The organism is Spirillospora sp. NPDC127506, assembly GCF_040302145.1.
Lineage (GTDB): Bacteria > Actinomycetota > Actinomycetes > Streptosporangiales > Streptosporangiaceae > Spirillospora.
This window is the reverse complement of record NZ_JBEORG010000005.1, coordinates 55152-111642: the sequence shown is the minus strand read 5'-3', so window position 1 is coordinate 111642 and position 56491 is coordinate 55152. Positions and strand designations below refer to the sequence as shown.

The following is a 56491-nucleotide window of genomic DNA, read 5'->3' as shown; positions in this document are numbered from 1 at the left end:
GCTACAACACCTTCCGCCAGTTCGGCCGCGTCCGGCAGCGCTATGCGATGCACACGCTCGTCGCATCGTCGCGCTATGACGGCCGTCCCGCCTACACGCTCGTCTACCGCGCCTACGCCTCGATGTGCGGGGCGATCAACATGGTCGACGAGGTCCGCCGCGCGGCGCCCGGTGTATATCTGGGCATCGGGACGTGGGGATTCACCGCACGGCAGCGCCGCATCCCCCTGCCCTTCCTGCTCACCGGTCCCGTCGGCGCCTACCGCGGTGACATCGGCACCGCTCGCCGCGGCTTCACCCCGGGCCCGCGTGAACTGCCCGGCCCGAAGAAGGCCGCCCAGTGACGAAGTGGCTGCTGTACGGCGCCAACGGCTATACCGGCGAGCTGATCGCCCGGGAGGCGCGCAAGAGGGGCCTGGAACCGGTCCTCGCCGGCCGGAACCTCGCGGCGGTCAAGCTGCTGGCCGAGGACCTCGGCCTGGACTACCGGATCTTCGACCTGCGCGACGCAGACGCGTGGCTGTCCGGCATCGACGTTGTGCTGCACTGCGCCGGGCCGTTCTCGGTGACGGCGCCCCCGATGATCGACGCTTGCGTGCGCACCCGCACCCACTACCTCGACATCACCGGCGAGATGGACGTCTTCGCCTACGCCCGCGAGATCGACGGCCAGGCCCGCGCTGCTGGTGTCGTGGTCTGTCCCGGAGTCGGTTTCGACGTCATCCCCACCGACTGCCTCGCCGCCGCCCTCCACCAGGCCATGCCCGAGGCCACCCGCCTGCGGCTCGGGTTCGACCTGCCGCTGGCCCTGTCACCGGGGACCGTCAAGACGATCCTGGACGGAATGGCCGCCGGAGGCCGCGTCCGCATCGACGGCCAGATCACCCCGACCCCGCTGGGCGGACGCACCGCCCGCATCGACTTCGGCAACGGCACCAAACCCGCGCTCGCCTTCCCCGCCGCCGACCTCCACAGCGCCCACCACAGCACCGCGATCCCCAACATCGAGGTGTACCTCCCGATGCCCTCCCCGCTGATCCGCGCCACCCGGATCAGCAGGCGGTTCACCGGGCTGCTGGCCCGTCCCCGCGTCCGCGACGCCGCGCACAAGCTGATCGACAAGACGGTGAAAGGCCCCGACGCGAACCGACGGGCCACCAGCAGCGCCCACGTGTGGGGCGAGACCACCGACCCGGCCGGCCGGCGGGCCACCGCCCGCATCACCACGGCCAACCCCTACCGCCTCACCATCGACGGCGCCCTCACCGCCGTCACCGACCTCCTCGCCGCCACCGCCCCCCGCCTCGGCGCGCACACGCCCGCGACCCTGTTCGGCGCCGACCTCATCACCCGGCTCCCCGGCAGCGGCCCCCTCACCATCAGCCCGACCGAAGGATCCCTGACGTGACCACCGTCCCCCGCTCCGCGCTCATCACCGGCGCCTCCGCAGGCATCGGCGCGGCGTTCGCCCGCCACCTGGCCGCCCGCGGCTACCAACTCCTGCTGGTCGCCCGCCGCGCCGACCGCCTCCACGAACTCGCCGCCCAGCTCACCGAACAGCACAAGGTCCGATGTGAGGTCTTCGCCGCCGACCTCACCGCCCCCGCCTCCCCCGCAGCGATCCTGCGATACGCCGACGAGCAGGGCCTGAACATTGACGTGCTGATCAACAACGCCGGACTGTCGGGCAAGACAGCGTTCGCCGACACCCCCTGGGACACTCTCGCCGGAGAGATCCAGCTGATGGTGACCGCCCAGACCGAAGTCGTCCACCGCGTCATCCCCGGCATGAAGGAGCGCCGCTGGGGCCGCATCGTCAACCTGTCCTCCGTCGCCGCGTTCGCCCCGCCCGCAGCCAGCCTGCTCTACACCGGCATCAAGTCCTACGTCCTCAACACCTCCCAAGCCCTCGACATGGAGCTCAAACCCCACGGCATCCACGTCACCGCCCTGTGTCCCGGCTTCACCCACACCGAGTTCCACGACGTCATGGGCACCCGCGACAAAGCCAACCACCTGCCCGGCATCCTGTGGCAGCAGCCCGAAGCCGTCGTGGCCGAAGGCTGGAAAGCCGTCCAGAAGGGCAAGCCCGTGTGCGTCCCCGGACTCGTCAACAAGATCTCCGCCGCCGCCATGAAACCCCTGCCCAACCGCCTGGCCTACCTCGCCGGCAAGACCCTCAACCCCTTCAAGAACAGCTGAACCCTTACCTCCGTTCATCCCTGAGGAGTAGGTGCCGGTCACGTTGATGTGGCGGCGGGCGAACGGTTTCGTGGAGGGGCCCGGCCGCCGCGAGTTGACCTTGCGGTGTCGATCGGCTGGGGCGGCCTGTGCTGGTCCGCGGGGGCTCGGTTGACGCGGGTCGTCGAGGGGCGGCAGGGGGGCGGCGGGACGTGTGAACATCCGGTGGGCCGGAGCGGGCGGATGCCGGTCTTCCTGGTCCCGTGTGAACCGGGGGAGTGCCGTGAGGGGCGGCCGAGTTCACTAACGAACGGCTAACAAACGATCAAGAGGCCGGTCCTCCGAGTGGAGGAAACGGCCTCTGAGCTGGTGTTTCTGTGTCGGGACGGCGGGATTTGAACCCACGACCCCTTGACCCCCAGTCAAGTGCGCTGCCAAACTGCGCCACGTCCCGGTGCCCGTCGGAGCGGGCCTGATTACTGTAGCGCAGTCCGCGGGGTCGTGCGTACCGGGTTACGGGCGCGGTGATCTCTGGTAGGCAAGGCGGATGGTGTCTTTGCGGGGCTTGCTCGCCGGGGTCGTGTGCGCCGGGGTGGTGTCCGGGTGCGGGGGAGGGGCGCGGCCGGTGAGCGAGCCGGAGGCGGCGAAAGGGTCGGAGACGCCGGAGGCGCCGAAGGCGACCGAGTCGGCTCGGCCCGTTGTGCGGGTGCCCGCGGGGGTCCGGGCCTCCTATGTGGTGTTCGACCGCAAGGCGCGGCGGGTGGTGCTGGAGCGGGAGGCGCGGCGGACGTTCCGGTCGGCCTCGGTGGTGAAGATCCTCATCGCGCTGGACTACCTGGAGCGGCATCGGGTGTCGGCGGCGGACCGGGAGCTGCTGGTGCCGATGCTCCGGGAGAGCGACGACCGGGCGGCGACGGAGTTCTGGCGGCGGGGCGGGCAGGGGAAGATCATCGAGCGGATGGTGCGGCGGATCGGGCTGGAGGAGACGGCGCCGCCGCCCAGGGAGAAGCCCGGGTTCTGGGGGTATACGGCGCTGAGCGCGCGGGACGTGGTGAAGACCTACCGGTACCTGCTGGAGAAGGCGCCGGGCGCGCACCGGGAGTTCGTGCTCGCGCAGTTGCGGCGGTCGACGCCGTGCGGGAAGGACGGGTTCGACCAGACGTTCGGGATCCCGCGGGCGATCAAGCGGCCGTGGGCCGTGAAGCAGGGGTGGTCGGGGTTCGGGGACGTGCCGGCGGAGCCGTGCGGGAGCGGGGTGCGGCCCGCGGCGTGGCGGCCCGATCTGGGGCTCGGGCGGCCAGTGCTGCACACGACGGGAGTGGTGGGGAACAAGATCGTCGTGGTGCTGACGCTGCAGCCGGCGGGGTCGTCGTTCCGGGCCGCGGCCAAGCGGATCACGGCGCTGACCAGGGACGTCTATCGGGCGGCGTGACGGGCGTCACAGGGTCGGGAAGGGTTCCGTCCGGAGTGGGTCATCGGAAGCGGTGGAGTCCGGGCGGGAACGGAAAACCGGGGCAAAGATATGGACTGTTTACCAGGCTATGGGCGAATAGTCCTTCGCTGGCGTATGTAGCTTTTTTCTCCCAGGGGCAGTGACGCCGAACGGGGGACACAGGGTTGGCGGAACCGGAGGGCACCCAGCCCGGGGTGCACGTTGCGGACCTTGAGGACCTGCGGGGCGCCGCGCACGACCGCGCGGTGCTGTCCGAGGCGCGGGTCGTGCTGGCCCGGCGGCTCGGCGTCCCGCCGGGGGAGGCCCTGCAGCATCTGATCTGGCTCGCGCGCGATCTGGACATCGACCTCGCCGAGGCGGCGGCCGTGCTGGTCAAGGACGGGGGCGGCGGGCCGGTGGGGGCCGTGGTCGCGGACCGGAGGGCGCCGCGGGCCGAGGGCGGCACGGCCGAGCGCCAGGCCGTCCTGTCGGACGCCGAGGACGTCCTGCGCCGGGTGGCGGCCGAGGACACCTCCGGGGACGCCGAGATCCTCGCCGAGGCGGGCGACGATCCGGTGGCGCGGGCGCTCCTGGACGGGACGCTCGACTCCTGCGCCCACCTGGTGCCGGTCAGGGGGCCCGACGGGGCCGTGGCCGACTTCCTCTACGCCGATCTCAACGACGCCACGCGGGACATGTTCGGGCGGGGCCGGGAGGAGCTGACCGGCCGGCGGCTGCTGCGCACGGATCCGGGCGCCGCGCTCAGCGGGCTCTTCGACGAGTACACCAGGGTGCTGGAGACCGGGACGCCGATGGAGCGCCCCTCGTTCATGTACTCCACCGCCCAGGGGGGCCTGTCCAGGTCGTCCCGGATGAGCGTGCGATGCGTCCGGGTGCCGACCGGGGTGTGCGTCACGTGGCGGTACCACTTCGCCGAGGACCGGGTGGCGCGGCGGCTGGAGCGGGTGGAGCGGCTGGCGCTGATCGGGTTCGGCGAGTGGGACCTGGCCACCGGCGAGGCGGACTGGACGCCGCAGATGCGCGCCAACTACGGCCTCGGCCCCGACGACGTGCCGCCGATGCCGCACGACCTGCCGAAGGCCGTGGCGGACGACGACCTCCCGCTGGTGGAGGAGGCCGTCCAGACGATGTTCTCCCGCCGCGAGCCGGTGGAGGCCGAGCACCGGGTGATCGGGCCGGACGGGACGCCGCGGCATCTGTGGCTGTTCGCCGAGCCGGTGCTGGGCGACTCCGGGCTGCCGATCTCGATCAATGTCGTCTCGCAGGACATCACCCGGCGGCGCGGCGTGGAGCGGGCGCTCGCCGAGACCCGCCGGCAGATGCTGAAGCAGCAGGCGCGGACGGCGCAGGAGCGGAAGGTGGCGGTGACGCTGCGCCGCGCGATCCTGCCGGACGAGGACGAGGTGGAGCAGCTGCCGGGCCTCGGCATGGCGGTCCGGAGCCTGGCGGCGGAGAGCACCGCCCGCATCGGCGGGGACTGGTTCGCGACCCGGGCGCTGCCGGACGGCCGGGGGCTGTTCGCCATCGGGGACGCGGCCGGGCACGGGCTCCCGGCGGCGGCGGCGATGGCGCGGACCCGGAACGGGCTGCTCGGCCTCGCCTGCACGGGCGAGCCGGCGGGACGGCTGGTGGACTGGCTGAACGAGCTGGTCGGCACCATGGACCCGCCCGCCACGGGCACGGCGATCGTCGCGCACTTCGACCCGTCCCGCCGGGTGCTGGCGTGGACGTGCGCGGGCCATCCGCCGCCGATCCTGGTGCGGGAGGGCCGGGCGGCGCCGCTGGAGGTGGTCCGCGACCCGATGCTCGGCGCGATGCCCTGGCAGTACACGACGATCACCACCCGCCTGCACCCGGGGGACCTGCTGTTCCTCTACACCGACGGCCTGGTGGAGCGCAGGGACGCGGACCTGGACGAGCGCATCGGCCGCCTCACCGAGATCCTGCAGGACTCCTCGCTGCGCCCGGACCTGGCCCTGGACGAGGTGCTGGCGCGGATGGAGTTCGACCGGGCGGCGGACGACACCACCCTGTTCGCCCTGCTCGTCGAGTGACCGACCCCACGCGCCCGCCCGCGAGGGGCGCCCGTGTGAGGTACGACTCATAGTGACCGGCGGCGAGGGCCGGTGCGCGGCGGTCCGCCGGGCGCCGGCCCTCGCCCGGTGAGCGTTCTTTACCCTTTGCCCATCGGCCGGTAAGTCCCATGGGCAAAGGGCTGAGGGCCGGTCGGGGAAAGATCGGGAACACCCCGGGGCCGGACGCTGTTGGTGAATCCTTGGAAGGGCATTGAGCGGGCATAACCGAGGTTTGTGCCTGGTTTGCTTTTCTTGAGAAGGTTGCTACCTTCTATCCGAATCCCGCAGCGCGCCCCATGCGTTGCCGCCGGCCGCGCCCAGTGCGGCCGATGATCGCGGAGCGGCACCCGCACGCGATGCGCGCCCGACGATGCGCGCCCCCCTCACCGAGACCAGTCGCTGAGGCAAATCCGAATAGTCAGCACCGCGTCCGCGGTGCGAGGCCGAGTCCGTCCCGGTCGCCACGACCGGACGGAGCCGGGGACCCAACGTTCCAGGGGTGAATCGGCGCGTCCAGAGCCGCGCCGTAGGGCTGCTTCCATGCCCGAATCCGTCAGCTAACCCGGTAGGCGCCATGGAAGACAAGGAGATTCCCTGCATGTCCGGTCGTTTCGATCGACTTTCGCTCAACCGCTTCTCGTCCGAGGACAAGGCCGTCGGCGCCGCCGTCGGGGCCGTCCTCGCCGGCGCCGTCGGGCTCGCCGTGCTGAACCCCCTCGCCGGTGGCAGCGCCGCGGCCGACGCGCCCGCCCAGGCCGCCGCCGCGAAGGGCGCCGCCGCCTCGCAGACGTCCGCGAAGACGAGCGCGGCCGAGGCCCGCGAGGCCGGCTACAAGGTGCCGCCGCGCGACGTGAAGCCGTCCGAGGTCATCAAGCTGGCCCAGAAGCAGGTCGGCATCAGCGAGGGCAAGGGCGGTCAGACCAAGTTCCACAAGTGGTACGTCTCGACCCCGCACGCCAAGGCCACCGCCAAGCGCGACGGCGGCTTCTCGGTCAAGGCCTACAACGGCGCCCAGTGGTGCGACATGTTCGTTTCCTGGCTCGGCGCCCAGACCGGCGTGAAGAACATGGGCTGGGACGCCTACACCGTCCAGCACGCCAGCTGGTTCAAGAAGACCGACCGCTGGGGCCACAAGCCCAAGCCGGGCGCCGTCGTGTTCTTCGACTGGCAGAACGGCTCCAAGGGCGGCATCGGTGACATCGACCACGTCGGCCTCGTCGTGAAGGACAACGGCGGCGGCAAGGTCAAGACCATCGAGGGCAACAGCAACAACGAGGTGGAGAAGAAGATCCGCGACAAGTCGCAGATCGTGGGCTACGGCTACCCCGACTACGCCTCCTGACCCTCCCCGCACCCGAAGGCGCCCGGCTCCCCGGCCGGGTGCCTTCGGGCTTTCCGGGCGGTCTGCCCCCATGTCTCCGGTGAAGTCGGGTAATGCGAAGCGTTGACAGCCTTTGATCCCTCTTGGACCTCACTGAGGCTTTCCAGGAAAGGAATCCCTGGCGGACGCGCGTCCGGCCGGCGCCCCGCGGCGCCCGGCTCGGTCCCCGGCGGAACGGGAGGGATGCCCATGCGGCTGCGCCCGGATGTCAGCGTGGTCGTGATCGCCTACAACGACGCCCGGCGGCTTCCCCGGGCGGTCGCCTCGTCGCTGGCGCAGTCGCTCGGCGGCGTGGAGACCGTGATCGTGGACGACGCCAGCACCGACGGCACGGGGGAGGTCGCCGACCGGCTCGCCGCCGCGCATCCGGGACGGGTCCGGGCCGTGCACCTGCCGGCCAACTCCGGCGGCTGCGGCCGTCCCCGCAACACCGGGATCGAGGCGTCGGCCGGGCGCTACCTGATGTTCCTCGACAGCGACGACCTGCTGGACCGGCACGCCTGCCTCAACCTGCTCGCCGCCGCCGAGAGCACCGGCGCCGACCTGGTCTCGGGGCTGTGCGACCGGATCTTCCTGGACGTCCCCGAGGGCGCGAAGGGGCGCATCCGCCCCTGGTATCCGTGGCTCTACCGGAACAGCGCCGTCTACGGGTCCCTGGCCGAGAACCCCGACCTGCTCTACGACACGCTCTCGACCAACAAGGCGTACCGGCGCGGCTTCCTGGAGGAGCACGGGCTGCGGTTCGTCGAGCGGCTGCACTACGAGGACCTGCTGTTCACCGCCGAGGCGTACCTGGCGGCCCGCCGGACCGCGCTGATCCCGCACCGCGTCTACCACTGGCACGTCCGGCAGCGGACGGCGGCGCCGTCGATCTCCAACCGGCGGGCCGAGCTGGCCAACTTCGCCGACCGGCTGGAGATCCACCGGCGCATCGACATGCTGTTCACGCTGCGCGGCGCGCACGAGCTGCGGCGCGCCAAGGACGTGAAGTTCGTCAACCACGACCTGCTGCTCTACCTGCGGGAGCTGCGCGACCGCGACGCCGGCTACCGGGACCGCTTCCTCGATCTCGCGGCCGCGTACCTGGCCGAGCTCGACCCGCGGGTCTTCGAGCTGGCCAACCCGATGCCCGCGATCGCCGCGTACCTGATCCGCGAGGGGGACCACGCGGCCGCGCTCGCCGCCGCCGAGTACCGGCCCGCCGAGCGGCCCGAACTGCGCGCGCGGCTGGTGGAGCGGGACGGGCGGGTCTTCTGGGGCGCGCACCGGCCGCGGGGGAGCCTCGGCCGCCGGGTCCTGGACGTGACCGGCTTCGGCTTCCACGTCCGCCCGCTGAAGGACGTGCGCCCGGCGAACACGGTGACGCGGCTGGAGATGCGGGGCGGCCGCCTCCACCTGGCCGGGCACGTGCTGAACCCGCTCGGCCGGATCCCCCCGGACGCGGACCTGGCCGCCACGCTGGAGTTCTGCGACCGGCGCCGCCGCGCGCGCAAGGCGCGGGCCCGCGCCGCGATCCGGCACGAGGGGGAGCGGCTGGCGTGGCGCGCCGAGCTCGACCCGGCCCGGCGGATCCGGCCGGTCGGGTTCATCGACCCCGTCTGGGACGTGCGGCTCCGCGTCCGGGCGGACGGCGAGGAGATCGTCACCCGCCTCGGCGAGGGCCGCGGGTCGCCGTCGCTGGCGGGCGTCGGCCTGCCCGTCCGGCCCCGGCTGACCCGGATCGCCGCGGACCGGCTCCGCTCCTACGTCACCGACGGCGGGCACCTGGCCTTCGCGCTGGAGACGGCGAGCCCGTGGGCGCGGCTCGCCGGGGCCGCCGCGCTGCGCGCCGCCCGCTCCCCGGCGGGACGCCTCGCCTGGCGCCGCGCCCGGGGGATCGGGACGAGCGTGCGCCGCCGGCTGACCGCCCGCAAGACCAAGATCGCCGTGTTCAACCGGGTGCTGAGCCGGCTGCCCGTCCGGCCCGGCCTGGCGGTCTTCGAGAGCCACCTCGGCCGCCACTACTCGGACAACCCGAAGTACATCTACCGGGAGCTGCGCAGGACGGGCCGGCCGGTGACGGCGGTGTGGGCGTACGCGTCGTCGCCGAAGGGGTTCCCGGACGACGCCGTGCTGGTCCGGCGCGGCTCGTGGGCGTACTTCCTGGCGCTGGCGCGGGCCCGGTTCTGGGTGGACAACCAGGGCTTCCCGGAGGGACTGCGCAAGCGTCCCGAGACCACCTACATCCAGACCTGGCACGGGTCGGCGTTCAAGCTGATGGGCCTCGACCGGCCGCGGCTCAAGAGCGGGCCGGCCGCCGAGCGGGACCGGCTGCGCCGGATGGTGGAGCGCTACGACTGCTTCCTGGTGCGCTCCCGGCACGACGCCGAGACGCTGTGCGCGGGCCTCGGGGTCTGCTCCGAGCTGCTCCCGGCCGGCTACCCCCGCAACGACCCCCTGGTCAACGGGGTGGACGGCGATCCGGAGCTGGCCGCCGAGGTCGCCTCGCTGCGCGCGTCCCTCGGCCTGGACGGCGGGCGCCGCGCCGTGCTGTACGCGCCGACGTTCGCCACCGGGCCGAAGGGGCGCCCCGTCAAGCTGCTCGACCCGCCCGTCGACCCGGACGTGTTCGCGCGGGAGCTGGGGGATGAGTACGTGCTGCTCGTCCGGCCGCACTACCTGTGCCGGGCCAACGTCCCGCCCGGCGCCCGCGCGGTCATGCGGGACGTCGGCGCCGTGCCCGACGTCACCCCGCTGCTGCTGCTCGCGGACGCGCTGGTCACCGACCACTCCTCGATCATGTTCGACTTCGCGCTGCTGGACCGGCCGATCATCCTGCACCTCCCGGACGGCCGGGACCGCACCGCCGGCTACTTCGACCTGGACCTGCACGGGCCCGGGCCGATCACGCGCACGGAGGAGGAGCTCGTCGCCGCGCTCGCCGGCCTGGACGCGGTGGACGCCGCCCATGCGGCCCGGCGCCGCGCGTTCGCCGCGCGCTTCGGCGAGCACGACCGGGGCACCGCCGCCCGGACGGTGGTGGACCGCTACTTCCCGGCCGCACGGCCGGGCCGGAGGGGGAGGGGCGATGGCGGCACCGCGTGACGTGTTCATCGTGTGCAACAACACCGACGAGATGGGCGGGCTCCAGCGCTGGGCGCACCACATGGCGCGGCTGCTGGCCGGGCGCGGGGACCGCGTCACGCTCATCGGCATCACTCGCAGCGCGGAGCCCTGCCACCACGGGCGCGACGGCTCCTACGCCGTCGAGGTGCTGCACCGGGAGTGGCGGCCGCCGGTCATCGCGTGGCGCCCGGTGAAGCCCGTGCAGCACCTGAACGCCGTGGCGCGCGCCCGGGAATGGCGGCGGGCCGCGGCCCAGCGGCGGGGCGCCGCCCGGCTGTCGGAGCTGTTCGCCGCCGCCCGGCCGGGCTCGGTGATCATCGTGGCGCAGGTGTGGGCGATGGAGTGGGTCCGGCTGGCCGACACGGCCGGGCTGCGGGTCGTGGCGATGAGCCATGAGTCCTACGGGGCCACCCGCAGGTCGACGCGGTACCGCAGGGTCAAGGAGCACTACGCGGACGCCGACCGGATGCTGGTCCTGACCGCCGAGGACGCCGACGCCTGGGCCCGGGACGGCATGACCAACGTCGACTACATCCCGAACCCGCTGCACGTCACCCCGGCCGTCAACCCCGTGCTGGACCTTCCTGTGGTGGCCTGCGTCGGGCGCCTCTCCTACGAGAAGGGCGTGGATCTGCTGCTGGAGGCGTGGGAGCCGATCTCCGCGCGCCGTCCAGAGTGGCGGCTTCGCATCTACGGCAGCGGCCCGGACGAGGAGGAACTGCGCGCCCGGGCGGCCGGGATGGAGTCGGTCGAGTTCCGGGGCGTGGTCGCCGATGTCGGGGAGGCGCTCGCCGAGGCGTCGGTGTTCGCGCTGCCGTCGCGGGCGGAGGGCTTCCCGATGTCGGTGCTGGAGGCCATGGCGTACGGGCTGCCGACGGTCGCGTTCGACTGCGCTCCCGGCGTCCGCGCGCTGATCGAGGACGACCGCGGCGGCGTCCTGGTCGAGCCGGGCGACACGGCCGCCTTCGCCGCGGCGCTGGAACGGCTCATCCAGGACCCGGAGGCGCGCCGCGCCCTGGGCGCGGAGGCCCGCGCCTCGGTGCTGCGGTTCCACCCGGACGCCGTGCTCGCCCGCTGGGACCGGCTGTTCGACCTGCTCCACCGGGACCTGCCGCCGGCCTCCCCGGAGCGGGCGGCCGGGCCGGCCGCCCGGCCGGCGGCGGGACGGGAGGCCGAACCCGCGCTGGGGAGTGATTCTTTCTAACAACTGTTTGGTAGAGTCCGTGGCGTGAACCAGAACGAGTCGCCGCGGGACCGCGAGTTCCGCGCCGAGGTCCGCGACTGGCTCCGGTCGAACCTGCAGGGCGAGTTCGCGCACGCCCGCGGGCTCGGCGGGCCCGGACGCGAGCACGAGGCGTTCGAGGAGCGGCTGGCCTGGGAGCGCCACATGGCCGCGGCCGGCTGGACGTGCCTCGGCTGGCCGGCGGAGTACGGCGGGCGCGGCGCCACCGTCGAGCAGCAGGTCATCTTCCACGAGGAGTACGCGCTCGCCGACGGCCCCGCCCGGGTCAACCACATCGGCGAGAACCTGCTCGGCCCCACGATCATCGCGTTCGGCACCGACGAGCAGAAGGCCCGCTTCCTCCCGCCCATCGCGGCGGTCGAAGAGCTGTGGTGCCAGGGCTACTCCGAGCCCGGCGCCGGGTCCGACCTCGCGAACGTCCAGACGCGCGCCGAGCTCGCCGGCGACCACTGGGTGATCAACGGCCAGAAGGTGTGGACGTCCCTCGCCCTCGAAGCGGACTGGTGCTTCGCCGTCTGCCGCACCGAGCCCGGGTCGGCGCGCCACAAGGGCCTGTCGTACCTGCTCGTCCCGATGAGGCAGGACGGCGTGGACATCCGGCCGATCGTCCAGCTCACCGGGACCTCCGAGTTCAACGAGGTCTTCTTCGACGGCGCCCGCACCGACGCCGGCAACATCGTCGGCGCGCCCGGCGAGGGCTGGAGGATCGCGATGGCCACGCTCGGGTTCGAGCGCGGCGTCGCCACCCTCGGCCAGCAGGTCGGGTTCCGGCGCGAGTTCGAGGGCGTCGCCGACCTCGCCCGGCGCACCGGCGCCATCGACGACCCGCTGCTGCGCGACCGGCTGACCCGCTCGTACATGGGCCTGGAGATCATGCGGCTGAACGCCGTGCGGACCATGGCCGGCGTCGCCGCCGGCGCGCCCGGCCCCGAATCGTCCATCTCCAAGCTCGTGTGGGGCACCTGGCACCGCGAACTGGGGGAACTGGCCATGGACGTCCTCGGCGCCGCCGGCCTCGTCGCGGACGGCGAGCCTTACGACCTGAACGACTGGCAGCGGCTCTTCCTGTTCTCCCGCGCCGACACGATCTACGCGGGGTCGAACGAGATCCAGCGCAACATCATCGCCGAGCGGGTGCTCGGGCTCCCGAAGGAGGCACGCGGATGACGCCGCCCCCCTACGTCCCCGGGCACGGCCTCCTGAAGGACCGCGCCGTCGTCATCACCGCGGCGGCCGGGGCCGGGATCGGCGGCGCCACCGCCCGCCGCTGCCTGGAGGAGGGCGCCCGCGTCCTGGTCTCCGACGCGCACGAGCGGCGGCTGGCCTCGTCCGCGCGGGAGCTGGAGAAGGAGTTCGGCGCCGGCCGCGTCGCCGCGCAGCCCTGCGACGTCACGTCCGAGGAGCAGGTGCGGGCCCTCTACGCATTCGCCGCCGAGCGGTTCGGCCGCGTCGACGTCGCGATCAACAACGCCGGGCTCGGCGGCACGGCCGACCTGGTCGACATGGCCGACGAGCAGTGGGACCGCGTCATCGACATCACCCTCAACGGCACCATGCGCTGCACGCGCGCGGCGCTGCGCATGATGCGCGGCCAGGGCTCCGGCGTCATCGTCAACAACGCCTCGGTGATCGGCTGGCGGGCGCAGAAGGGCCAGTCCCACTACGCCGCCGCCAAGGCCGGCGTCATGGCGCTCACCCGCTGTGCCGCACTGGAGGCCGCGGACTTCGGCGTCCGGATCAACGCGGTCTCGCCGTCCCTCGCCATGCACCCGCACCTGGTCAAGGTGACCTCCGAGGAGCTGCTGGAGGAGCTGACGCGCCGGGAGGCGTTCGGGCGCTACGCCGAGCCGTGGGAGGTGGCCAACGTTATCGTCTTCCTGGCCAGCGACTACTCCTCGTACATGACGGGCGAGGTCGTCTCCGTCTCCTCCCAGCACGCATAGGAAGCACATGAGTCCACGACGGCGCGACGCCGAGGGCACCGCCGCCGCCCGCGCGGAGCGGCGGGCGGAACTGCTCGCCACGGCCGCGGAGGTGTTCGCCTCCCAGGGCTACTCCGCCACCACCGTCCGGAAGGTGGCCGACGCCGCGGGCATCCTCGGCGGCAGCCTCTACTACCACTTCGACTCCAAGGAGTCGATGGCCGACGAGATCCTCCGGACGTTCCTGGACGAGATGTGGGCCGGGTACGAGCGCATCCTCGGCGCCGGGCTCAACGCCCGCGACACGCTGGAGGCCATCGTCGTCGAGTCGTTCCGCTCGATCGACCGGCACCGGCCCGCCGTCGTCCTCTACCAGAACGAGTCCAAGCACCTCGCGACCAGCGAGCGCTTCCACTACCTCCTCGACTCGCAGCGCCGGTTCGAGGAGATGTGGCTGTCGCTGCTCGACCGCGGCGTCAAGGAGGGCGCGTTCCGCGCCGACCTCGACCGGAGCCTCGTGTACCGGTTCATCCGCGACACCGTGTGGGTCGCGGCGAACTGGTACCAGCGCGGCGGGCGGCTGTCCGCCGACGACATCGCCAAGCAGTACCTCGCCATGTTCCTCGAAGGCATCCAGGCGAGCTAGGCCCCTGCACGACGGACCCGCACGAAGGAGAAGACCCCATGGCCGAGGCATACATCGTCGACGCCGTCCGCGCCCCCGTCGGGCGGCGCGGCGGCGGGCTCGCCGGGGTGCACCCCGCCGACCTCGGCGCGCACGTCCTCACCGCCCTCATGGACCGGACGAAGATCGACCCGGCCGCCGTCGAGGACGTCGTGTTCGGCTGCGTCGACACCATCGGCCCGCAGGCCGGCGACATCGCCCGCACCTGCTGGCTCGCCGCCGGCCTCCCCGAGGAGGTCCCCGGCGTCACCGTCGACCGGCAGTGCGGCTCCTCGCAGCAGGCCGTGCACTTCGCCGCGCAGGCCGTCCTGTCCGGGACGTCCGACCTGGTCGTGGCGGGCGGCGTGCAGAACATGTCGCAGATCCCGATCGCGTCGGCGATGACCGCCGCCGCGCCGCTCGGCTTCACCGAGGGCCCCTTCGCCGGCTCCGCGGGCTGGGCGCGCCGCTACGGCGACACCGAGGTCTCCCAGTTCAACGGCGCCGAGATGATCGCCCGCGACTGGGACCTGTCCCGCGAGGACATGGAGAGGTTCGCCTACGAGTCGCACCGGCGCGCGATCCGCGCCATCGACGAGGGCCGATTCGAACGCGAGATCGCCCCCTACGGGGACGTCGCCGCCGACGAGGGGCCGCGCCGCGACACCACCCTGGAGAAGATGGCCGGGCTGAAGACCCTCGTGGACGGCGGACGCCTCACCGCGGCGGTCTCGTCCCAGATCTCCGACGGCTCCGCCGCGCTGCTCATCGCGTCCGAGCGGGCCGTCAAGGACCACGGCCTCACCCCGCGCGCCCGCATCCACCACATCTCCGCACGCGGCGAGGACCCCATCCGCATGCTCTCCGCGCCCATCCCCGCCACCGCCTACGCGCTGAAGAAGACCGGCATGACGATCGGCGACATCGACGCCGTCGAGATCAACGAGGCGTTCGCGTCCGTCGTCCTCGCCTGGCTCAAGGAGACCGGCGCCGACCCGGCCAAGGTCAACCCCAACGGCGGCGCCATCGCCCTCGGCCACCCCCTCGGCGCCACCGGCGCCCGCCTCATGACCACCCTCCTCCACGAGCTGGAGCGCACCGGCGGCCGCTTCGGCCTCCAGACCATGTGCGAGGGCGGCGGCCAGGCCAACGTCACCATCATCGAGAAGTGCTAGCGGGGCGGAACGGAGTTCTGGTGGACGTGTTCGAAACGGCCCGGCTCGGGCCGCTGACGCTGCGCAACCGTGTGATCAAGGCCGCGACGTTCGAGGGGATGACCCCGGACGCGGTGGTGACCGACGACCTGATCGAGTACCACCGGCGGCCCGCCGCCGGGGGAGTGGCGATGACGACGGTCGCGTACTGCGCGGTCTCTCCCGAGGGGCGGACGGAGCGGGGGCAGATCTGGATGCGGCCCGACGCCGTGCCCGGGCTGCGCCGCCTCACCGACGCCGTGCACGGCGAGGGCGCCGCCGCGTCCGCCCAGATCGGGCACGCCGGGCCCGTCGCCGACGCGAGCTCCACCAAGATGCCCGCCATCTCCGCCGGGCGGTTCTTCAACCCGCTCGGCATGGCCTTCACCAAGGTCGCGACGGCGGAGGACATCGAGCGCATCACCCGCGCGCACGCCGAGGCCGCCCGGCTGGCGGTCGAGTCCGGCTTCGACGCCGTGGAGATGCACTTCGGGCACAACTACCTGGCCAGCTCGTTCCTCAGCCCCCGCCTCAACCGGCGCGAGGACGCCTACGGCGGCCCCATCGAGAACCGCGCCAAGGTCGCCCTCGGCATCGCCCGCGCCGTCCGCGACGAGGTCGGCGACCGCATCGCGATCACCGGCAAGCTCAACATGCGGGACGGCGTGCGCGGCGGCCTGGAGATCGAAGACAGCCTGTACGTGGCGCGCAGGCTCCAGGAAGAGGGGACGGTCGACGCGCTGGAGCTGACGGCCGGCAGCTCGCTGCTCAACCCGATGTACCTGTTCCGCGGGCCGATGCCCATCCCCGAGTTCGCGGCGAGCTACAAGCTCCCCATGCGCGTGGGCCTGCGGCTGTTCGGCAAGCGGTTCCTCCGCGTCTACCCCTACCAGGACACCTACCTGCTGGAGCATGCCCGCCGGTTCCGAGCCGAACTCGATCTGCCGCTGATCCTGCTGGGCGGCGTCACCGACCGCGCGAGCATGGACAAGGCGATGGCGGAGGGCTTCCAGTTCGTCGCGATGGCGCGTGCGCTGCTCCGCGAACCCGACCTGGTGAACCGCATCGCCGCCGACCCGTCCACGCCGTCCCTGTGCACCCACTGCAACCACTGCGTCCCGACGATCTACAAGGGCACCCACTGCCCGCTGATCCCGACCTGACGACCGCACCCGGGCTGCTGGGACGATGAAGCCGTGATCGATATCGCTGGGTGGGCTCCGGAGCCGGAGGAGAAGACGGAGGTCATCGACGCGGCGCCGTCGGCGGCGCTCGCGGGGCTGCTCGACGTCGAGCCGCCGGGGGAGGAGCTGCCGCCGCTGTGGCAGTGGCTCCATTTCCTCGACCGTCCCGCGCAGCGCGAGCTGGGGCCGGACGGCCATCCGCGCGACGGGCGCTTCCTGCCGCCGGTCCCCGAGCGGCGGCGCATGTTCGCGGGCGGGCGATTCCGGGTCCGCGAGCCGCTGCGGATCGGAGACAGCGTGACGCGCAGGGCGGAACTCGCCTCCACCGCGCTGAAGCACGGACGCAGCGGCGAGATGCTGTTCGTGACCGTCCGGCACACGTTCCTGCGGGACGGCGCCGAGATCGCGGTCGAGGAGCAGGACCTCGTCTATCGCAGCGGCGGCTCCGCCTCCCGCCCGGCGGAGGTGTCGTTCGACGCCCCGCGGGTCGACGCACCGTGGACCCTGGAGATGACCGCCGACCCGGTGCTGCTGTTCCGGTTCAGCGCGCTCACCTACAACGCCCACCGCATCCACTACGACGAGGCGTACGCGACACAGGTGGAGGGGCACGGCGGGCTCGTCGTGCACGGGCCGCTGCTCGCCGTGGTGTGCCTTGAGCTGCCGCGCCGGGCGGGCCTGAAGGTGCGCGAGGTGTCATTCCGCGCCCGCAGGCCCGTCTACGCGCGGCAGCCGTTCACGGCGGCCGGCTCCCCGGAGGGCGGCCTGTCCGTCGAGGCGCCGGGCGGGGGCGCCGCGATGACCGCGGCGTTCGCCTAGGCGGCGGCCTCGGCGATCGCCGCGCCGCCGCGCCGCTCCTCGGTGGTCCGGCGGACGTACCGCTTGATCTCGTCGGCGGTCTCCTCCTCGCCCCAGCCCAGGACGGGGGCGATCAGCTCGGCGACGCGGGACGCCGCGGCGACGCCGCCGTCCCACTCCTCGATCGCCGCGCGCAGGCGGCGGGCGAGGACGTCCTCCAGGTGCAGGGCGCCCTCGTGGGTCACGGCGTAGACGGCCTCGGCGCACAGGTAGTCCTCCGCGCCGGGGACGGGAGCGCCGAGCGCCGGGGTGCCGGCGATCAGCGCGAGGACCTCGCGGGCGCACGACCCGTAGCGGCGCAGCAGGTGCTCGACCCGCGCGACGTGCAGGCCGGACTCGGCGGCGAGCCGGCGCCGCTCGTTCCACAGCACCTCGAACCCGGTCGCGCCGAGGATCGGGAGCCGGGCGGTGACCGACTCGGGGACGGCGTCGTCCAGGCCCTCGGCGACGAGGTCGATCGCGTCCTCCGCCATCACCCGGTAGGTGGTGAACTTGCCGCCGGTGACGACGACCAGCCCCGGCACCGGCTCGGCGACCGCGTGCTCGCGCGACAGGCGCGTGGTGTCGTCCATCTCCCCGGACAGCAGCGGCCGCAGCCCCGCGTACACGCCCTCGATGTCGTCGTGGGTGAGCGGGGTCCGCAGGACGGCGTTCGCCTGGTCGAGGAGGTAGCCGATGTCGGTGTGGTCTGCGACGGGCTCGTCCGGTCCCTCGTCGTGCGGGGTGTCGGTGGTGCCGACGAGCCAGTGCCGCCCCCACGGGATGACGAAGAGCACGCTCTTCGCGGTCCGGGTTATCAGGCCGGTGTCCATCGGGATGCGGTCGCGCGGCACCACCAGGTGGACGCCCTTGGAGGCCCGGACGCCGAACGCCGCCCGGGAGCCGGTCATCGCCTGCGCGCCGTCCGTCCACACGCCGGTGGCGCACACCACGCGGCGGGCCCGCACATCGATCTCCCGGCCGCCCTCCAGGTCGACGACGGTCGCGCCGGTGACGCGCTCGCCCTCGCGCAGGAACCCGGTGACCTCGGCGCGGGTGGCGACCGTCGCGCCGTACTGCGCGGCGGTGCGGGCGACCATCAGCGTGTAGCGGGCGTCGTCCACCTGCGCGTCGTAGTACTGGACGGCGCCGACCAGCGCGTCCGGCCGGAGGGCCGGGGCCTGCCGCAGGGCGCCGCGCCGGGTCAGCTGCCGGTGCCGGGGCAGGGCGCGCGCGCCGCCCATCGTGTCGTACAGGGCGACGCCCGCGCTGACATAGGCCCGCTCCCACACCCGGTTGCGCAGCGGGTACAGGAACCGGACGGGACGCACCAGGTGCGGCGCGAGCCGGTGCAGGAGCAGGCCGCGTTCCCGCAGCGCCTCCCGCACCAGCCCGAAGTCGCGCTGCTCCAGGTACCGGAGCCCGCCGTGGATGAGCTTGCTGGAGCGGCTGGAGGTCCCGGCCGCCCAGTCCCGCGCCTCCACGAGGGCGACGGACAGCCCCCGCGAGACCGCGTCGAGGGCCGCGCCGGCGCCGACGATGCCGCCGCCGACGACCAGGACGTCGAACTCGGTCTCGGCGAGGGCGCGCAGGGCGTCCTCGCGGTACCGCGGACCGAGCGCTACGGATGTCACTGCAATCTCCCGGAATGAGCTCGTGGGTGGGGTTTGGAGGACGGTGTGCCGGGTCAGCCGAGGTCGACCCAGTCGAGGGTCCGGTCGACGGCCTTCTTCCAGCCGGCGTAGCCGTCCTGGCGCTGCTGGTCGGTCCAGGTGGGCTCCCAGCGCTTGTCCTGGTTCCAGTTGCGGCGCAGCTCGTCGGTGCTGCGCCAGAACCCCACGGCCAGGCCGGCGGCGTAGGCGGCGCCCAGCGCGGTGGTCTCGGCCACGACCGGCCGCGACACCGGCACGCCCAGGATGTCGGCCTGCAGCTGCATGCACAGCTCGTTGGCGGTGACGCCGCCGTCGACCTTCAGCACGTCCAGGCTGACCCCCGAGTCGGCGCGCATGGCCTCCACCACATCGCGGGACTGGTAGCAGATGGCCTCCAGCGTGGCGCGGGCGACGTGGGCGTTGGTGTTGAACCGCGACAGCCCCACGATCGCCCCGCGCGCATCAGAGCGCCAGTAGGGGGCGAACAGGCCGGAGAAGGCCGGGACGAAGTACACCCCGCCGTTGTCGGGGACCTGCCGGGCCAGCGCCTCGCTCTGCGCCGCGCCGGAGATGATGCCCAGCTGGTCGCGCAGCCACTGCACCGCCGACCCGGTCACCGCGATCGACCCCTCCAGGGCGTACACGGGCGGCTGGTCGGCGAACTGGTAGCAGACGGTCGTCAGCATCCCCGCCTTGGACCGCACGAGTTCCTCACCGGTGTTCAGCAGCAGGAAGTTGCCGGTGCCGTAGGTGTTCTTGGCCTCGCCGGGCGCGAAGCACACCTGCCCCACGGTCGCCGCCTGCTGGTCGCCGAGGATGCCGGTCAGCGGGACCTCGCCGCCGAACGGGCCGTCCGCGGTCGTCGTCCCGTACGCCTCGGGAGCGGAAGACGGCCTGATCTCCGGCAGCATCGAGCGGGGAATGCCGAAGAACGACAGCAGCTCCTCGTCCCACGCCAGGGTCTCCAGGTCCATCAGCATGGTGCGGCTGGCGTTGGTCGGGTCGGTGACGTGGACCCCGCCGTCCTTCCCGCCGGTCAGGTTCCACAGCACCCACGAGTCGGTCGTGCCGAAGATCGCGTCGCCGCTCTCGGCGGCCTCCCGGACCCCCTCGACGTTCTCCAGGATCCACTGGACCTTCCCGGCGGAGAAGTACGTCGCGGGAGGCAGCCCGGCGCGGTGCCGGATCGTCTCGCCGCGCCCGTCGCGCTCCAGCGCGGCCGCGATGCGGTCGGTGCGGGTGTCCTGCCAGACGATCGCGTTGTAGTAGGGGCGGCCGGTGCGCCGGTTCCACACCACCGCCGTCTCGCGCTGGTTGGTGATCCCGACGGCGGCCAGGTCGCCGTGGCTCAGGTCCGCCTTGGTGAGGGTGCTCTGGATGACGGCGCGGGTCCGCTCCCAGATCTCGGTGGGGTCGTGCTCGACCCAGCCGGCCCGCGGCAGGATCTGCTCGTGCTCCAGCTGGTGCCGGGCGACCTCGTTGCCGCCGTGGTCGAAGATCATGAAGCGGGTGCTGGTCGTGCCCTGGTCGAGGGCTCCGACGAAGTCGGCCATGCGTGCGGTCTCCTGGGACGTAGGGGAGGGACGGGTCACGCCGTCTCGTACTGCGGCTCGGGCTTGGCGATCTTCTCGGGCACCTCCTCCTCGGCGGGGAGGAACCGCCCGATCAGGGCCTTGTAGAGCCCGACGCCGAGGACGCCGCCGATGAGCGGGCCGGCGATCGGGACCCAGAAGTACAGGTGCCCGTACTGGTCCCGCCACGCGCCGCCGTAGCCGGTGAGGAACGAGGCGAGCCGGGGACCGAAGTCGCGGGCCGGGTTGATGGCGTAGCCGGCGTCGGTGCCGAACGCCATCCCGATCGCCACCACCAGCAGGCCGATCATGAACGGGGCGAGGTTGGCCAGCGGCGGCGCGTTGCGCACGTCGGTCAGCGCCTTGATCACGAAGAGCAGGATGGCGGTGCCGATGACCTGGTCGCGGAACGCGCCCCAGGTGCCGACCGGGAGGGTCCCGTTGCCGGGCAGGGTCGAGAAGACGCCCTGCGTCTTGATGGTGTGGCCGGGGTCGGCCGCGGCGAGCACCTCGCTGTAGTTCCACCGGACGATCAGCGCCGCGGCGAACGCCCCCGCGGTCTGCGCGGCGATGTAGGGCGCCGTCTTGCGCCACGCGAACTCGCGGAAGGCGGCGAGGCCGATCGTGACGGCGGGGTTGAGGTGGGCGCCGCTGATCCGCGCGGCGGTGTAGACGCCGAGGGTGACGCCGAGGCCCCAGGCCCAGGCGATGCTGTCGTGGCCGCCGAGGCCGGAGCCGCCTGCGACGACCTGCGCGACGACGCCGACGCCGAACAGGATGAGGATCATGGTGCCGGCGAACTCGGCGGCGAGCTCGCCGGCGAATCCGGGGATTCTGGGCCGTTCCGCGGTGCGTTCCGTCATGGGCACTCCTCGGATGTGGGGTGGACGCGAGCCCCGTGAGGCTGGCCAGGACGCTAAGCCGGGACGGAACCGCCGACAACAGGGCGCTGCCGACAATGTCGAACACTTTCCCCTTCGCTCGGTGCGGGTTACCCTCCAGTCCGTGCACGAGATCACAGAATCCGGGCAGTTCGCGGCACTAACGACGGCGATTACGACGGCTGCCGACATTGTCGGCATCATGCCGGGACAACTACGATCGGATCCATGCCCGGACCTGTGCAGTCGATCGAGCGCGCCGCCGCGATCCTGCGGCTGCTCGCCGCGAGCTCGGGCCGGCTCGGGGTCGGCGAGATCGCCAGGTCGCTCGGGCTCGCCCGGGGCACCGCGCACGGCATCCTGCGCACCCTGGAGCGCGTCGGCTTCGTCGAGCAGGACGGCGGCACGGGCAAGTACCAGCTGGGCGCCGCCCTGCTGCACCTCGGCACCAGCTACCTGGACGTCAACGAGCTGCGCTCCCGCGCCATCAACTGGGCCGACGCGCTCGCCTCGCGCAGCGGGGAGGCCGTCCGCATCGGGACGCTGCTGGAGGGCCGGGTCCTGGTCGTCCACCACGTGTTCCGCCCGGACGACACGCTCCAGGCGATGGACGTCGGGTCCCTGCTGCCGCTGCACGCCACCGCCCTCGGCAAGGCGCTGCTCGCCCACGACGCCAACGCGGCGGCGTCCATCCGCGACACCGTCCTGGAGTCGTACTGCCGCCGCACCATCACCGATCCGCGCGAGCTCGCACGGGCCGCCACCCGGGTGCGGGAGAACGGCTGGGCCGCCGAGGTCGAGGAGCTGTCCATCGGCGACGCCGGCATCGCCGCGCCGATCCGCGGGTACGGGGGCCTCGTCGTCGGCGCCATCGGCATCTCCGGCGCGGTCGAGCGGATCTGCGACGCCCGCCGCGTCCCCGAGCCGCGCCTCGTCGCCTACGTGCGGGACGCGGCCCGCGCCGTCTCCCGCGACCTCGGCGGCTCGCGCTGGTGACGGCGCGCCCGGGCTTCCGCGGGGAGGGGGCCGGGCGTGACCGAGCGGTACGTGATGTCGATCGACCAGGGCACGACGTCCACCCGGTGCATCCTGTTCGACCACGGCGGGCGCCTGGTGTCGGTCGCGCAGCGCGAGCACCGGCAGCACTTCCCGAGACCCGGCTGGGTCGAGCACGACCCGATGGAGATCTGGCGCAACCTGGAGCGGATCGCCCCGGAGGCGCTGGCCCAGGCGGGCGTGACCGCCGATCAGGTCGCGGCGGTCGGCATCGCCAACCAGCGGGAGACGACCGTCCTGTGGGACCGGGTGACCGGCGTCCCGATCGGCCGCGCCATCGTGTGGCAGGACATGCGCACCGGCGCCCTCGTGGACGAGCTGGCCCGCGCCCCCGGCGCGGCGATGGTCGCCGAGCGCAGCGGGCTGCCCCTCGCCACCTACTTCTCGGCCCCGCGCATCCGCTGGCTGCTCGACCACACGCCCGGCCTGCGCGAGCGCGCCGAACGCGGCGAGGTGCTGTTCGGCACCATGGAGAGCTGGCTCGTCTGGAACCTCAGCGGCGGCGTGGACGGCGGCGTCCACGTCACGGACGTGACCAACGCCGGCCGCACCCTGCTGATGGACCTGCAGACCCTGGCCTGGGACGACGGGCTGCTCGACTTCTTCGGCGTGCCGAGGGCGATGCTGCCGGAGATCAGGTCGTCCACCGAGACCTACGGGACGGCCCGCCGCGTGTTCCCCGGGGTGCTGATCGGCGCCGCGCTCGGCGACCAGCAGGCCGCGCTGTTCGGGCAGACGTGCTTCGCCCCCGGCGAGACCAAGTGCACCTACGGGACCGGCGCGTTCCTGCTGATGAACACCGGCACCGCGCCGGTGAAGTCGGACAACGGGCTGCTCACCACCGTCGGCTACAAGATCGGCGGCGAGCCGGCCGTGTACGCGCTGGAGGGGTCGATCGCGATCACCGGCGCGCTCGTCCAGTGGTTCCGGGACGGCCTCGGGCTGATCGGCACCGCGCCGGAGATCGAGACCCTCGCCCGCTCGGTCGGCGACAACGGCGGCTGCTACATCGTCCCCGCGTTCTCCGGGCTGTTCGCGCCGCACTGGCGCAGCGAGGCGCGCGGCATCATCGTCGGCCTCACGTCCTACATCACGAAGGGGCACCTGGCGCGGGCCGTGCTGGAGGCGACCGCCTGGCAGACCCGCGAGGTGGTGGACGCGATGAACGCCGACTCCGGGCTCTCCCTGAAGGAGCTGAAGGCGGACGGCGGCATGACGTCCGACAACCTCGTCATGCAGATGGTCGCGGACGTGCTGAACGTGCCGGTGGAGCGGCCGATGGTGGTCGAGACGGTGTCGCTCGGCGCCGCCTACGCCGCCGGGCTCGCCGTCGGCTACTGGGCCGACCTGGAAGGGCTGCGGCGCAACTGGCACCGCGCGGCCCGGTGGGTGCCGGCCATGGAGCCGGCGCGCCGCGCCGCCGAGTACGACAACTGGAAGCGCGCCGTGGAGCGCACGTTCGACTGGATCCGCTCCGGGGAGGACCCGGCCGCCGCCCCCTAGATCCGGTGGCGTTCGATGAGCTGCTTGACGATCACGTTGCGCTGGATCTCGTTGGTCCCCTCGCCGACGATCATCAGCGGCGCGTCGCGGAAGTAGCGCTCGACGTCGAACTCGGTGGAGTAGCCGGCCGCGCCGTGGATGCGCACGGCGTCCAGCGCGATCCGCATCGCCGCCTCCGACGCGTACAGCTTGGCCATGCCCGCCTCCATGTCGCAGCGCTCGCCCTCGTCGAGGCGGCGGGCGGCGTCGAGGGTGAGCAGCCGGGCCGCCCGCAGCTGCGTGGCCATGTCGGCGAGGTAGTTGCCGACCGACTGGTGCCGCCAGATCGGCTTCCCGAACGCCTCGCGCTCCTGGGCGTAGCGCAGGGAGTCCTCCAGGGCGGCGCGCCCGACGCCGAGCGCGCGGGCCGCGACCTGGATGCGGCCGACTTCGAGCCCGCGCATCATCTGGGCGAAGCCGCGCCCCTCCGCGCCGCCGAGCACCGCGTCGAGCGGCGCCTCGTAGCCGTCGAAGGACAGCTCGCAGCTCTCCACGCCCTTGTAGCCGAGCTTCGGCAGGTCGCGGGAGACGGTCAGGCCGGGGCCCTTCTCCACCAGCAGGATGCTCATGCCCGTGTGGCGCGGGGACGCGTCCGGGTCGGTCTTGCACAGCAGCGCGATGAGCCCCGACGTCCGCGCGTTGGTGATCCACATCTTGGCGCCGTCGACGACGTACCGGTCGCCGCGCCGCCGCGCGGTCGTGCTCATCGCCTGCAGGTCCGAGCCGCCGGACGGCTCGGTGAGCGCCATCGTGGCGCGCAGCTCGCCGGTCGCCATCCGGGGCAGGTAGCGCTCCTTCTGCTCGCCGGTCCCGAACACGGCGATCAGGTGCGACACCACCGTGTGCCCGCCGAACGCGCCGGCCAGGGACATCCAGCCGCGGGCCAGCTCCTCGGTGACCAGCGCGTAGCACGCCTTGGACACGCCGGCCTCGCCGTACGGCTCCGGCACGGCGAGCCCGTACACGCCGAGCTCCTTCATCCGGTCGATGAGCCGGGCGGGGTAGGCGCCCGCGTGCTCCAGCTCCCGGGCGACCGGGCGGACCTCCCTGTCGACGAAGTCCGCGACGACCTCGACGATGGCGCGCTCCTCGTCGCTGAGCATGAACACGATCCCTCGCCCTCCCTCCCGCGCAGCGGTGATCTCTCATATATTTGATGCGAAAATACACCCCGTCACGCAGCCGTACGGGAGAGACGATGACCGTTGCCCGTCCCGGCGGCCCGGTCCTCGGCAGGCGCCGCCAGCTGAGCGACGAGGTGGCCGCCTACGTCCGCGAGCTCATCATGTCCGGCCAGGTCGGGCACGGGGAGTTCCTCCGCCTGGAGCGGATCGCCGCGGACCTCGGGATCAGCGTCACGCCCGTCCGGGAGGCACTGCTGTCGCTGCGCGGCGAGGGGTTCGTCACCCTGGAGCCGCGGCGCGGGTTCATGCCGGCGCCGCTGACCCGGCAGGACGTCCAGGACCTGTTCGAGGCGCAGGCGTACTTCGCCGGCGAGCTCGCCGCCCGCACCGCCGGCAGGATCACCGGGGCGGAGCTGGCCTCGCTCGACCGGTTCCAGGCGCAGCTGGAGGCGGCGTTCCAGGCGGGGGACTCGGCGGGCATCGAGACCGCCAATCACGAGTTCCACCGGCTGATCAACCTGTGCGCCGGGTCGCCGAAGACGGCCTGGCTGCTGCGGACCGTCGTCCGGTACGCGCCGCGCCGGTTCTACGCGAGCATCGACGGCTGGACCCGGGCGTCCGTCGACGACCACCACCTCGTCCTCGCCGCGCTGCGGGCCGGGGACGAGGCCGCCGCGCGGCAGGCGATGCGCGCCCACATCCGGCACGCCGGGACCCTGCTGGTCGTCCACCTGGAGGCGCAGGGCTTCTGGGAGGCGGGGGCGGAGTGAGGCCGCACGGCGCGCCGCCGTATCGTATAAAAAATTTTTGGGAGGGCTGATGGACGACCCGGTGGTCACGGTCACCGCCCACGGCGCGGCGCGCGTGCTCACGCTCAACCGGCCGGAGGCCCGCAACGCGATCGACGTCCCGATGCGCGAGCGGCTCCTGGAGGAGCTGCGGCGCGCCGCCGGCGACCCCGGGGTCCGGGCGATCGTGCTGACCGGCGCGGGCGGGACCTTCTCGGCGGGCGGCGACATCCGGTCGATGGAGGGCGCGGGCCCGGACGCCGTGCGGGCCCGGCTCGCGCCCGTGCACAAGGCCGTCCGGCTCATCGCCACCTGCGGGACGCCGGTGATCGCGGCCGTCGAGGGCGCCGCCGCCGGGCTCGGCGTGTCCCTCGCCGCCGTCTGCGACCACGTGGTCGCCGCCGAGGACGCCCGGTTCGTCGCCGCGTTCGGCAAGGTCGGCCTCGTCGCGGACGGCGGCCTGCTCTGGACGCTCCCGCAGCGCGTCGGCATGGGCCGCGCCAAGGAGATGCTGCTGTTCGGGCGGACGGTCACCGCCCCCCGCGCCTACGAGATCGGGCTCGCCGACTCCCTCGTCCCGTCCGGCACGGCCCTCGATGCCGCGCTGGAACTGGCCGGCGAGGCCGCCGCGCTCGCCCCGCTGCCGGTCGCCGCCGCCAAGCGGCTGCTGGCCCGCGCCGACCACAGCCTGAAGCGGCTGCTGGAGTCCGAGCGCGAGGAGCAGGCGGCCCTGTTCGGCAGCGCCGACTTCGCCGAGGGCCGCGCCGCCTTCGCCGCGCGCCGCCCGCCCCGCTTCGAGGGCCGCTAGAGGGGAGCAGGAGTGAGCAGGCTGCAGCAGACGCACGGGCTGTCGGACGAGCAGCGCGAGATCGTCGCGACCGTCCGCGCGTTCGTCGACAAGGAGATCCTCCCGGTCGCCACCGGACTGGAGCACGCGGACGCCTACCCGCAGGCGATCGTGGACGGCATGAAGGACCTCGGGCTCTTCGGCCTGACGATCGGCGAGGAGCACGGCGGGCTCGGCGCGTCGCTGCTGACCTACGCGCTGGTCGTGGAGGAGCTCTCGCGCGGCTGGATGAGCGTGTCCGGCATCGTCAACACCCACTTCATCGTCGCCTGGATGATCACCCACCACGGGACGCCCGAGCAGAAGGCCCACTACCTGCCGAAGATGGCGGCCGGGGAGATCCGGGGCGCGTTCTCGATGTCGGAGCCGGGCTGCGGGTCCGACGTCTCCGCCATCACGACCCGCGCCGTGCCGGACGGCGCCGACTACGTGATCGACGGCCAGAAGATGTGGCTGACGAACGGCGCCTCGGCCAACCTCGTCGCCACGCTCGTCAAGACGGACCCGGACGCCGGGCACCGGGGCATGACCGCCTTCCTCATCGACAAGACCCCGGGGTTCGGCGAGGTCGCGCCCGGCCTGACCGTCCCCGGCAAGATCGAGAAGATGGGCTACAAGGGCGTCGACACCACCGAGCTGGTCTTCGACGGGTACCGCGTCCCCGCGGACCGGATCCTCGGCGGGACGCCGGGACGCGGCTTCTACCAGATGATGGACGGCGTCGAGGTCGGCCGGGTCAACGTGGCGGCCCGCGGCTGCGGCGTCGCGAAGCGCGCCTACGAGCTGGCGCTCGGCTACGCGCGGCAGCGCGAGACGTTCGGCAGGCCGATCGCCGAGCACCAGGCGGTCCTGTTCCGCCTCGCCGAGATGGCGACCAAGGTCGAGGCGGCGCACCAGATGATGGTGATGGCGGCGCGCCGCAAGGACTCCGGCGAGCGCAACGACCTCGAGGCGGGCATGGCCAAGTACCTGGCCAGCGAGTACTGCAAAGAGGTCGTGGAGGACGCGTTCCGCATCCACGGCGGCTACGCCTACTCCAAGGAGTACGAGATCGAGCGGCTCTACCGGGAGGCGCCCATGCTGCTGATCGGCGAGGGCACCGCCGACATCCAGAAGATGATCATCGGCCGCCGGCTGCTGGAGGGCTGACCGGTGACCGGAGCGGAGCGGGGAGCGCCGGCCGGGCCTCGGCGGGGGGCCGGTGGACGCCTTCCGGAGGACGCCGGCTCCCCGCTGCCGCTGGAGGGGATCACGGTCGTCGCGCTGGAGCAGGCGGTGGCGGCGCCGTTCGCCACGCGGCAGCTCGCCGACCAGGGCGCCCGCGTCATCAAGGTGGAGCGGGTGGACGGCGGCGACTTCGCCCGCGCCTACGACTCGGCGGTGCGCGGCGGGCTCGGCACGCACTTCGCCTGGCTCAACCGGTCCAAGGAGTCGGTGGCGCTCGACCTGAAGCGGGACGAGGGCCGCGCGATCCTCGCCGACCTGGTCGCGCGCGCCGACGTGTTCCTGCAGAACCTGGCGCCCGGCGCGGCGGCGCGGCTCGGGTTCGGCGCGGACGCGCTCCGGGCCCGCGACCCCCGCCTCATCGTGGTGGACATGTCCGGATACGGGACGAGCGGGCCGTACCGGGACAAGCGCGCCTACGACATGCTCGTCCAGGCCGAGGCCGGCCTGATCTCCGTCACCGGCACGCCGGAGACCCCCGTCAAGGCCGGTTCGCCGCTGGCCGACATCGCCGCCGGCATGTACGCGTTCTCCGGCGTGCTCGCCGCGCTCGTCCGCCGCGGCGGCACCGGCGAGGGCGCGTCGATCGAGGTCTCGATGTTCGACGCGGTCGCCGAGTGGATGACCCAGGCGATGTACACGACGCTCTTCACGGGCTCCCCGCCGCCGCGCACCCGGCTGAGCCACCCGGTGATCGCCCCCTACGACGCCTATCCCACCGCCGACGGGGCGGACGTCGTCATCGGCGTGCAGAACGACCGCGGCTGGGCGGCGCTGGCGGCCGGCGTCCTGGACAGGCCGGACCTGGTCACCGACCCCGAGTTCGCGACCAACCGGGCGCGCGTCCGCAACCGGGAGAAGGTCGACGCGATCGTGGCCGCCGTGACGTCCGGGATGGGCCGCGACGAGCTGCTGAGGCGGCTCGACGACGCGGGCGTCGCCAACGCCTCCCTGAACGACGGGCACGGCCTGATCGCCCACCCGCAGCTGGCCGAGCGGGACCGCTGGCGCGAGGTCGGCTCCCCGGTCGGCGCCATCCCGGCGCTCCTCCCGCCGATCACGTTCGCGGGCATCGAGGCCCGCATGGACCCGATCCCGGCCCTCGGCGAGCACACCGACGCCGTCCTGCGCGAACTCGGCCGCGACGACGCGGCGATCGCCGCGCTCCGCGCCGCGGGCGCGGTCGCCTGATCCCGGTCGCCTGATCCCCGTCGCCTGATCCCCGTCGCGGGCGTCCGCGGCCGATATCGTTGCGGTATGGCAAGCCCGACTCCCGCCACCGGCCGCCGCGAACAGCTGCGCGACTTCCTGCGGACCCGCCGCGCCCGGCTCACCCCCGCCGACGTCGGCATGCCCGACGGCGGGCGGCGCCGGACGCCGGGCCTGCGCCGCGAGGAGGTCGCCGTCCTCGCCGGGGTCGGCGTCTCCTGGTACACGTGGCTGGAGCAGGGCCGCGACATCAAGGTGTCCGGCGACGTGCTGGACGCGATCGCGCGCGCCCTGCGCCTGGACCGGGCCGAGCGCGAGCACCTCTACCTGCTCGCCGGGCTCAACCCGCCGCAGGCGGAGGCGGGCCCCGCCGCCCCCATCACGCCGGAGCTGCGGCGGGTGCTGGACGCGTGGTCGCCGCGGCCCGCGTACGTGCGCGACCGGTACTGGAACTTCGTCGCGATCAACGACGCGGCCCGCGAGGTGTTCGGCTACGGCGACACCGACCACAACTGCCTGGTCACGTACTTCACCAACGTCCGTTACCGGTCGATGCAGCCGCACTGGGCCGCGGCGGCGCCCTCCGTCGTCGCGCGGTTCCGCGCCGACGCCGCCCTCCGCCCCGACGACCCCGAGTACGGCCGGATCATCGCCGGCCTGCTGGCCGTCAGCCCGGAGTTCGCCGAGCTGTGGCCCCGCCACGACGTGAGCGGGAGCACGCAGGCCGTGAAGGGGATCCGGCATCCGGACGCGGGCGAGCTGGTCTTCGAGGGGACGCTGCTGCCGCTGGCCGACCGCCCCGGCTGCACCCTGGTGCTGTTCAACCCGCGTCCCGGCACCGGCACGCAGGAGCGGTTCGACCGGCTGATGGCGCGCCGGAGAATGGCCGCCGCCGGCTGAACCGGCCCGCCAGGGTGGTGGTGCCACACCCATGATGAGCGGACTCTGCCGGGTCAGCGGCGCGCCCAGCATGATCGTCCTCGTAAGTGGGAACCACTGAGGAGGACTCATGAGGACGCGTGATTTCGCGGGTACTCCGGTCGGCGCCGTCGGGCTCGGCTGCATGGGGATGAGCTGGGCCTACACCGCCTCGGAGCGGGACGACGACGCCTCGGTCGCGCTCATCCGGGAGGCCCTCGACCTCGGCGTGACGTTCCTGGACACCGCGCAGCCCTACGGCGACGGCCACAACGAGGCGCTCATCGGCCGCGCGCTGAAGGGGCGCCGGGACGAGGCGGTCCTGGCGACCAAGACCGGCTTGGTCGTCCCGGAGGACGCGTCGTGGAACCTCGTCCGGAACGGGACGCCCGAGCACGTCAAGGCGTCGGCGGAGGACAGCCTGCGCCGCCTCGGCACCGACGTGATCGACCTGTACTACCTGCACCGGGTCGACCCGGACGTGCCGCTGGCCGACAGCTGGGGCGCGATGGCCGAGCTGGTCGCCGAGGGGAAGGTCCGCCGGCTGGGCCTGTCCGAGGTCAGCGTCGCGCAGGCCGCGGAGGCGCACGCCATCCACCCGGTCGCCGCGGTCCAGTCGGAGCTGTCGCTGTGGACGCGCGACGCCGCGGGCGCGCCGGGCGGGATGGCCGGCGTCTCGATGGGCCACACCGGCGGCACCGGGGAAGGGCCCGGCGACGTCGTCGCCTGGTGCGCCGAGAACGGAGCCGTGTTCGTGCCCTACGCGCCGCTCGGCCGGGGGTTCCTCACCGGGACGATCACGTCCGCCGACTTCGAGGACACCGACTTCCGCGGCGTCAACCCGCGCTTCCGGGAGGACGCGCTGAAGGCCAACCTGCGCATCGTCGACGTCGTCAAGGCGGTCGCCGAACGGCACGGCGCCACGCCCGCCCAGGTCGCGATCGCGTGGACGCTCGCTCAGGGCGAGCACGTCATCCCGATCCCCGGCACCAAGAAGCGGCGCTACCTGCACGAGAACGCCGGTGCCGCCGACCTGGACCTCACCGGAACCGACCTGGCCGAGCTGGACGGCGTTCCAGCGGCAGTAGGAGACCGATACTGATGAAGGCCATCACGATTCCCGAGTTCGGCGGCGCGGACGTGCTGCGCCCCGCCGAGATGGAGGCACCCGAGCCGGGGCCGGGCCAGGTGTCCATCGACGTCGCGTACGCGGGCGCGAACTTCGCCGAAGTCCTGTACCGGCAGGGCGTGGTGGACGTGCCGCTGCCGTTCGTCCCCGGCATCGAGGTGTCCGGCCATGTCCGGGCGGTGGGCCCGGATGTCGAGGGGCTGCGCAAGGGCCAGCCCGTCGCCGCGCTGACGATCGTGGACAGCGGCGGCTACGCCGAGGTCGCCGTCACCTCCGCCGACCTCGTCGCGCCGCTCGACGGGCTGGACCTGGGACTGGACGTCGCTGCGGCCGTCCCGTCCAACAGCACGACCGCGTTCCTCGTCCTGGACCGCGTCGCGCGCATCGAACCGGGCGAGAGCGTGCTGGTGCACGCGGCGGCCGGGGGAGTGGGCAGCCAGCTCGGCCAGGCCGCCCGGCGGCTCGGCGCGGGCAGGGTCGCCGGGACGGTCGGCGGGCCCGCGAAGATCGAGGCCGCCCGCGGATTCGGCTACGACGACGTCGTGCTCCGCGACGACCTGCCGGACGCGGTCGCCGGCCTCACCGGCGGCCGCGGGTTCGACATCGTCGTGGACATGGTCGGGGGCGCCGCGCGGCGCACCAGCCTGGACGCGCTCGCCCCGATGGGCCGGATGGTCGTGATGGGCAACGCCTCCGGCGCGGACGACGTGGGGATCCCGGCGAACGAGCTGTGGTTCGACAATAAGACGGTGTCCGGGTTCAACCTCGCCGCGTTCGCGGGGATCGCGCCGGCCGAGGCGGGGCGCGCCCTGCGCGGCGCCCTCGCCGCGGTCGCGTCGGGGGACCTGCGCGTCCAGGTCGAGGAACTGCCCCTGGAGCGGGCCGCCGAGGCGCACAAGCGCATCGAGTCGGGCGCCACGACCGGGAAGCTCGTCTTGGCCGTGCGGGGCTGAGCCTCACCGCCTCCCGGAGGCGGCGGGGGCTTGGGCGGCCAGGTCGAGGAGGTCGTCGACGCTCCAGTGGTCGGCCGCGTGCTCGCCGTATCCGGCGGCGAGCACGCGGCCGTCGGCGCCGATGAGGAAGTCGGCGGGCAGGCCGAGGCGCCCGCCGTCCGGGCGGGCCTTCGGCGCCCGCGCCCGGCCCCGCGCGACCTGCCAGGTGCCGGCGGCGACGGCGCGCAGGATCGTCCACCAGGCTCGGGGGTCCAGGAGCGCGCGGCGGGCGGACTCCACGCCGAACTCGGCGTACAGCCGCTTCTCCGGGTCGGCGACCGCGGCGTACGGGAGGCCGCCGACGTGCTCGCGCAGCTCGCGGGCGGACGAGTGGAACACGACGACCTCGCGGACGCCGGCGGCCTCGATCTCGGCGTGCCGGACGGTGAACGAGCGCAGGTGCAGGTTGCAGATCGGGCAGCCCGCGAACCGGCGGAACTGCAGGTGGACGAGGCGGCCGGGGTCGGGCACCCGCACCGGCGGGCCGTTGACCGGGGTGAGCTCGCGCGGCGGGATGTCGGAGCCGGGGGCGAGATGCATGGGCGTCTCCTTTAGGTGTACGGCATACGCCTACGATCGTAAGCGTATGCCGTACGCTGTCAAGCGCCATGCCTCGACCACGCTCGCTCAGCACCGAGAGGCTCGCCGGAGCCGCGCTCGCCGTCATCGACCGGGACGGGCTCGCCGGGCTGTCCATGCGCGCCGTCGCCAAGGAGCTCGGAATGAGCACGATGGCGCTCTACCGCTACGTGCGCGACCGCGAAGAGCTGGAGGGGCTCGTCGTCGACCTCGTCTACGCCGAGGTCGACCCGGCGCCGCCCGGCGAGGGGCCGTGGGAGGCGCGGATCGAGACCATGGCGCTGCGGCTGCGGGACGCGTTCGGCGCGCACGCCGCGATCATGCCGCTGACGCTCGCCCACCGCCATGCCTCGGCGGGCTCGCTGTGCTGGGGCGAGACCGTCGCCCGGATCCTCGCCGAGGCGGGCATCGACGGGCCGCGCGCGGCGATCGCGCTGCGCGCCGTGATCGCCTACGTCATCGGCGCGATCCAGCTGGAGCACCTCGGCCCGCTGGAGGGGGAGGGGACCGCCGCCATCGCCGCGCTGCCCGCCGACGAGTTCCCCCACCTGACCGAGACCGCGCGGCACGCCCGCCGCCTCGGCCCCGACGAGGAGTTCCGCGGGGGACTGGCGGCCGTGCTGCGCGGCCTCGGCGCGCAAGGCGCCTAGCGCACCCGGCCCAACGCACCGGGCTCAACGCGCCGGGCTCAACGCACCGGGCTCAACGCACCAGGAGGGACTGCTGCGCGGCGATGGCCTCGGCGGCCCGCCGCACGACCGCGTCGATCAGCTCGCCGCAGCTCGGCAGGTCGTCGATGACGCCGACGACCTGGCCGGACGCCATCACGCCCAGGTCGGGGCGGCCGTCCACCATCGCCGCCTTCAGCAGCATCGGCGTGTTCGCGGCCATCAGCACCTGCGACCACGAGAGGTCCTTGCCGTGCTTCATCGCCCTCCCGTCGGCGATCATCGCGCGCCACGACATCCCGGACAGCTTCTTGAACCGCGCGGCGTTGCGCACCGCCCGGGCCAGGCCGCCGACCCGTCCGGACCGCTCCAGCGCGTCGACCAGCTCGCTGCGCAGCACCCGGTGCGGCATGCCGTCCACCTGCCGGGTCACCACGGTCTCGCCGGCATCCAGGTACACCCGCTTGACGGCGTCCGGCACCGGGCTGTCGGACGTCAGCAGGAACCGGGTGCCCATCGCGACGCCCGCCGCCCCGTAGGCGAGCGCGGCGGCGAGGCCGCGCCCGTCGAAGAAGCCGCCCGCCGCGATGACCGGGATGTCGACGGCGTCCACCACCTGCGGCAGCAGCAGCGTGGTGGCGACGGCGCCGGTGTGGCCGCCGCCCTCGCCGCCCTGGACGAGCACGGCGTCCGCGCCCCACCCCGCGACCTTCTCCGCGTGCCGCCGCGCGCCGACGGACGGGATCACGACGACCCCGGCGTCCTTCAGCTTCGCGATCAGCTCCTTCTTCGGGGCGAGCGCGAAGGACGCGACCTTCACGCCCTCCTTGATCAGCAGGTCGATGCGGTCGCCGGCGTCCCCGGCGTCGGCCCGCAGGTTGACCCCGAAGGGGGCGTCCGTGCGGTCCTTGACCTCGTGGATCGCGTCGGCGAGCCGGTTGAGCGTCATCGTCGCCGACGCCAGGACGCCGAGCCCGCCCGCGTTCGCCACGGCCGTGACGAGCTTCGGGCCGGCGACCCACCCCATGCCGGTCTGGACGACGGGGTGCCGCACGCCGGTCAGCCGGGTCAGCGGGGTGTCGAGCAACTGCCCGCTCATGCCTCCGCCCTGCGGGGGGTCGACCCCCCGCGCCCCCCGGTTCGCTCCGCTCATGCCGGGACCTCCCGCTCGCGCAGCCCCTTCGGGTCGAGGACCTCGCGCATGATCCGCAGCTCCTCGGCGTCCGGCAGCCGCGTCTCGGGCACCTCGTCCGGAACGGCCAGCTCGAAGCCGGTGGCGGCGACCACGTCCGCGACGCTCACGCCGGGGTGGACGGACCGCAGCCGCATCCGCCGGTCCGGCGTGCCGAAGTCGAGCACCGCGAGGTTGGTCACCACGGCGCGGATCTCGTGCGCGCCCCGGTCCCAGCCGACGCCGCTCACCATGTCGACCTTCTCGGTGAACACCCGCGTCGAGTGCTTCGGCACCCAGTAGCTCGTCGGGTTCAGCAGCGTGTTGCCCGGCCCGCCGCGCACCCCGAGGAGCTGCCGCGCCGGCCGCTCCCACTCGCCGATGCAGGAGATGTTGGTGTTGCCGTGCGCGTCGATCTGGCTCGGCCCCATCACCACGTGCCGCCGCCCGTTCAGCACGAGCCACAGGTGGTCGCGGAACGGCAGCCAGCCCTCGGCGGTCTCCGCCGGCCGGCCGAGCGGGGCGGGTTCGGCGCTCAGCGCCGGACCGCCGTCCGTCGTCAGCAGATCGGGCGCGAACGTGGCCCGCGCCAGCCGCGACCCCAGCATCGGCACGAAACCGGCCACCGCCGCCGCGACGATCTCGCCGTCGCCCCGGAACAGGTCGGCGCACGCCGCCGCGCACACCTCCGCACGCGTCACATCGCTCATCGGGACTCCTCCCGCCAGGCCCGGACGGCGTCCTGGTAGGCGGCCTCGTCGCCGGCCAGGAACCGCTCGCTGAACTCCGCCCACCTCTCCGGGTCGGCCGCCGACTGCGCGTAGAGCTTCTGGAACCTCTCGTCCCGCCCGGAGTCGGGCGCGCAGTCGGTGAAGTGCGCCCCGTTCGGCGTCTCCACCACGCCCGCCACGTGCGCCCGGCTGATCAGCATCGACTGCAGCGGCCCCTCCTTGGCGAAGTCGGCCGTCTCGACGAGGCGCTCGCACGACACGTACGTCCGGTCGGCGGCCTTCGCGAACAGGTCGTCCATGTACGGGTCGGGCCCGAGGTACTGGGCGTTGCCGCGCGCGTCGGCGCGGTTCATGTGGACGAGCGCCGCGTCCATCCTCAGGGCCGGGACGGCGACGAGCTCGGTCGCGTCCTCGTACGGCGACCGGATCGTCCTCAGCTCCGGGTTGACCCGCAGGACGTCCGAGCCGAGGCCGACCGGGGTGGGCAGGAACGGCAGCCGGTGCGCCGCCGCGTACAGCCCGAACATGAACATGCCCTCGTCGTACTCGGTCAGCTCGATCGCCCCGGACTGCCGCGCCTGCCGGAAGTGCGGCTCCAGCGGGATCGTGTCCATCGTCACGAACGCGGTGACCAGCCGCCTGATCTTGCCGGTGGCGCACAGCAGCCCCACGTCCGGGCCCCCGTACGTGATCACCGTCAGGTCGGTGACGGGGGAGCGCAGGATCGCCCGGACCAGCGCCATCGGCTTGCGCCGCGACCCCCAGCCGCCGATCCCGACGGTCATGCCGCTCTCCAGCGACGCGGCGACCTCGTCGGCCGACATCACCTTGCCGCTCATTCGGCCCCCTTGGCGACGAAGGCGGCGCGGTGCTCGTCGCCCGCGCCGACGAGGTTGAGCTCGAACGTGAAGCCCTGCTCGTAGCGGTAGCTGCGCTTGACGTCGACGGGGTCGATGCCGTTCAGCGACTCCTTGGCCCGCCGGATGACGTACCGGTCCTTGGCGGCGATGGCGGAGGCGACCTCCATGGCCTTGCCGCGCAGCTCTTCCGCCGGGACGACCTCCAGCACCGAGCCGTGGTGGTGCAGCTCCTCGGCCGTGACGTTGCGGCACGTGTAGACCATCGCGCGCATCAGGTGCTGCGGGACGAGCCGGGCCAGGTGCGTCGCGGCGCCGAGCGCGCCCCGGTCCACCTCCGGCAGCCCGAAGTAGGCGTCCCGCGAGGCGACCACGATGTCGGCGTTGCCGGCCAGGCCGACCCCGCCGCCCAGGCAGAAGCCGTGGACGGCCGCGACGACCGGGACCTCGCAGTCGTAGACGGCCGCGAACGCCGCGTAGCACCCGCGGTTCGCGCCGACCAGGGCCGTGTGGCCCTCGGTGCTCTGCATCTCCTTGATGTCGACGCCCGCGTTGAAGCCCCGGCCCTCGGCCCGGAGCACGACGGCGCCGACGTCCGGGTCGCGGCCGGCCGCGGCGACCGCGTCGGCCAGCTCGTACCAGCCCGCGACGGTCAGCGCGTTGACCGGCGGGGCGTCCACGACGATCTCGGCGACCCCGTCCAGGGTCGTGGTGGAGACTCCCATGCGCTACCTTTCCACCAAACATTTGTTAGAACAGAAGGTAGCAGAGGAGGCGGAATGTCACTGACGCTCGACCTGGGCGGCCGGACCGCCGTGGTCACGGGGGGCGTGCGCGGGGTCGGCGCCGGGATCAGCCGCGCCCTGCTGGAGGCCGGCGCCGACGTCGTCGCGGTCGCCCGGCGCGAGCCCGAGACGCTGCCCGAGGGGGGCGGGAGGACGGCGCGGTTCGTCTCGCTGGACGTGCGCGACCCGGACGCGGTGCAGGCGTTCGCCAACGGCCTGGACGGCGTCGACGTGCTGGTCAACAACGCGGGCGGCGCCCCGTACCTGCCGGTCGCCGAGGGGAGCCTGCGCACCCACGTGAAGATCATCGAGCTGAACCTGACCTCGGCGCTGATCATGGCGCGGGCGCTGCGGCCGAAGATCATGGCGCGGGGCGGCGGGTCGGTCGTCAACATCGGCAGCGTCAGCGGGGTGCGCCCGTCGCCCGGCACCGCCGCCTACGGCGCCGCCAAGGCCGGCCTGCACAGCCTCACCGCCTCGCTCGCGGTGGAGTGGGCGCCGCACATCCGGGTCAACGCGCTCATCCTCGGGATGGTCCGCACCGAGCTGTCCCACCTGCACTACGGCGACGAGGACGGCGTCGCGGCGGTGGCCGCGACCGTCCCGATGGGCCGCCTCGCCGTCCCCTACGACATCGGCGCCGCGTGCGCGTTCCTGGCGTCCGACCTGGCGTCCTACGTCACCGGCGCGACGCTGCAGGTCCACGGCGGGGGAGAGCGCCCCGCCTTCCTGGACGCCGCCACCGTGAACAAGGAGGAGTCGCGATGATCTGCAAGGACCGGGTGGTCGCCGTCACCGGCGCCGGGCGCGGGCTCGGCCGCGCGCACGCGCTGGAGTTCGCCCGCCAGGGCGCCCTCGTCGTCGTGAACGACCTCGGCGTCGCGCGGGACGGCACCGGCGACGCCTCCGAAGGCCCGGCCCACGGCGTCGTCCGGGAGATCGAGGCGCTCGGCGGGAAGGCCGTCGCGAGCACCGACGACATCGCCACCGACGAGGGCGCCGCCGCGCTGGTCGCCACCGCGGTCGACGCGTTCGGCGGGCTCGACACCCTCGTGAACAACGCCGGGTTCCTGCGCGACCGCATGCTGGTCAACCTGGGCGAGGACGAGTGGGACGCCGTCATGCGCGTCCACCTGAAGGGCCACTTCCTGCCGCTCAAGCACGCGGCCCGGTACTGGCGGGCGGAGAGCAAGGCCGGCCGCCCCGTGGACGCCCGCGTGATCAACACCTCGTCCGGCGCCGGGCTGCTCGGCAGCGTCGGCCAGGCCAACTACTCCGCCGCCAAGGCCGGGATCGTCGGGCTGACGCTCGTGGCGTCCGCCGAGCTGGGCCGCTACGGCGCGACCGTCAACGCGATCGCGCCCGCCGCCCGCACCCGGATGACCGAGGAGGTCTTCGCGCGGACGATGGCCGCCCCCGCCGAGGGCGAGTTCGACGCGATGGCCCCCGAGAACGTCTCGCCGCTGGTCGTCTGGCTCGGCTCGGCCGGGTCCCGCGACGTGACCGGGCGGGTCTTCGAGGCGGAGGGCGGCAGGATCTGCGTGATGGACGCCTTCCGGCACGGCCCCGCGGCCGACAAGGGCGCGAGGTGGGACCCGGCGGAGGTCGGCGACGTCGTCAAGGGCCTCCTCGCCGAGGCCCCCGCGCCCGAGCCCGTCTACGGCGCGGGCTGAGCGCAGCCGCTTCCCCGCGGCCGTCTCCGGGGCCGCGCCGCGCGGCGGCCCCGGAATGCCGTCCCGGAGCGCGGCGTTGTATCCCGTCGCCGCCCGGAAAATGGATCGCCCCGCGCGGGGCGTCCCGGCTACGGTGCGGAGGTTTGCGGGTGAGCGGGGCCGCGGGCCCGCAACCCTATCCTTGGTGACGGATATGAGGTCGAGTGTGAAACCGCCGCTCGCCGGCCTGCGCGCGCGCCTGCCCGAGCTGATGCTCCGCGATCAGCACCGGCTGCGCCGCCGGATCGACGGCGTCCAGAAGATGCGGGACGCCGCGCGCCGCGCGAAGGCCGCCGAGGAGATCGCCGCCGACGTCGAGGCCGCCGAGCGGCGGGTCGAGCGGCGGCGCCGCGCCGTGCCCGCGGTCACGTACCCGGCCGACCTGCCGGTGGCGCGCAAGAAGGACGACATCCTCGCCGCGGTGCGCGACCACCAGGTCGTGATCGTCGCGGGCGAGACCGGGTCGGGGAAGACCACCCAGATCCCCAAGGTCTGCCTGGAGCTGGGGCGCGGCGTGCTCGGCTCCATCGGGCACACCCAGCCGCGCCGGCTGGCCGCGCGCACGGTCGCCGACCGCATCGCCGAGGAGCTCGGCACCGAGCTCGGCGACGCCGTCGGGTACAAGGTGCGGTTCACCGACCGGTCCGGCGACGACACGCTCGTCAAGCTGATGACGGACGGCATCCTGCTCGCCGAGATCCAGACCGACCGGCTGCTGCGCCAGTACGACACACTGATCATCGACGAGGCGCACGAGCGCAGCCTCAACATCGACTTCCTGCTCGGCTACATCAAGGAGATCCTGCCCCGGCGCCCCGACCTGAAGGTGATCATCACCTCGGCGACGATCGACCCGGAGCGGTTCTCCGAGCACTTCGACGACGCGCCGATCGTGGAGGTGTCGGGGCGCACCTACCCGGTGGAGGTCCGCTACCGGCCCGTCGCCGACCCCGACGACCCGTCCGCCGACCCCGACCGCGACCAGATCCAGGCGATCATCGACGCGGTCGACGAGCTGCGCCGCGAGGGCCCAGGCGACGTGCTGGTGTTCCTCAGCGGCGAGCGCGAGATCCGCGACACCGCCGACGCGCTGACCAAGCACTTCACCCGGCAGAAGACCTCCACCGAGGTGCTGCCGCTGTACGCGCGGCTGTCGTCGGCCGAGCAGCACCGGGTGTTCCAGCCGCACCGCGGCCGGCGCGTCGTGCTGGCCACCAACGTCGCCGAGACGTCGCTGACCGTCCCCGGCATCAAGTACGTCGTCGACCCCGGCACCGCGCGGATCTCCCGCTACAGCCACCGGCTGAAGGTGCAGCGGCTCCCGATCGAACCGGTGTCGCAGGCGTCGGCGAACCAGCGCAAGGGCCGCTGCGGGCGGGTGTCCGAGGGCGTCTGCATCCGGCTGTACTCCGAGGAGGACTTCGAGTCCCGGCCCGAGTTCACCGACCCGGAGATCCTGCGCACCAACCTCGCGTCCGTCATCCTGCAGATGACCGCGCTCGGCCTCGGCGACATCGCCGCGTTCCCGTTCGTGGAGCCGCCGGACCGCCGCAACATCAAGGCCGGCGTCGACCTGCTGCACGAGCTGGGCGCCATCGACCCGTCCGAGAAGGACCCGCGCAAGCGCCTCACCCCGCTCGGCCGCCGCCTCGCCCAGCTGCCCATCGACCCCCGCCTCGGCCGCATGGTGCTGGAGGCCGAGAAGAACGGCTGCGTCCGGGAGGTGCTGGTCATCGCGTCGGCGCTGTCCATCCAGGACCCGCGCGAGCGCCCCGCCGAGCACCAGCAGGCCGCCGACGAGAAGCACCGCCGCTTCGCCGACCCCACCTCCGACTTCCTGGCCTACCTGAACCTCTGGAACTACCTGCGCGAGCGGCAGAAGGAGCTGTCGGGCAGCGCGTTCCGGCGCATGTGCAAGAACGAGTTCCTGCACTTCCTGCGCGTCCGCGAGTGGCAGGACCTGCACGGCCAGCTCAAGCAGGTCGCCAAGGGGCTCGGCATCACGCTGAACACCGCCGACGCCCCGCCGGACCGCATCCACGTCTCGCTGCTCGCCGGCCTGCTGTCGCACATCGGGCTCGTCGACGCCGAGAAGAAGGACAGGCAGCGCCGCGGGCAGGAGTACCTCGGCGCGCGGGGCGCGAAGTTCGCCGTGTTCCCCGGGTCGTCGCTGTTCAAGAAGCCGCCGCGCTGGGTGATGTCGGCGGAGCTGGTCGAGACGTCCCGGCTCTGGGGGCGCATCAACGCCAAGATCGAGCCCGAGTGGATCGAGCCCCTCGCCCAGCACCTGGTCAAGCGCGACTACAGCGAGCCGCACTGGTCGAAGAAGCAGGCGGCCGTCATGGCGCGCGAGAAGGTCACCCTCTACGGGGTGCCGATCGTCGCCGACCGCCGCGTCAACTACGGCCGCATCGACCCGGCCCTGTCGCGCGAGCTGTTCATCCGGCACGCGCTCGTCGAGGGCGACTGGGAGACCCACCACCGGTTCTTCCACGACAACCGCGCCCTGCTGGACGAGGTCGAGGAGCTGGAGCACCGCGCCCGCCGCCGCGACATCCTCGTCGACGACGAGACCCTGTTCGACTTCTACGACGAGCGCATCCCCGAGGACGTCGTCTCCGGGCGGCACTTCGACGCCTGGTGGAAGAAGGCCCGGCGCACCGATCCCGACCTGCTCGGGTTCGAGAAGTCGATGCTCATCAACGAGGCGGCGGGCGGCGTCAGCGAGGCCGACTACCCGGACGTGTGGAAGCAGGGGCCGCTGCGCCTGCGCCTCACCTACCAGTTCGAACCCGGCACCGACGCCGACGGCGTGACCGTGCACATCCCCGTCCAGGTCCTGAACCAGGTCCGGCCGGACGGGTTCGAGTGGCAGGTCCCGGGCCTGCGCGCCGAGCTGGTCACCGAGCTGATCCGGTCGCTGCCGAAGCAGCTGCGCGTCAACTTCGTCCCGGCGCCCGACTACGCCCGCAAGGTCCTCGACCGCGTCGCGCCGCGCACCGAGCCGCTGCTGGACGCCCTGGAGCGCGAGCTCACCGCGATGACCGGCGTGCCCATCGCCCGCGAGGCGTGGGACCCGTCCCGGCTGCCCGCCCACCTGCGCATCACGTTCCGCGTCGTGGACGAGAGGCGCCGCACCCTCGGCGAGGGCACCGACCTCACCGAGCTGAAACGCCGCCTCGCCGGCAAGGTCCGCGGGACGCTGTCGAAGGCGGCGTCCACCGTGGAGCGCTCCGGCCTCACCGAGTGGACGATCGGGGAGCTGCCCCGCACCTACGAGCGGAGGCAGAACGGCTACGACGTCAAGGCCTACCCGGCGCTCACCGACGAGGGCGAGAGCGTCGCCGTCCGCATGTACGAGACGGAGGCCGAGCAGCGCCGCGCCATGTGGCTCGGCACGCGGCGGCTGATCCTGCTGAACGCGCCGTCGCCGGTGAAGCTCATCCAGGGGCGCCTGACCAACCGGGGCAAGCTGGCGCTCAGCCACAACCCGCACGGCTCCGTCGCCGCGCTGTTCGACGACTGCGTCACCGCCGCAGCCGACCGGCTGATCGCCGAGGCGGGCGGCCCCGCCTGGGACGAGGACGGCTTCCGCGCCCTGTACGACCGGGTCCGCGCCGACCTGCACGACGCGACCGCCGAGGTGGTCGGCCTGGTGGAGCGGATCCTCGCCGAGGCCCACGAGGTGGACCGGCGGGTCCGCGGCACCACGAGCCTCACCCTCGTCCCGGCGCTCGCCGACATCCGCGGCCACCTGGGGAGGCTGATCCATCCGGGGTTCGTCACCGCGACGGGCTGGGCGCGGCTGCACGACGTGCCCCGCTACCTGCGCGCCCTGCAGGTCCGGCTCGACAAGCTCCCGGAGAACCCGGGCCGCGACCGGACGCTCGCCCACCAGGTCGACGTGCTGACGCAGGAGTACGAGCAGGCGCTGCGCCGCCTGCACCCGTCCCGCCGCGACGAGGAGCCCGCCCGGCAGATCCGCTGGATGCTGGAGGAACTGCGCGTCAGCCTCTTCGCGCAGCAGCTCGGGACCCGCTTCCCCGTCTCCGACAAGCGCATCCGCAAGGCGATGGCCCAGCTCTGACCGGACGCGCCGGCCCGGGAGCGCCGCCCGGACGAGCATGATCGCGCGCCTGGTATGACTGGATGATGGCGTTGAGGGAGTACTACCCCGCGGTCGAACCGTACGACTCCGGCCTGCTCGACGTGGGCGACGGGAACCGGATCCACTGGGAGACCTGCGGGAATCCCGGCGGCAAGCCCGCGGTGTTCCTGCACGGCGGCCCCGGCGGCGGGGTGCTCCCCGACAACCGGCGGTTCTTCGACCCGTCCAGGTACCGGATCGTGCTGTTCGACCAGCGGAACTGCGGGCGGAGCCTCCCGCACGCCGGCGACCCGTCGGTGTCGCTGGAGCACAACGTCACCCCGCGCCTGGTCGAGGACATCGAACGGCTGCGCGTCCACCTCGGCGTCGACCGGTGGCTGGTGTTCGGCGGAAGCTGGGGGAGCACGCTCGCGCTCGCCTACGCGCAGGCGCATCCGGACCGCGTCACCGAGATGGTGCTGCGGGGCGTCTACCTCGTCCGCCCGCCGGACGAGGCGTGGGGGTTCACCCCGGCCGGGGCGGCGCACCTGTTCCCGGCCGAGTGGGCGGCCTTCCGGGACGCGATCCCGCCTGCGGAGCAGGACGACCTGATGACCGCCTACGGCCGGCGCATCCAGGACCCGGACCCGGCCGTTCACCTCCCGGCGGCCCGCGCCTGGGTGGCCTGGGAGCTGTCGGCGAACACGCTCCGGCCCGTCCCGCCGCCCGAGCTGGACGACGCGACCGTCCTGGCGTTCGCCCGCATCACCCACCACTACATCTCGAACGGCGGCTTCCTCCCCGGGGAGGGGCTCCTCGCGGCCGTCGACCGCATCCGCCGCGTCCCCGCCGTGATCGTCAACGGCCGCTACGACATGAAGACGCCGCCCGATCAGGCGTGGGAGCTGCACCGGGCGTGGCCCGAGGCGGAGTTCCACATCGTCGAGGACGCCGGGCACGGCGGCTCCGAGCCGGGAATCCGGGACCGGCTCATCGAGGCCACCGACCGCTTCGCCGCTCAATGAACGACGAAGTGGGCACCCCCACATCTACCTCCCAAGTCACTGCAGCAACTTCGATCAGTGCGTATGGTTCATTCCATGCCTAACAGCGAAGAGCGCGACAATAGCGGCCCCGAGGGGACGGCCGCGGCTCCCCAGGGCGGCGCGGTCTCCGGAGGCGCGGGGGAGTCCGCCGAGACGGCGGTCGCCCGCATGGGGGACCCGGTCGCGGTCTGGCCGTGCGCCAACTGCGGGCGCCCCGTCCCGCAGCCCGTGGGGGCCGTCCGCGCGGTCCGCTACTGCCAGGACAACGACGGCGTCTGCGCGCGCGAGGCCCGCGAGCGCCGCGACCGCGGCCGGGACGCGCCGGGCCTCACCGGCCAGGTCGCCTCCGCCTGGGAGATGGTCGAGCGGCTGGAGAAGACCGCCGACCTGCTCGCCGAGTCGCTGACCTCCGAGCTGAGCGTCGCCGGCGTCGAGCGCCGCGTCGCCGAGGTGCGCGCCGAGGCCGCCCGCGAGCTCGCCATCGCGCAGAGCGAGCGCGACGCGTCCCAGCGGCGCGCCGAGGAGGCGTGGCAGGAGGCGTCCGCGGCGCGCAAGCGCGCCGACGCGGCGGAAAAGGAGGCCGGGCGCGCCCGGGAGGAGGCCAAGCTCGCCTTCGCCAAGCGCGACGCCGCGCAGCAGGCGTGGGAGGAGGCCCACCAGATCGCCCAGCAGTCGATGACGGCGAAGCTCGCCGCGGAGAGCGAGCGCGACCGCGTCGCCGCGCGCGAGACCGAGCTGCTCGCCGCGCTGGAGGCGGCGCGGGCCGAGCTCGTCGGCCTGCACGCCAAGCTCGCCGAGGCCGAGGGCGCCGCCGAGGCGCAGCGCGTCGAGGCCGCCGTCGCCAAGCAGGGCGCCGAAGACCTCCGCACCGCCATGCGCGACACCGAGGCGCAGCGGCAGCGCGCCATGCAGGCCGCGAGCAAGGCCGAGGCGGAGCGCACCGCCGCGCTGCGCGCCCAGTCCGAGGCCGAGGCGGAGGTCGTCCGCGCCAACGCGCGCGCCGACGAGGCCGCCAAGGAGCGCGACGCCGCCCAGGAGCAGGTGAGGGCCGCGACGGCGGAGCGGGACGAGCTGGCCGCCAAGGTCAACGACCAGGCCGTGCAGCTGCGCCAGTTGTCCCAGTCGGTCGCCGACCAGCAGGCCGCGCTCACCGCGCTCGCCGAGGAGCGCGACGCCGCCCGCGCCGAGGCCGACCGGGCGCGCCGCCAGGTCGACCAGTTCACCCAGGGCACGCTGTCGTCGAACATCCCGCCCGGCGGCCGGATGCCGGGCGGCGGGAGCCCGGCGCCCGCGGCGGGCTTCCCGAACGGCGCCGGGCGGCAGCCCGCCGGGCCGCCGCCGGGCCTGCCCCCGATCGGCGGGCCCGCCGGGCACGGCTCCGTCCCGAACGGGGCCCCGATGCCGCTCGGCGCGCCGCTGCCGAACGCGGCCCCCGCACCGCACGGGACGCCCCCGCACGGGACGCCCCCGCACGGGACGCCGGGCTCCACCACCGGCGGCCACCCGGCGCAGGGCGGCGAACCGCCGCGCCACGGCCGCCCCGTGAACGGCGTGGACCGCGAGGACCCCCTGTTCGCCGGCCCCTGACACGCCCGGGCGGGCGCCCGCCCGGGCTCAGCCGTACCTGACCGCCAGGAACAGCGCCACCGACGCGACCGCGATGATCACCGCGACGTGGCCGCGCTCCCGCGCCGCGGCCTGGCGCAGCAGGCTGACCCGCCGGCGGCTGAGCCGCAGATCCGTGACGCTGCGGCGCGCCCGCTCCCAGTGGACGCCCGTGTAGACCGCGAGGGCCGCCAGCGCCAGGATGAGTAAGCCGTCTCCGCTCATGAGCCGTGCCTCCGTATCCGCGGAAGCTCAGATTGAACAGCGGATCCGGCCGCGCCGACAATGCCGGGCGACACATTTCCGCGATCCATGCGGAACCGGACCGGCCCGGCGCGCGGCGGATCGGCGGCGTCAGCGCCCGAAGACCTCCGGGTCGATCTCGATCCAGATCTGCTCGGCGCGGCCCAGCAGGCGCCCGTCCGCGCCGTAGAGGGCCGTGGCGGCGTGCATCTTGCGGCCCTCGCGGCTGCGCGCGAGCCCCAGCACGACGCACTGCTCGCCGGCTTCGGGGACGTCCATCACCTGCGCGGTCATGGTGCCGAGCACCGCCGGGCGGCCCGCCACGTCGAACGACCACCCGCCCGGGCAGTCGAGCGCCGCCCACACCAGCTCCCGCTCGGGGACCCGGTCGGGGACCCACGGCGTCGCGACGGTGCCGTCGGCGACCGGCCCGGGCTCCAGCCGCAGCCCGTCGCCGGGCTCGCGGTCGGGCCCGCACACGAAGCAGCCGGGGAACGGGTGGTTCTCCTGCGCGCGGTACTTCTCCGCCGCCTCCACCGCCCGCTCGAACGGCACGGGCGGGATCGGCGGCACGACGATCGCCCCCGCGAGCGCCTCCGCGATCAGCCGCTCGCCGTCCCACAGCCGCGCGCTGTGCCCCCGCTCGTCCTCCACCGTGACCGTCAGCTCTGTGTCCAGCGGCGGCGGCTGCCGCAGCGTGACCGTCACCGTGTCGATCGGCACCCGCCCCGCGAGCCTGCCCGCGACGTATCCGCCGTTCCCGGACCCGTCCGGCCCGTGGAATCGCGCCTCAATGATCATTTGCGCCCCCGTACCCACACGCACCTCACCAAAACGGCATAGATCCTATTGTCCCCCGCCGACACCCCGCCCCCCAGGGGTGGAACGACGCTACACGGCCCGCGACGGCTGCGGGCGGCCGGGGCGTGTGGTGAAGAAGACCGAGAGGGAGCCTTGCAGGCGGGCGCGGACGGTCTCCTCGTCGACCGGGCCGTCCGCCGGGACGGGGGTGCGGTCGAGGGCGCGGGCGATGAGCAGGTCGACGTTGCGGTCGGCGACCAGGACGGAGCACGTGTCGCACGCGTACCACGGATAGAGCATGTTGAGGACGGCCACGGCGGTGTCGTCGTCCGACAGGTCCGTGGTGTCGAGTTCGACCTCGAACATGTCGGTGTCGTCGGGGTCGAGCGTCGGGTAGTAGAGCCAGCTCGGCCCGGACGCCCCGCAGAAGTCGCAGCCCGGCTCCCTGGGAAGGGGCTCGCCGACCGCCAGCTCCAGCTCGTGGTCCCACGGCTCGACCCGCCGGTTGTGGCGGTAGCCGACCCCGTCGAGCGAGCCCTCGCGGTTGTGCGTCACGTCGTGCACTTCGCCGCCGCAGCGGGCGCACATGAGGCCGATGTCCTCCATGTCCCCCTCCAGATCGCTGAGGCACCGGATCTCACAGTATCCGGCCGGACGCCTCCCTCGTACCGGACGGCGATTCTCGGGTACGTTGAAGATCGTCAGACGCGCCGCCCCGGCGATCCCGGCCCTCCGCGTCCCCGCACGCCGCACACCGCCTGCGTGCCCCCATGCCGAGTGTTCGAACGGGAGGTTCCGTGTCCGACGTCGTGCTGAACGCCGACAAGATCGACCTGGTCCGGGAGCGGCGGCTGCTGCTCGACCGCGTCACGATGACCGTGCTGCGCGGCGAGCACTGGGCGCTCATCGGCCCGAACGGCGCGGGGAAGAGCACGCTGCTCGGCATCCTCGGCGCCTACACGCACCCGACGCGCGGGACGGCGGAGATCCTCGGGCGCAGGCTCGGCCGGGTGGACGTCCATTCGCTGCGGCCGCTGATCGGGCAGGTCAACCCGCGGCACCCGCTGGAGTCCGCGCGGACCGTCCGGGAGATCCTCCTGACCGGCGTCACCGGCACCATCGAGCTCGTCCCGCGCTGGACGCCGTCCGCGGAGGACCTGCGCCGCGCCGACGAGCTGATGGAGCTGATGGGGCTGGCGGCGCGCGCCGACGCCCGCTGGCCGACCCTGTCGCAGGGGGAGCGGGGCCGGACGCTGATCGCGCGGGCGCTCATGCCGGACCCGGCGGTGCTGCTGCTCGACGAGCCCGCCACCGGCCTGGACGTCGCCGCCCGCGAGCGGCTGCTGGCCAGCATCGACCAGCTGCGCGCCGACCGGCCCGACCTCACGACCGTGCTGGTCACGCACCACCTGGAGGAGCTGCCCACGAGCACGACCCACGCCCTGCTGCTGCGCGAGGGGCGGGTGCTCGCCTCCGGGCCCGCCGGCGAGGTCATCACGACGGAGCTGGTCAGCGAGTGCTTCGACCACCCGATCACGATCACCCGGCACAACGGCCGGTGGGCGGCGACCGCCGGACCCGCCTAGCCTCCCGCCGGACGCCCGGCTAGGCGCCCGCCACGCGGTGGGCGGCGAGGTGGGCGAGCACCGACTGGTTCGCCTCCCAGCCGTCCGGGAACTTCACCGGCACGCCGAGGTGCACCGGCTCGGCGGACGGGTGCGCGTCCAGCAGCTCGGGGATGCCCGCCCGCGCGACCACCACGCACGCGTGCCGGTGCCGCGACGTCAGCACGCACAGCCGCCCCGACTCCAGGTGGAACGCGGTGGCGTCGCGGCGCCCCGACAGCGGGTGCAGGACGACCGTCACGTCGTACTCGCGGCCCTGCAGCCGGTTCGCGGTGTCGACGGTGATGCCGGCGCCGTGCGGGCCGAGCGCCGCGCGGATCGCGGCGACCTGGTCGCGGTGCGCGGCGCCGACCGCGACGCGGGCCGCGTCCACCGGCGCCGCCCCGCGCTCGGAGTGGGCGACGGGACCGCGCTGCAGCAGCCGGACGGCGAGCGCCGCCGTCGCGCGGACCGCCTCGGCGTCGGTGCGCAGCGTGTGCCGCGCCGGCAGCTCGTAGAGGGCCCAGCCGGTCGCCGCGGCCTCCTCCAGCGCCCGGTCGTAGGCGGTGCCCATGCCGCGCGCGCCGAACTCCAGCCGGCGGTCGCCCGGCTCCGTCCCGGCGCGGAACCCGGTGAACGGGTAGAACGCCCGCGACACGACGGGCGCCGCCGACGCGGGCAGCCGCCACGACACCGGCAGCCGGTGGACGGGCAGGTCGGGGTTGTGCGCGAGCAGCACGGACACGGCGCTGCGCATCGGGTCCCACGTGAGGCCCGCCCAGCGTTCGACCTCGACCGTGGAGAACGGGTCGAGCTGCCCGGGGTCGCCGACGAACAGCGCCCGCTCGAACCGCCCGGCGATGCGCAGCAGCATGTCCGAGCGCATCTGGTACGCCTCGTCGACGATCGCCCACGGCCACGAGCCGTCCGAAAGCGTCGCCCACTTCGCCGCGGTCGCGATCACGATCGCGTGCTCGGCCAGGTCGCCGGCCTTCTGCGCGACCCGCACCCGGGGGTGCGCCAGCACGCGGTCGGACGGCGTGTACTGCGACGCCGACAGCCGGCCCACGGTGATGCCGGGGTGCCCGGTCGCGATGCGCTCGATGAGGTCGTCGACCTGCTCGTTGGTCTGCGCCACGATCATCAGCCGCTCGCCGGCCCCGGCCAGGTGCGCGGCGGCGCGGACGACCAGCGTCGACTTGCCCGCCCCGGGCGGCGAGTCGACCACGACGCCGCGGTGCCCGCCCGCGAGATCGGACAGGACGCCGTCGACGACCCGCGCCGCGGCCTCCGACGGGTCGAGTCCGTCGGCCGGCACCGGCACCGGGCGGCGGCCCGGGTGCCCGCTCACGACCATTCCTCCGCGGCGTCCTCGTCGGTCGGCGCGTACTCGCCGGGCGGCCCGCCGTGCGTCCACGGCGTGTCCTCCCGGTCGGGGAACTTCGCCGCGCCGAACGAGCCCTCGGTCAGCGAGGTGAAGCAGACCCGGTCGCCGACCCGCGGGACGGCGCCCGGCTCCGGGGTGAGCTTGCGGCCCATCCCGCCGGTGAGCTCCAGCAGCACGGACCCGTCGCCGATCTCCACGATCCTCCCCTTGAGCGCGGGCCTCGCCGCGTTGCACACGGTCGTCCCGGCGTCGAGCCGCACCGGGTCCTCGGTGCCGACCCGCAGCAGCGGGCGCAGCTTCGGCCGCTTGCCCGTCTCGTCCAGCCGGGCGGGGTCGCACTCGGTGACCGTCCCGCCGAACGCCCGGCCGTCCAGCCGGTGCTCGGCCATGACCAGCGGGTCGTCGAACGCGCGCTGCGCGTCGTAGGCGTCCTGCGCGCGTTCGAGGTCGTGCAGCCGCCGCGCCGCCCGGACGGGCGGGTCGCGGCGCGCCTGAGGATACGCCTCGCCGAACGTCTGGTGGTAGTGGGTGAAGGCGTCCCGGTCGCGCTCCCAGCGGCGCGGCACGCTGGCCCCCTCGGGCAGCGCGCGCAGCAGCCCGACGGCCCGCCACATCAGGTCCCACGTCGGGGCGAGCTGGCCGGCGAGGACGCTCCTCAGCCGCTCCTCGGCGCGCGAGCCGCGCCCCGCCCGGTCGTAGGCGGCGATCGCCGGGGCGAGGACCTCGTTGTCGAACGTCGGGTCGGTGGTGGGCCCGGCGGGCGGGCAGAGCACCGGGTCCTCGGCGCGGGCCGCGGCGGCCGGGCCGTCCATGCCGTCCGGCGGGTCGATCCAGCCCATCAGCGCGGCGAGGTTGCCGTCCTCCAGCGAGCTCTGGCCGGTCGCCCAGTGCAGCCGCAGCGCCTCCGTCATCGCCAGCAGCAGCGACGAGCCGGGATGGTCGTGCCGGTCGGCGAACCACGTCAGCCAGCGGCCGAGCACCGGCACCGCCGGGTCGACCGCGTACGGGCCGTCGGTGCTGCGGAACCGCGTCGACCGGCCCATCAGCCGCAGGAACGCGACGCCGCCCCGGTTCGGGACGAGCAGCTGCGGCGCGTCCCCGTACCGGATCCGCTTCTCGCCCTCCTTGCCGGGCGGCAGCTCCTCCACCTCGCCCCGGCTCGTCTCGATGTGGTTCAGCACGAGCTCGGCGAGGTCGGCGGCGAACGCGAACCGCAGGTCGCGGTTGCGCGGCTGCGGCACGACCAGCAGGGTCGCGTCGTCCGGGGCGCTGCCGGCCATGACGGCGAGCGGCGCCGCCGCCTCCCCGGCGAGCTTCAGCGGGACGAGCACCAGCGGCGCGTCCGGGATGTGGCAGTGCCGCACGGTCGCGAGCGGCTGCGCGGCCCCGGCCGCCACCGCCTGCAACCGCGCGAGCGAGGACAGTGCGCTCATGAAGCGATCACGCCGCCCCGCCCAGCGCCCCGCCCAGCGCCCCGCCCAGCGCCTCGGCGCGCAGCCGGGCCGCCGCGCGCAGCTGCTCGGCCGTCTCGGCCAGGTCGTCGGACGGCTCCAGCGAGCCGTCCGCCAGCGCGAGCGCCGTGCCGACCGTGTCGACGCCGCCGAGGTCGTCGCGGACGGACCGGCCGAGCGCCCCCGTCGCGCCGCACGCGCGCGCCTCGTCCCGGCAGAACAGCGCCATCTCGCAGCCCGACAGGCACTCGGGCGAGTACCGGGCCTCGACCGCCCGGACAGACGCCGCGAGCGTTCCGCCGATCTCGAAGCTCAGATCGGCGGGCAGCTCCGCCAGCAGCGCGTCCACGCGGGTGAGGCGCGCGAGCTGCCGTTCGAGCACGGCGAGCTGCGGCCGCACGTCCAGCGGCGTCGCCGTCGGCCGGTTGGAGAAGTTCTCCGGGCAGACCAGGAACACGTCGTGCGACACGCGCGCCGGGTCGTGCCCCAGCTCGGCCACCAGCCGGCGCAGCGCCAGCACGTACACCGCCGACTGCCGGGCCGCCGCCGCGACCTGCTCCGGCTCGGCCTGCCCGTCCACGACGGCGAACGACTTGATCTCGATGACGTGCAGCCGGCCGGCGAGCTGGAACGCGATGACGTCCGGCTCCAGATAGGCCGGGCACCCGGCGATCTCCAGCCGCAGCAGCGGATGGTCGAACAGCGTGCCCTCGCCCGACTCCAGCGCGCGGGCGAGCAGCCGCCGGGTCCGCGAGTGGCGCAGCTCCCGGCCCTCGTTGCCCGCGACCACCTCCAGGTCGTCGTAGGCGACCTCCGGTACGTCGAGGCCGAGCCGGTCGCGCAGCAGGGTCAGCAGCTCCGCGCACCCGTCCGCCTTCACCTGCGCCTCGAACGCGTTCCCGCGCGTGATCGCGAACTGCGACTGCCCGAACGGCGCGGGGAACCCGAGGGCCCGCGCCACCGCGTCCTTGTCTACGCCCGCCGCGTCCATCACCCCGCGGCGGGCGCAGCCCGGATTGGACGTCAGCGCGGCGATCGTGCGGGCGTCGTGGTTGCGCGGGGGAGTGGCGCCGCGCAGCCGGTCCAGATCCGGTGCGGTGTCGGTCATGGGTCCGTCTCTCCGTTGCTGGCAGGGCGGCGCCCGGAGCCGCGGACGGCGCGCAGCCGGCTGCCGAACAGCCGCTCCGCGTCGTCGAGCCGCTCCCGGGCGCGGGCCGCGGCGGCCTCGCGGCGCCGCCGGTCGGGTTCGCGGTGGACGTCCAGCTCGGCCCGCGCGGCCGCGGCGAGCCTGGCCGGCTCGGCCGTACCGACCGTACCGGTGACCGCGCCGGGAATGTTGGACGCGAAACGCCACAGCAGCCGCTGCACGTCCGGGGACGGCGTCCCGCCCCCGCGCGCGGCGTGCTCGGCGAGCCGCACCGCGGCGGTGAGGAAGTCGGTGCGCGGGCTGAGCGGGCCGACGATCCGCTGCTCCAGCGGCCAGGTGCTCACGGTGAGCAGCCCGCGCGCCGGAGCGAGCAGGTCGGCGGTCAGCGCGGCGCACAGGTAGTACGGCCGCGCGTAGGGGGCGGTGCGGAAGGAGCGCTCCTCGTCGCGGCGCAGGCTCGTCAGCCGGCTCCCCGGGATCTCGCCGGGGAAGAACGCCGCGTACACCGACCCGATCAGCTTGGGCGCGGCCGGCGCGCCGAGGAGCGTCAGCGCCTGGTGGACCTGGTCGCGGACGGGCAGCAGCCCGCGCTCCCCGCCGGCGCGGGCGGCGGGCGCGGGCGCGCCGAGGACGGCGTCGTCCCACGCCCTCTCGGTCGCGCGCAGCTCGGCGCGCAGCCCGCGGGCGGCCCCCCCGGTCCCCGGCCGCCATGGCCCGCCGCACGGCGGCGCGCAGCTCGGCGATGCGCGTCTCCAGCTCGTCGGGGGTCGGGACGCCGGGGGACCGGGACATGCCGCAGACAGTACAGGTGCTTCCGGACAGTTCCAGAGTTTTCCAGTCTTGGGGGACGAGACGGTCGGCCGGGGCGGTCAGCGCGGCTTGCGCCATGCGATCGAGTACCGCCACAGCAGGTGCCGGCGGAACACGGCGCCGGGCAGCAGCCGCAGCGCCTCGTCGCGCACCTCGCCCCAGGTCATCGCCGGGTCGGCGAGCGGGGCGCCGGGCTCGCCCGCGCGCCGCCGGTTGCGCAGCCGGTGGACGTGGTGCGCCGGGAGGCCGAGCCCCGAGAACGCCCAGTCGCGCAGGCCCCGGTTGTTCGCGAGGCCGACGACGACCAGGCTCCCGCCGGGGCGGAGCGCGTCGCGCATCGCCGCCATGCCCTTGGTGAAGTCCATGTGGTGGATCGCGGCGACGCTGCAGACGAAGTCGTAGTGGCCCGCGGGCAGGTCGTGCTCAAGGAGCCCGGCCTCGACGAAGTCGACGTTGCCGATCCCCTCGCTGAGCCGCCTCGCCCTGGCGACCATCTCCGCCGACCGGTCCAGCCCGGTGACGTGCGCGGCGCGGGACGCGAGCCGCCGGACGAGCAGGCCGTCGCCGCAGCCCACGTCCAGCGCCTCGCCGCACCCGCGCGGCACGCCGCGCAGCACGAGGCGGTGGTAGTGGGTGTTGTGGTTCCAGTAGTCGTCGGTCATCCTCACCGCCGCAGTCGGGAGCGCGGGCGCGGCGTGCGGGGCCGTCCCTCCCTCGCGGGTCAGGCGGGGAAGCTCGCGCGGTAGGTGGCGGCCATGTCCTCGTCCCCGTGGCCCTGCTCGATGACGCGGCGGAAGCGCTCGCCGGCCGCGTCGTTGAGGTCCACGCGGATCTTGGCGGACTCCGCCGCCTCGTGGATGAGCCGGGTGTTCGTCTCGGCGTTGCGGACGGCGAAGCTCGGCTCGAAGTCGCCCTCGACCATGGCCTTCATCTTCGCCTGCAGGTAGGGGCTGTCGAGCGGGCCGCCGCTGAGGACCTCGCCGAGCAGCGACGGGTCGAGCCCGAGGCCCTTCGCCAGCGCGACCGACTCGGCGACCGCCGAGGTCAGCGAGATGGCGTAACTGACGGCGGCCAGCTTCAGCCGGGTGCCCGCGCCGCCGGCGCCGTTCTCGTCCAGCCAGAGCGTCCGGGCGCCGACGGTGTCGAAGACCGGGGCGAGCGCGGTCCGCGCGTCCTGCGGCCCGGCGGCCAGCACCAGCAGCTTCCCCTGCTCGGCGGGCTGCTTCGTGCCCTGGACGGGGGCGTCGACGAACGTCAGCCCGCGCTCGGCCGCGAAGGCGGCGAGCCGCCCGAGGGACGCGAGGCCGACCGTGCCCATCTGCGCCCAGATCTGCCCCTGGCGCAGCCCCGGCGCCGCCTCGGTCATGACGGCGAGCGCGGTCTCGCCGTCCTTGAGGACGGTGATGACCACGTCGGCGCTCTCGACGGCCTCGGCGGGCGAGCCCGCCACCTCGGCCCCGTCGGCGGACAGCGGCTCCGCCCGCGCCGCCGTGCGGTTCCACGCGGTGACGCGGTGGCCGTTGCGGAGCAGGTTCCGGGCCATCGCCGCGCCCATGATCCCGGTGCCGAGCATCGCGACGTGCGTCATGTCAGGCTCCTTTTGGACTGTCCGGTTCATAATCGTGCGGAGCCAGCCTCGCACAAGGCCGCGCCCCGCGCATCCCGGATACCCCTACCCACCGGCCGCCCGGCCGGTCAGCCGTAGGCGTGGCCGTCGTCCGGCGCGTCGGCGTACACGTCCGTGTACGGCGCGGCGAACGCGTCGAGGGTGCGGTCGAGCTGCGCCGACCACCACGCCACCAGGGACGCCTGGCCGCGCCCGCCGGCGCCGTCCTCGCCCAGGTAGCGGTGCCGCAGCGGAGCGACGTCGCAGAGCCGCTCCCACCACTCCCGGTGCACGGCCGCCTGGATCTGCCCGGCGTCCAGCGGGTACGCCGAGCGGTGCCCCCGCACGAACGCCTGCACCCGGTCGAGGTCGAGGCCGCGCTCGTCGCCGTGGGCGAACAGCCGCGCGGCCGCCCGGACCACCTCGCCGGCGACCGGGCCCGTCGTCAGCGCGCCCCAGCCGAGGACGGCGGTGACGTTGCCCGACCCTCCGTAGCGCAGGTGCCCGGCGTGGAACGACCCGTGCAGGTGCCCGACCGTGCTGACCTCGATGTCGGGCGGCTGGTGCCCGGCGAACTCGGCGAGCAGGTCGCGGCGCTCGCGCAGCCGGCGCGCGGTCAGCGCGTCGAAGTCGGTTCCGCCGCCGTCGCCCGGGACGTCGCGCAGCATCTCCTCGACGGCGGCGGCCGCGTCGGCGGCGCGCGGCGTCGGCACGAGCATGCTCTGCTGGACGGGCGCCGTCAGCTCGTCCAGCGCCGCGTGCAGCCGCCCGAGCAGCGCGCCGAGCGCCTCGCAGCCGCCGAACGTCAGCTCCAGCCCGCCGCGCCCGCGGCCGCCGACCCACGGGTACAGGACGTAGCCGCGCCCGGCGGCGGTCACCAGCGTCCGGCCGGCGCGCGCGGGCAGCGGCGCGAGGACCGGCAGCCCGGCCGCGTCCAGCGCGGCGGTGACGGTGTGCTGGAAGAGCAGGCGGCGCCGGTCGGGCGCGGCGTACTCGCGGAGGAAGAACGCCCCCTCGGCGGTGTCGACGCGCCAGCACCGGCGGCCGGGCCCCGCGGGGAGCGGGACCGCCGCGTCCGGCGGCCCGATGTCCCAGCGCCGCAGCAGCCGCGGCGGCGGGTCGGTGTCGGCGGTCTGGGGCGTGGGCACCTCGGCACCTCGGCTGCGTCGGGCGGACGGCGGTCGAATGGATGTTCTACGACGACGCTACACGCCCCGCCCGCACCGCGGAAGGGAACCCGCGCGGACGGCGGCTCAGACGCGCTCCAGCACCACCACGGGTATGTCGCGGGTCGTCTTCTCCTGGTACTCGTCGTAGGCCGGCCAGGCCGCCGTCATCTTCCGCCACAGCGCCGGCTTCTCCTCGGGGGTCGCGGTGCGCGCCCGGGCGGTGAACTTGTCGCCCTTCACCTGCACCTTCACCTCCGGGTTCGCCTCCAGGTTCAGGTACCAGTCCGGCGGCTCGTCCGCGCCGCCCTTCGACGCGACGACGAGGTAGGCGTCGCCCTCGGTCTGGTAGATGAGCGGCGTCGTGTACTCCTTGCCGGACTTCCGCCCGGTCGTGGTGAGCAGCAGCGTCACCGTGCCCTGCCACTCGTGGCCCTCCTCGCCGTCGGTCTCCTGGTAGCGCCGGACGTGTTCCTTGCCGAACAGCATCGGATCCTCCTTGTTCCGTTCCGGTTCCGGCCGCCCGCGCGGCCACCCCGTGTCAACCTCCGGACGCACGATCACCTTCCCAGGGGTGCGGCTCTCAAGCCCTGACCTGCGTCCGCGCGGGGGTCACTACGCTGGCCCGGTGGACGACGCGGCGGAAGTGGCGCGGCGATGCGCCGAGACGATGTACGCACGGGACAAGGTCGCGCAGGACCTCGCGATGGAGATCGTCGAGGTCGCCCCGGGCCGGGCGCGGCTGCGCATGGCGGTCGCCGAGACCATGGTGAACGGCTTCGGCATCGCGCACGGCGGCTACGTGTTCCTGCTCGCCGACTCCGCGTTCGCGTACGCGTGCAACACCCATGACGACGTGACGGT

The 56491-nt window shown here is 73.9% G+C and carries 51 protein-coding genes, 1 tRNA gene and 1 riboswitch (2 of these 53 only partly in view); of the genes, 31 read left to right on the top strand and 21 right to left on the bottom strand.

Features of this window, described 5'->3' with window-relative positions:
• The 3 genes in view from ABTW95_RS07700 to ABTW95_RS07690 are tightly spaced (each overlapping or abutting the next) and all read left to right on the top strand, a layout consistent with a single transcriptional unit that may run on beyond the window.
• Positions 1 to 344, top strand: the 3' portion of a protein-coding gene (locus ABTW95_RS07700) for a hypothetical protein (RefSeq protein WP_396446189.1). 235 nt of this gene lie to the left of the window's left edge; the window shows 344 of its 579 coding nt (coding positions 236-579); its start codon lies beyond the left edge, outside the window; it ends in the stop codon at positions 342 to 344.
• Positions 341 to 1408 (top strand): saccharopine dehydrogenase family protein, encoded by a 1068-nt coding sequence (locus ABTW95_RS07695; RefSeq protein ID WP_184885373.1) that lies wholly within the window; start codon positions 341 to 343, stop codon positions 1406 to 1408. The genes ABTW95_RS07700 and ABTW95_RS07695 overlap by 4 nt, the downstream gene beginning before the upstream one ends.
• The gene (locus ABTW95_RS07690; RefSeq protein WP_396446190.1) at positions 1405 to 2202 is read left to right on the top strand and encodes an SDR family NAD(P)-dependent oxidoreductase; all 798 of its coding nucleotides are present in this window, start codon (positions 1405 to 1407) and stop codon (positions 2200 to 2202) included. The genes ABTW95_RS07695 and ABTW95_RS07690 overlap by 4 nt, the downstream gene beginning before the upstream one ends.
• A gap of 359 nt (positions 2203 to 2561) precedes the next feature.
• Here ABTW95_RS07690 and ABTW95_RS07685 read toward each other — a convergent pair.
• Positions 2562 to 2635: transfer RNA gene (locus tag ABTW95_RS07685), tRNA-Pro, on the bottom strand.
• A gap of 171 nt (positions 2636 to 2806) precedes the next feature.
• On the opposite strand from ABTW95_RS07685, the gene ABTW95_RS07680 reads away from it, so the two are divergent.
• The 11 genes from ABTW95_RS07680 (at position 2807) to ABTW95_RS07630 (ending at position 17220) form a co-directional block, all read left to right on the top strand.
• A complete protein-coding gene (locus tag ABTW95_RS07680) occupies positions 2807 to 3613 on the top strand; it encodes a serine hydrolase (protein WP_396446191.1) in 807 nt (268 codons plus the stop codon).
• Positions 3614 to 3828: 215 nt separating this feature from the next.
• Entirely contained in the window at positions 3829 to 5688 is a 1860-nt protein-coding gene (locus ABTW95_RS07675; protein ID WP_396454938.1) for a SpoIIE family protein phosphatase, read from the top strand.
• A 470-nt stretch (positions 5689 to 6158) separates the two neighbouring features.
• A riboswitch (cyclic di-AMP (ydaO/yuaA leader) is annotated at positions 6159 to 6296 on the top strand.
• An 11-nt stretch (positions 6297 to 6307) separates the two neighbouring features.
• Positions 6308 to 7051, top strand: a complete 744-nt coding sequence (locus ABTW95_RS07670; RefSeq protein ID WP_396446193.1) for a CHAP domain-containing protein — start codon at positions 6308 to 6310, stop codon at positions 7049 to 7051.
• A gap of 228 nt (positions 7052 to 7279) precedes the next feature.
• Positions 7280 to 10174 (top strand): bifunctional glycosyltransferase/CDP-glycerol:glycerophosphate glycerophosphotransferase, encoded by a 2895-nt coding sequence (locus ABTW95_RS07665; RefSeq protein ID WP_396446194.1) that lies wholly within the window; start codon positions 7280 to 7282, stop codon positions 10172 to 10174.
• Positions 10158 to 11399 (top strand): glycosyltransferase, encoded by a 1242-nt coding sequence (locus ABTW95_RS07660; protein ID WP_396446195.1) that lies wholly within the window; start codon positions 10158 to 10160, stop codon positions 11397 to 11399. The genes ABTW95_RS07665 and ABTW95_RS07660 overlap by 17 nt, the downstream gene beginning before the upstream one ends.
• A gap of 24 nt (positions 11400 to 11423) precedes the next feature.
• Positions 11424 to 12605 (top strand): acyl-CoA dehydrogenase family protein, encoded by a 1182-nt coding sequence (locus ABTW95_RS07655; RefSeq protein WP_396446196.1) that lies wholly within the window; start codon positions 11424 to 11426, stop codon positions 12603 to 12605.
• Positions 12602 to 13381: an SDR family oxidoreductase gene (locus ABTW95_RS07650; protein ID WP_500225539.1), complete on the top strand. Its 780-nt coding sequence runs from the start codon at positions 12602 to 12604 to the stop codon at positions 13379 to 13381. Before ABTW95_RS07655 ends, ABTW95_RS07650 begins: the two co-directional genes overlap by 4 nt.
• 7 nt (positions 13382 to 13388) lie before the next feature.
• Positions 13389 to 14006, top strand: coding sequence for a TetR-type transcription factor C-terminal domain-containing protein (locus ABTW95_RS07645; RefSeq protein ID WP_396446198.1), 618 nt, complete (start codon positions 13389 to 13391; stop codon positions 14004 to 14006).
• Positions 14007 to 14044: 38 nt separating this feature from the next.
• Positions 14045 to 15199, top strand: a complete 1155-nt coding sequence (locus ABTW95_RS07640; RefSeq protein WP_500225538.1) for an acetyl-CoA C-acetyltransferase — start codon at positions 14045 to 14047, stop codon at positions 15197 to 15199.
• Positions 15200 to 15219: 20 nt separating this feature from the next.
• Positions 15220 to 16380, top strand: a complete 1161-nt coding sequence (locus ABTW95_RS07635; protein ID WP_396446200.1) for an NADH:flavin oxidoreductase — start codon at positions 15220 to 15222, stop codon at positions 16378 to 16380.
• A 33-nt stretch (positions 16381 to 16413) separates the two neighbouring features.
• Positions 16414 to 17220, top strand: coding sequence for an HTD2 family dehydratase (locus ABTW95_RS07630; protein WP_500225536.1), 807 nt, complete (start codon positions 16414 to 16416; stop codon positions 17218 to 17220).
• Here the strand turns inward: ABTW95_RS07630 and ABTW95_RS07625 are convergent.
• From ABTW95_RS07625 to ABTW95_RS07615, 3 genes are read right to left on the bottom strand one after another with little or no spacing between them, the layout of a single operon-like run.
• The gene (locus tag ABTW95_RS07625) at positions 17217 to 18872 is read right to left on the bottom strand and encodes a glycerol-3-phosphate dehydrogenase/oxidase (RefSeq protein WP_500225534.1); all 1656 of its coding nucleotides are present in this window, start codon (positions 18870 to 18872) and stop codon (positions 17217 to 17219) included. The two genes, ABTW95_RS07630 and ABTW95_RS07625, sit on opposite strands and share 4 nt — an antisense overlap.
• A gap of 53 nt (positions 18873 to 18925) precedes the next feature.
• Positions 18926 to 20443: a glycerol kinase GlpK gene (gene glpK / locus ABTW95_RS07620; protein WP_500225532.1), complete on the bottom strand. Its 1518-nt coding sequence runs from the start codon at positions 20441 to 20443 to the stop codon at positions 18926 to 18928.
• A 35-nt stretch (positions 20444 to 20478) separates the two neighbouring features.
• Positions 20479 to 21324 (bottom strand): MIP/aquaporin family protein, encoded by an 846-nt coding sequence (locus ABTW95_RS07615; RefSeq protein WP_396452322.1) that lies wholly within the window; start codon positions 21322 to 21324, stop codon positions 20479 to 20481.
• A 246-nt stretch (positions 21325 to 21570) separates the two neighbouring features.
• Here ABTW95_RS07615 and ABTW95_RS07610 point away from each other — a divergent pair, with 246 nt between their 5' ends.
• Together ABTW95_RS07610 and glpK (ABTW95_RS07605) are read left to right on the top strand one after the other, a co-directional pair.
• Positions 21571 to 22338, top strand: a complete 768-nt coding sequence (locus ABTW95_RS07610; RefSeq protein WP_396452320.1) for an IclR family transcriptional regulator — start codon at positions 21571 to 21573, stop codon at positions 22336 to 22338.
• Positions 22339 to 22374: 36 nt separating this feature from the next.
• The gene (gene glpK, locus ABTW95_RS07605) at positions 22375 to 23901 is read left to right on the top strand and encodes a glycerol kinase GlpK (RefSeq protein ID WP_396452318.1); all 1527 of its coding nucleotides are present in this window, start codon (positions 22375 to 22377) and stop codon (positions 23899 to 23901) included.
• Here glpK (ABTW95_RS07605) and ABTW95_RS07600 read toward each other — a convergent pair.
• Positions 23898 to 25043 carry an acyl-CoA dehydrogenase family protein gene (locus tag ABTW95_RS07600; protein ID WP_396452316.1) on the bottom strand — a complete coding sequence of 382 codons (1146 nt, stop codon included), beginning with the start codon at positions 25041 to 25043 and terminating at the stop codon, positions 23898 to 23900. The genes glpK (ABTW95_RS07605) and ABTW95_RS07600 overlap by 4 nt on opposite strands.
• 95 nt (positions 25044 to 25138) lie before the next feature.
• Here ABTW95_RS07600 and ABTW95_RS07595 point away from each other — a divergent pair, with 95 nt between their 5' ends.
• From ABTW95_RS07595 to ABTW95_RS07565, 7 genes are all read left to right on the top strand, one after another.
• Positions 25139 to 25834 carry a GntR family transcriptional regulator gene (locus tag ABTW95_RS07595; RefSeq protein ID WP_396454993.1) on the top strand — a complete coding sequence of 232 codons (696 nt, stop codon included), beginning with the start codon at positions 25139 to 25141 and terminating at the stop codon, positions 25832 to 25834.
• A 49-nt stretch (positions 25835 to 25883) separates the two neighbouring features.
• On the top strand, positions 25884 to 26660 hold the full coding sequence (locus tag ABTW95_RS07590; protein WP_500225529.1) for an enoyl-CoA hydratase/isomerase family protein: 777 nt from the start codon (positions 25884 to 25886) through the stop codon (positions 26658 to 26660).
• Between the two features lie 12 nt (positions 26661 to 26672).
• Entirely contained in the window at positions 26673 to 27848 is a 1176-nt protein-coding gene (locus ABTW95_RS07585) for an acyl-CoA dehydrogenase family protein (protein ID WP_396452310.1), read from the top strand.
• A 3-nt stretch (positions 27849 to 27851) separates the two neighbouring features.
• On the top strand, positions 27852 to 29114 hold the full coding sequence (locus tag ABTW95_RS07580) for a CaiB/BaiF CoA transferase family protein (RefSeq protein ID WP_396454996.1): 1263 nt from the start codon (positions 27852 to 27854) through the stop codon (positions 29112 to 29114).
• 66 nt (positions 29115 to 29180) lie between these two features.
• Complete coding sequence (locus ABTW95_RS07575) at positions 29181 to 30032, top strand: helix-turn-helix transcriptional regulator (RefSeq protein ID WP_500225526.1); 852 nt, start codon at positions 29181 to 29183, stop codon at positions 30030 to 30032.
• A 109-nt stretch (positions 30033 to 30141) separates the two neighbouring features.
• Positions 30142 to 31152, top strand: coding sequence for an aldo/keto reductase (locus ABTW95_RS07570; RefSeq protein ID WP_396452304.1), 1011 nt, complete (start codon positions 30142 to 30144; stop codon positions 31150 to 31152).
• Positions 31152 to 32132, top strand: a complete 981-nt coding sequence (locus tag ABTW95_RS07565; RefSeq protein ID WP_396452302.1) for a quinone oxidoreductase family protein — start codon at positions 31152 to 31154, stop codon at positions 32130 to 32132. Before ABTW95_RS07570 ends, ABTW95_RS07565 begins: the two co-directional genes overlap by 1 nt.
• 3 nt (positions 32133 to 32135) lie before the next feature.
• On the opposite strand, the gene ABTW95_RS07560 is transcribed toward ABTW95_RS07565, so the two are convergent.
• Entirely contained in the window at positions 32136 to 32711 is a 576-nt protein-coding gene (locus tag ABTW95_RS07560) for a peroxiredoxin-like family protein (RefSeq protein WP_396452300.1), read from the bottom strand.
• A gap of 68 nt (positions 32712 to 32779) precedes the next feature.
• Here ABTW95_RS07560 and ABTW95_RS07555 point away from each other — a divergent pair, with 68 nt between their 5' ends.
• Positions 32780 to 33400, top strand: coding sequence for a TetR/AcrR family transcriptional regulator (locus ABTW95_RS07555; protein ID WP_500225523.1), 621 nt, complete (start codon positions 32780 to 32782; stop codon positions 33398 to 33400).
• A 52-nt stretch (positions 33401 to 33452) separates the two neighbouring features.
• On the opposite strand, the gene ABTW95_RS07550 is transcribed toward ABTW95_RS07555, so the two are convergent.
• From ABTW95_RS07550 to ABTW95_RS07535, 4 genes are read right to left on the bottom strand one after another with little or no spacing between them, the layout of a single operon-like run.
• A complete protein-coding gene (locus ABTW95_RS07550; protein ID WP_500225521.1) occupies positions 33453 to 34517 on the bottom strand; it encodes an NAD(P)H-dependent flavin oxidoreductase in 1065 nt (354 codons plus the stop codon).
• A gap of 50 nt (positions 34518 to 34567) precedes the next feature.
• Positions 34568 to 35299, bottom strand: coding sequence for a CoA-transferase subunit beta (locus ABTW95_RS07545; RefSeq protein ID WP_500225520.1), 732 nt, complete (start codon positions 35297 to 35299; stop codon positions 34568 to 34570).
• The gene (locus ABTW95_RS07540) at positions 35296 to 36159 is read right to left on the bottom strand and encodes a CoA transferase subunit A (RefSeq protein ID WP_500225519.1); all 864 of its coding nucleotides are present in this window, start codon (positions 36157 to 36159) and stop codon (positions 35296 to 35298) included. Before ABTW95_RS07540 ends, ABTW95_RS07545 begins: the two co-directional genes overlap by 4 nt.
• Entirely contained in the window at positions 36156 to 36902 is a 747-nt protein-coding gene (locus ABTW95_RS07535; protein WP_396451421.1) for an enoyl-CoA hydratase family protein, read from the bottom strand. The genes ABTW95_RS07540 and ABTW95_RS07535 overlap by 4 nt, the downstream gene beginning before the upstream one ends.
• Positions 36903 to 36956: 54 nt before the next feature.
• Between ABTW95_RS07535 and ABTW95_RS07530 the strand changes: the two genes are divergently transcribed.
• The 5 genes from ABTW95_RS07530 (at position 36957) to ABTW95_RS07510 (ending at position 45394) form a co-directional block, all read left to right on the top strand.
• Complete coding sequence (locus ABTW95_RS07530; RefSeq protein WP_500225517.1) at positions 36957 to 37730, top strand: SDR family oxidoreductase; 774 nt, start codon at positions 36957 to 36959, stop codon at positions 37728 to 37730.
• Positions 37727 to 38635 (top strand): SDR family oxidoreductase, encoded by a 909-nt coding sequence (locus ABTW95_RS07525; protein WP_500225516.1) that lies wholly within the window; start codon positions 37727 to 37729, stop codon positions 38633 to 38635. Before ABTW95_RS07530 ends, ABTW95_RS07525 begins: the two co-directional genes overlap by 4 nt.
• 193 nt (positions 38636 to 38828) lie before the next feature.
• Entirely contained in the window at positions 38829 to 42761 is a 3933-nt protein-coding gene (gene hrpA, locus ABTW95_RS07520; RefSeq protein WP_396451424.1) for an ATP-dependent RNA helicase HrpA, read from the top strand.
• A gap of 71 nt (positions 42762 to 42832) precedes the next feature.
• Positions 42833 to 43786: a prolyl aminopeptidase gene (pip, locus tag ABTW95_RS07515; RefSeq protein WP_396451441.1), complete on the top strand. Its 954-nt coding sequence runs from the start codon at positions 42833 to 42835 to the stop codon at positions 43784 to 43786.
• Positions 43787 to 43861: 75 nt separating this feature from the next.
• Positions 43862 to 45394, top strand: a complete 1533-nt coding sequence (locus ABTW95_RS07510; RefSeq protein WP_500225514.1) for a chromosome segregation ATPase — start codon at positions 43862 to 43864, stop codon at positions 45392 to 45394.
• A 27-nt stretch (positions 45395 to 45421) separates the two neighbouring features.
• Here ABTW95_RS07510 and ABTW95_RS07505 read toward each other — a convergent pair whose 3' ends face one another.
• From ABTW95_RS07505 to ABTW95_RS07495, 3 genes are all read right to left on the bottom strand, one after another.
• Positions 45422 to 45637, bottom strand: a complete 216-nt coding sequence (locus tag ABTW95_RS07505; protein WP_396451427.1) for a hypothetical protein — start codon at positions 45635 to 45637, stop codon at positions 45422 to 45424.
• 129 nt (positions 45638 to 45766) lie between these two features.
• Positions 45767 to 46456, bottom strand: coding sequence for a hypothetical protein (locus tag ABTW95_RS07500; RefSeq protein WP_396451429.1), 690 nt, complete (start codon positions 46454 to 46456; stop codon positions 45767 to 45769).
• A 90-nt stretch (positions 46457 to 46546) separates the two neighbouring features.
• A complete protein-coding gene (locus tag ABTW95_RS07495; protein ID WP_396451430.1) occupies positions 46547 to 47062 on the bottom strand; it encodes a hypothetical protein in 516 nt (171 codons plus the stop codon).
• 191 nt (positions 47063 to 47253) lie between these two features.
• Between ABTW95_RS07495 and ABTW95_RS07490 the strand changes: the two genes are divergently transcribed.
• Positions 47254 to 48042: an ABC transporter ATP-binding protein gene (locus tag ABTW95_RS07490; RefSeq protein ID WP_396451432.1), complete on the top strand. Its 789-nt coding sequence runs from the start codon at positions 47254 to 47256 to the stop codon at positions 48040 to 48042.
• A 19-nt stretch (positions 48043 to 48061) separates the two neighbouring features.
• On the opposite strand, the gene ABTW95_RS07485 is transcribed toward ABTW95_RS07490, so the two are convergent.
• From ABTW95_RS07485 to ABTW95_RS07450, 8 genes are all read right to left on the bottom strand, one after another.
• Positions 48062 to 49411, bottom strand: a complete 1350-nt coding sequence (locus ABTW95_RS07485; protein ID WP_396451434.1) for an AAA family ATPase — start codon at positions 49409 to 49411, stop codon at positions 48062 to 48064.
• Complete coding sequence (locus tag ABTW95_RS07480) at positions 49408 to 50880, bottom strand: hypothetical protein (protein ID WP_396451435.1); 1473 nt, start codon at positions 50878 to 50880, stop codon at positions 49408 to 49410. The genes ABTW95_RS07485 and ABTW95_RS07480 overlap by 4 nt, the downstream gene beginning before the upstream one ends.
• 7 nt (positions 50881 to 50887) lie before the next feature.
• Positions 50888 to 52006 (bottom strand): hypothetical protein, encoded by a 1119-nt coding sequence (locus ABTW95_RS07475; RefSeq protein WP_396451437.1) that lies wholly within the window; start codon positions 52004 to 52006, stop codon positions 50888 to 50890.
• Entirely contained in the window at positions 52003 to 52551 is a 549-nt protein-coding gene (locus ABTW95_RS07470; protein WP_500225512.1) for a hypothetical protein, read from the bottom strand. The genes ABTW95_RS07475 and ABTW95_RS07470 overlap by 4 nt, the downstream gene beginning before the upstream one ends.
• Positions 52552 to 52914: 363 nt before the next feature.
• Positions 52915 to 53517, bottom strand: a complete 603-nt coding sequence (locus ABTW95_RS07465; protein WP_500225510.1) for a class I SAM-dependent methyltransferase — start codon at positions 53515 to 53517, stop codon at positions 52915 to 52917.
• Between the two features lie 59 nt (positions 53518 to 53576).
• Positions 53577 to 54473 (bottom strand): NAD(P)-dependent oxidoreductase, encoded by an 897-nt coding sequence (locus ABTW95_RS07460; RefSeq protein ID WP_500225509.1) that lies wholly within the window; start codon positions 54471 to 54473, stop codon positions 53577 to 53579.
• Positions 54474 to 54550: 77 nt separating this feature from the next.
• Positions 54551 to 55609: a phosphotransferase enzyme family protein gene (locus ABTW95_RS07455; protein ID WP_396447871.1), complete on the bottom strand. Its 1059-nt coding sequence runs from the start codon at positions 55607 to 55609 to the stop codon at positions 54551 to 54553.
• A gap of 105 nt (positions 55610 to 55714) precedes the next feature.
• Entirely contained in the window at positions 55715 to 56116 is a 402-nt protein-coding gene (locus ABTW95_RS07450) for a nitroreductase family deazaflavin-dependent oxidoreductase (protein ID WP_396447872.1), read from the bottom strand.
• 139 nt (positions 56117 to 56255) lie between these two features.
• Between ABTW95_RS07450 and paaI the strand changes: the two genes are divergently transcribed.
• On the top strand, positions 56256 to 56491 hold the 5' portion of the coding sequence (gene paaI, locus ABTW95_RS07445; protein WP_396447873.1) for a hydroxyphenylacetyl-CoA thioesterase PaaI. 205 nt of this gene lie beyond the right edge of the window; 236 of the gene's 441 nt are visible here — the first part of the coding sequence; it begins with the start codon at positions 56256 to 56258; its stop codon lies beyond the right edge, outside the window.

Excerpts from the sequence above, each read along its gene's own strand:
- ABTW95_RS07560 (WP_396452300.1), bottom strand. The coding sequence starts at position 32,711 with ATGCATCTCGCCCCCGGCTCCGACATCCCGCCGCGCGAGCTCACCCCG.
- ABTW95_RS07495 (WP_396451430.1), bottom strand. The coding sequence starts at position 47,062 with ATGGAGGACATCGGCCTCATGTGCGCCCGCTGCGGCGGCGAAGTGCAC.
- ABTW95_RS07525 (WP_500225516.1), top strand. The coding sequence starts at position 37,727 with ATGATCTGCAAGGACCGGGTGGTCGCCGTCACCGGCGCCGGGCGCGGG.
- ABTW95_RS07670 (WP_396446193.1), top strand. The coding sequence starts at position 6,308 with ATGTCCGGTCGTTTCGATCGACTTTCGCTCAACCGCTTCTCGTCCGAG.
- ABTW95_RS07480 (WP_396451435.1), bottom strand. The coding sequence starts at position 50,880 with ATGAGCGCACTGTCCTCGCTCGCGCGGTTGCAGGCGGTGGCGGCCGGG.
- ABTW95_RS07640 (WP_500225538.1), top strand. The coding sequence starts at position 14,045 with ATGGCCGAGGCATACATCGTCGACGCCGTCCGCGCCCCCGTCGGGCGG.
- ABTW95_RS07510 (WP_500225514.1), top strand. The coding sequence starts at position 43,862 with ATGCCTAACAGCGAAGAGCGCGACAATAGCGGCCCCGAGGGGACGGCC.
- ABTW95_RS07545 (WP_500225520.1), bottom strand. The coding sequence starts at position 35,299 with ATGAGCGATGTGACGCGTGCGGAGGTGTGCGCGGCGGCGTGCGCCGAC.
- ABTW95_RS07665 (WP_396446194.1), top strand. The coding sequence starts at position 7,280 with ATGCGGCTGCGCCCGGATGTCAGCGTGGTCGTGATCGCCTACAACGAC.
- hrpA (WP_396451424.1), top strand. The coding sequence starts at position 38,829 with ATGAGGTCGAGTGTGAAACCGCCGCTCGCCGGCCTGCGCGCGCGCCTG.
- ABTW95_RS07595 (WP_396454993.1), top strand. The coding sequence starts at position 25,139 with ATGACCGTTGCCCGTCCCGGCGGCCCGGTCCTCGGCAGGCGCCGCCAG.
- ABTW95_RS07660 (WP_396446195.1), top strand. The coding sequence starts at position 10,158 with ATGGCGGCACCGCGTGACGTGTTCATCGTGTGCAACAACACCGACGAG.
- glpK (WP_500225532.1), bottom strand. The coding sequence starts at position 20,443 with ATGGCCGACTTCGTCGGAGCCCTCGACCAGGGCACGACCAGCACCCGC.
- ABTW95_RS07500 (WP_396451429.1), bottom strand. The coding sequence starts at position 46,456 with ATGATCATTGAGGCGCGATTCCACGGGCCGGACGGGTCCGGGAACGGC.
- ABTW95_RS07565 (WP_396452302.1), top strand. The coding sequence starts at position 31,152 with ATGAAGGCCATCACGATTCCCGAGTTCGGCGGCGCGGACGTGCTGCGC.
- ABTW95_RS07575 (WP_500225526.1), top strand. The coding sequence starts at position 29,181 with ATGGCAAGCCCGACTCCCGCCACCGGCCGCCGCGAACAGCTGCGCGAC.
- ABTW95_RS07450 (WP_396447872.1), bottom strand. The coding sequence starts at position 56,116 with ATGCTGTTCGGCAAGGAACACGTCCGGCGCTACCAGGAGACCGACGGC.
- ABTW95_RS07540 (WP_500225519.1), bottom strand. The coding sequence starts at position 36,159 with ATGAGCGGCAAGGTGATGTCGGCCGACGAGGTCGCCGCGTCGCTGGAG.
- ABTW95_RS07610 (WP_396452320.1), top strand. The coding sequence starts at position 21,571 with ATGCCCGGACCTGTGCAGTCGATCGAGCGCGCCGCCGCGATCCTGCGG.
- ABTW95_RS07535 (WP_396451421.1), bottom strand. The coding sequence starts at position 36,902 with ATGGGAGTCTCCACCACGACCCTGGACGGGGTCGCCGAGATCGTCGTG.
- ABTW95_RS07555 (WP_500225523.1), top strand. The coding sequence starts at position 32,780 with ATGCCTCGACCACGCTCGCTCAGCACCGAGAGGCTCGCCGGAGCCGCG.
- ABTW95_RS07650 (WP_500225539.1), top strand. The coding sequence starts at position 12,602 with ATGACGCCGCCCCCCTACGTCCCCGGGCACGGCCTCCTGAAGGACCGC.
- ABTW95_RS07645 (WP_396446198.1), top strand. The coding sequence starts at position 13,389 with ATGAGTCCACGACGGCGCGACGCCGAGGGCACCGCCGCCGCCCGCGCG.
- ABTW95_RS07550 (WP_500225521.1), bottom strand. The coding sequence starts at position 34,517 with ATGAGCGGGCAGTTGCTCGACACCCCGCTGACCCGGCTGACCGGCGTG.
- ABTW95_RS07460 (WP_500225509.1), bottom strand. The coding sequence starts at position 54,473 with ATGAACCGGACAGTCCAAAAGGAGCCTGACATGACGCACGTCGCGATG.
- ABTW95_RS07600 (WP_396452316.1), bottom strand. The coding sequence starts at position 25,043 with ATGCTCAGCGACGAGGAGCGCGCCATCGTCGAGGTCGTCGCGGACTTC.
- ABTW95_RS07570 (WP_396452304.1), top strand. The coding sequence starts at position 30,142 with ATGAGGACGCGTGATTTCGCGGGTACTCCGGTCGGCGCCGTCGGGCTC.
- ABTW95_RS07530 (WP_500225517.1), top strand. The coding sequence starts at position 36,957 with ATGTCACTGACGCTCGACCTGGGCGGCCGGACCGCCGTGGTCACGGGG.
- ABTW95_RS07465 (WP_500225510.1), bottom strand. The coding sequence starts at position 53,517 with ATGACCGACGACTACTGGAACCACAACACCCACTACCACCGCCTCGTG.
- ABTW95_RS07590 (WP_500225529.1), top strand. The coding sequence starts at position 25,884 with ATGGACGACCCGGTGGTCACGGTCACCGCCCACGGCGCGGCGCGCGTG.
- ABTW95_RS07615 (WP_396452322.1), bottom strand. The coding sequence starts at position 21,324 with ATGACGGAACGCACCGCGGAACGGCCCAGAATCCCCGGATTCGCCGGC.
- ABTW95_RS07475 (WP_396451437.1), bottom strand. The coding sequence starts at position 52,006 with ATGACCGACACCGCACCGGATCTGGACCGGCTGCGCGGCGCCACTCCC.
- ABTW95_RS07505 (WP_396451427.1), bottom strand. The coding sequence starts at position 45,637 with ATGAGCGGAGACGGCTTACTCATCCTGGCGCTGGCGGCCCTCGCGGTC.